We start from the raw sequence: 40794 nt of genomic DNA on the forward strand, positions 1-40794 counted from the left end.
GACCGGCTGGCTAGACTTCTACAACCACCGCCGAAACCACGCAGCCCTCGGAGGACGACCACCCATCAGCAGATGTAACCAACCTGCTGGCTGAGTACAACTAGCCCCCGCAACCGTGTTGCCGCCGAGCTGGGCAAGTCAGCCACGCACCCGCTCGCGACTATCATGGGGGAGTGAATCCTGCCGCAACCGACGTCGTAGTCATCGGTGCTGGCCAGGCGGGCCTCTCGGCGTCGTATCATCTGCAGCGCCGGGGCGTGGCGCACGTGGTGTTGGATGCGGAAGACGGTCCAGGTGGTGCGTGGCGGCATCGGTGGAAGAGCCTGCGCATGGCCACCGTCAATGGCATCAGCGACCTGCCTGGCATCGCGCAACCCGCCGTTGATCCCACGGAACCGAGCTCAGAGTTCCTGACCCGTTATTTTGGCGGCTACGAGGATGGGCTCAACCTCCCCATCCAGCGGCCGGTGAAGGTCGCATCGGTCAGCCGAATGGATACCAACCCCAATGGACGGCTGCTGGTTACCTCCGCCGCAGGGGAGTGGTCCGCCCACGCCGTCATCAACGCCACCGGCACGTGGACGCGGCCGTTCTGGCCCATCTACCCGGGGCAGACCAGCTTCCGCGGCCGACAGCTGCACGTTGCAGACTACGTCGCGGCCGAAGACTTCGCTGGCCACCGCGTGGCAGTGGTGGGCGGAGGGATTTCCGCCGTCGGCCTGCTCGCGGAGATTTCCGTGGTGGCTGAGACCAGTTGGTTTACCCGGCGCCCGCCCGTCTGGCGGGACACCCAGTTCGATTCCCAGGCCGGTCACGACGCCGTGGCTTTAGTCGAGGAACGCGTTCGGCAGGGCCTGGTCCCGCAAAGCGTGGTGTCAGTGACGGGCCTGCTCTGGACGCCAACGCTCCGGGCCGCCCAAGCTCGGGGTGCCATGGAGCGGCGTCCCATGTTTACATCGATAGAGCCCGACGGCGTCCGGCTCGCCACCGGGGAACTGTTGCCGGTGGATGACATCCTGTGGGCCACCGGGTTCCGGGCTGAACTTGAACATTTGGCACCACTGCACCTTCGGGCACCAGGTGGCGGCATTGCCATGGCCGGCACCCGCGTGGCCGCCGAACCGCGGGTCCACTTGGTGGGGTACGGGCCGTCCTCCTCCACCATCGGCGCTAACCGGGCCGGCCGGGCCGCCGTGGCTGAACTCCTGAAACTCCCGTCACTGTCCCCAGCGATTAAGGCACCATGAACCCGTCACTTCCGGCCACCCTCGACGACGTCCTCCGCAGCCTACGGCGTTGGCCCGATGTAGAGGCTGCCAACCTGCAGGCATGGGACGCCACCGACAGGCTCCTGCTCGAAACGGCCGCCGCAGACGCGAAGCCGGCGCAGAGCATCGTGGTCATCAATGATCGCTACGGTGCTCTGACCCTGGGCGCCCAGGCCGTCTTGGCACCGAAGGCACTTTCCGTTCACCAGGACCTCATCACCGGCGAACGCGCCCTGGCGAAGAACGCCGAACGCCTCGGCATGGCGGCGAGCAGCTTCCGCCACCTGCCCTTGGGACCGGAGCTCTTGGCAGGCGCCAGCACCATCCTGCTGCAATTGCCTAAGACGCTGGCCGAACTCGACGAGATCGCCGCTGCCGTGGCACACCACGCACCAGCCCACGCGGTGCTGCTGGCAGGCGGCCGGGTGAAGCACATGTCCCTGGGGATGAATAAGGTGCTGGAGCAGTATTTTGGGACGATCCAACCTCAGCTCGCGCGGCAGAAGTCTCGGGTCATTGTGGCTTCCGCGCCACGCCGGGACGCCGTTGGCACCAATTTCCCGGTACTGGAACACCTTGCCGAATTGGATCTGCAGGTGGCAGCCCACGGCGCGGTGTTTGCTGGCGCCACGCTGGATATCGGCACCCGTTTCCTGCTCGACTTCTTGCCCACCATGCGAGCTGGCCGTCACGCCGTGGACCTTGGTTGCGGCACGGGAATCCTGGCCGCCATGTACGCCAGACAGTTCCCAGGATCCGCCGTCACAGCCAGCGACCAATCAGCGGCAGCAGTAGCTTCAGCGCAGGCCACGGCCCGCGCCAATGGTTTGACCGACCAGATTACCGTGTTGCAGGACGATGCCCTCAGCACTTTCCCACCCAAGAGCGCCGACGTGGTGCTGCTCAACCCGCCCTTCCACGTGGGTGCAGGCGTCCATACCGGCGCTGGCCTCAAGCTCATCCGCGCTGCGGCCCGCATCCTGGAACCAGGAGGCGAGCTGTGGACCGTCTACAACAGGCACCTGCCCTATCTGCCCACCCTCGAACGCGAAGTCGGTGCCACCAGGAGCCACGGCCAGAACGCCAAGTTCACCGTGACCCGCAGCATCAGGCGGGCAGCCGCCACCGGCTGAGCCGCTCCGCCGCGCCGTCGTCCGGCTTTGCTGGCTGGCGGCGTCATTAACGTACGATTCAATGCATCGGCAACACACCGCAAAAACGTTTAGGGGAAGCCTTGACTGAGATCCGCCCACCCTCTCCGAGGCGCGGAACCAACTTACCCAAAATGGGGGACTTCAACCTGACGGTGATCCTCGATGCCATTCGAAGGTCACCCGGTGGCTTGAGTCGGGTGGAACTGGCCCAGATTGTTGGCCTCTCTCCGCAGACCATCTCCAACATTTCCCGCCGCCTGCTTGACCAGCACCTCATCGTTGAGGCTGGCAAGGAGGGCAGTGGACCCGGGAAACCGCGCACCATCCTGCGCCTGAACCCCAAGGGCATGTACGCGATCGGTGTGCACCTGGACCCGGCAGTCACCACCGTGGTCCTCTTGGACCTGGTGGGAACAGTGGTCCAGCATTCCCGCATCAGCACCCCTGGCGGCGACGATCCCGCAGCGGTCATCGCCACCATCGCCACCGAGGTCCTGCGCGTGGCCAAGGATTCCGGTGTTCACGGCGACCTGATTGCCGGCGTCGGCGTAGCGTCACCCGGGCCGATCGACCTGGACCACGGCACCGTGGTTGACCCGCCGCTCCTGCCTGGCTGGGATCGGGTGGAACTCCGGCAGGCACTCACCGACGCCACCGGGTTCTCCATCCTGGTGGACAAGGACGTGACCAGCGCCGCCGTCGCCGAAACCTGGGCAGGGGGTGCCAGCGGTTCCGGCAGCTTCCTCTTCATGTACATGGGCACGGGCATTGGCTGCGGCATTGTCTTGAACGACGAGGTGGTGCGGGGGACCTCCGGCAACGCCGGCGAAATTGGCCACATCATGGTCGATCCTGACGGCCCACCTTGCGACTGCGGCCAGCGCGGTTGCGTGAAGTCCTCCTGCATCCCGCAAGCGTTGGTGGCCGAGGCGCGGGCAGCGGGACTCCTTGATGGGCTCCCGGCCGGCACCAGCGGCCCGGAAATCCAGCGCTCGTTCGCCCGCCTTTGCGAGTTGGCTGACGACGGCGACTCCCGGGCAGTTGCCATCATCGATAAATCGGCGGTCCTGGTAGCCCGGGCCGTGTCCGTCATTACCAACACTTTGGACGTGGAACGGGTGGTCTTTGGCGGTCCGTTCTGGCAGGGCCAGTCCCAGCGCTACCTGGATCGCATTCCGGAGTTGCTGGCGGAAAGCAGTGCTGCCCGTCTCATCCACCCGATCGACGTGGTGGGGACAGGCGTGGGCGAAGACGTCGGAGCGATCGGCGCAGCGTGCTTGGTCCTTGAACACACGTTTGCGCCCCGTGCCCAACGTTTGTTGCTGGAAGTGTAGGCGGGTCAGTCGATGTCTTCGAGGATCACGCCAAAGGCCAACGTCTCATCCAGATGGGCCTGATGGCTGGTATCCCTGGCGTTATGGACCACGCGGACCCCAAACAGGCCGTCAGCCGCTGACTGCAGCAGCACCGGCCTGACGGTATTGACGAACCCTGCGCCCTTGCCGGCGAGGAACTCCTTGTAACTTTCTGGCAGCTCATTCATGGGCCCAATATAGACCTGCACGGCGCCGATGGGGAGGGGTCCCCATTGCAGCTTCGCGGCCATACCACTTGGATAGGATGGCGGCGGGGTGCAGTCATCCGCAGCCCAGCCACTCACACAGCACACCAAGGGGACCAGTAGTGCAGCAGACCAGTCCGGCCGTCAGGATCGAACCGGCGGAGCTGGCCCGGGCGCAACAGGTGGCAGTAAACATTTCCCGGAGCTTCGAAGCCAAGGTGGTGGGCCAGTCGAGGTTGCGTGAGTCGCTGCTCCTGGGCCTGCTCACCGGTGGCCATGTCCTTCTTGAGAGTGTGCCGGGCCTGGCCAAGACCACTGCGGCGCAAACCGTGGCTGAGGCAGTCAGTGGCGACTTCCGTCGGATCCAGTGCACGCCCGATCTCCTTCCCAGCGACATTGTGGGAACCCAGATTTACGACGCCGCGAAGGGCACGTTCGTCACCCAACTGGGTCCAGTGCACGCCAACATCGTGCTTCTTGACGAGATCAACCGGTCCAGCGCCAAGACCCAGAGCGCCATGCTTGAAGCCATGCAGGAGCGCCAAACTTCCATTGGCGGCCAGGATTACCGCTTGCCCGCTCCGTTCCTGGTGCTGGCCACCCAGAACCCGATCGAGCAGGAGGGAACCTACCTACTGCCCGAAGCGCAGATGGACAGGTTCATGCTCAAGGACGTGTTGGACTATCCCACGCCGGAGGAGGAAGCCGAGATCGTCCGCCGGATCGACGCCGGCGTCTACAGCCCCGAGCAGACACCGCCCGCTGCGGCCTCGTTGGATTCGGTCCTTGCCGTGCAGGGGACCGTCCGGCGGATCTACCTCGACCCGGCGATCCTCAATTACATTGTGGGCCTGGTCTTCGTGACCCGGAACGCCGCGCAGTACATTGACCCTCGGCTGGCCGGCTTCATCGAGTTCGGCGCCAGCCCACGGGCCAGCATTGCGTTCAGTCAGGCCGCGCGCGCCCGGGCCCTGCTGCTGGGCCGGGACCATGTCATCCCCGAGGACGTGAAGGCTCTGGCGCACCGGGTCTTGCGGCACCGCCTGATCCTGGGGTTCGACGCCGTTGCCGAGCAGGTGCCAGTGGAAACCGTGATCGACGCGGTGCTCGCAGCCGTCCAGACACCCTAGGGCTGCATGACCACCCTGCTGCAACGCGTGAAGTCAAAGATGTTCATCTTTGCGCACCGGAAAGCCCGCGGCCTCCTGGACGGGGAATACGGGTCCGTTTTCAAGGGCCGCAGCCTCGACTTCGACGACCTCCGCGCCTATGTACCGGGCGATGAGGTGCGCGACATTGACTGGAAGGCGTCCGCCCGGCACGGGTCGCCGCTGATCCGCCGCTACGTGGCCAGCCGGCAGCAAGACGTCCTCCTGGTGGTGGACACGGGCCGGAACATGGCGGCCGAAGCGCTGAGCGGTGAGGCAAAGAAGGACATCGCCGTCCTAGCCCTGGGAGTGCTGGGGTCCCTGGCCCTCAACCACGGCGACCCGGTGGGTCTGGTCGCCGGTAATTCTGGCGGCATCCGCTCGCTGCCAGCCAAGAGCGGTGAAGCGCACCTGGAGCGGTTGCTGCGGGTAGCGGACGACGTCGGCGTGGACACCGCGCCCAGCGCGCCCGATGCGTTGCTCGAGTACGTGGTGCGCACCTTCCGCCGCAGGATGCTGCTGTTCGTCGTGGCGGACGAAGGGACACTGGGCCCCTCGGCGGAACGGCTGCTCAAGCGATTGCGCGCCCAGCACGAGATCCTGTGGCTCACCATCCGCGACGCCGACCTGACCGCGCCTGCCACGTCGAAAGCCCCTGCCACGTCGGCAGGCCCCGAGACCCCGGCAGCCCAGGCCCCTGCGGGAGGATTCCTCCGCGACGTTGTCAGCCGTGCCGCCGTCGTACCCTCAGTGGCGCTCTCCGCAGACGTGGCCGCCGCGTACTACCGCGCCCAGGCTGAACGTGACGCCGCCAGGGCCGCGATCCTTCGCCGGGCTGGCGTGACTGAGGGTTCGGTGGGGGCCGGCACTGATGTGGTGCGCGCGCTGTTCGCCTTGCTTGAGAGGCACCGCCGTGGGGGCTGAACCGGAGTTCTACGGGCCGTTGGGCTACAACCCCTGGTGGCTGTGGTCTGGAATGGTCCTGATGGTGCTGTGCGTCGCCTGGGTGGTGGGAGTCCTGGTGCGGACCCGCCGTCGGCCGGTGCGCCCCGACACCATGCCACGACCAGCGCAAACGGCTGCGCTGGTACAGGACTACCTGGCGAGGATCCAGGCGGTGGAGTCCGCTGCTGGAGCTGGGACCATCAGCCAGCGCGCTGCCCACCAGGAGCTGAGCCTGCTGGTCCGCGGGTTTTTCCGGGATGCAACGGGACAGGACGCGACCCGGATGACACTGGCCGAGCTCGGCGCCCAGAACCTCCCCGCCGCAGCCCACGCCATTACGGCGTTGTATCCGGGCGAGTTCGGCCATGAACCGCTGCCCACCGTGACCGCCAGTGCCGCCGCAGCCCGGGCGGCGGTGCAGGCGTGGAATTGATCTATTGGTGGTTGATCCCGTTGGGCGTCCTCGCGATTGGCACCGCGCTATGGGCGCTCCGCAGGGGGAAGTCCAAGGTCCATGGGCGGGCCGTAGCGCACACCACCCGGCTGACGAATCTCCCCGAGTATCGGGCGGCCCTGCAACGGCACCGACGGCTGATGACCTGGTGTGTGGTCACGGCTGCCGTGCTGCTGCTGGCTGCCTTGGCTGCCGCTGCCCGGCCCGTCAGTACCGCCGTCATCACCCCGGAGCAGCACAGCCGCGACATCATGCTGTGCCTCGACACCTCGGCCTCGATGGCCAGCGCCGATGCCGCCATCACCGCCGTCTTCGAAGAATTGGTGGCAGGGTTCGACGGCGAACGGATCGGGCTGATGATGTTCGATTCCTCCGCCGCCCACGTCTTCCCTCTGACCGATGACTACGAGCTGGTGCAGGACCAGCTGGCCCGCGCCCGCCAGGCCTTCGACGGCAACCTCGACGATCCCAGCTTCTTCGCCGGTACCGGGGTGGGAGCCGGCTCGTCCCTGGTTGGTGACGGCTTGGCCGCATGCAGCCAAGGCTTTCCCGGGCCGGATGACGGTACGCGCTCGCGGTCGGTGGTGTTCGCTACTGACAACTTCGTGGCGGGGAGTCCCATCTTCACGCTGGCGCAGGCGGCACAACTCGCAGGGGAGAAGGGAGCGCGGGTTTATGCCTTGAATCCGGCGGACTTCGACTTTGGTGACACTGCCGGGCAACCTGGTGCTGAACTCCGGGGAGCAGCGGAGTCCACCGGGGGAGCCTACTATCCGCTCGATAGCGCAGGTACCGTGGCAGGGATTGTGGCCGCGGTGCAACAGACCGAAGCGGCCAAGATCCAGGGTGCACCCGTGCGGGTGGTCAGTGATGCTGCAGCCATTCCACTGGGGGTTGCCCTGGTGGCGGTTCTGGCACTGGTGCTGCTCCTGTGGCGGGTGGAGCGATGAGTATTCTTCCCATTCTGCCGTGGTGGCTCCTGCTACCCCTGCTACTGATCACCGTCGGGCTGATCGGGTGGCAGGTCGCCCGAGTGCGCACGGTCCCGGGGGTGCGGCGAACCTGGCTGCTCCGCGGCGTCATGGTCCTCCTGGTGTTTGCCGCGGCATTCCGGCCAGGCATCGGCGCCGGCGAGATGGCCGCCGCCCGCGCAGCCGACGTCGACGTCTTCCTGCTGGTGGACACCACCAGCAGTATCGCGGCCGAAGACTACGGTGCTGACCAGCCACGGCTGGCCGGTGTCCGGAAAGACCTCGCGGCGCTGGCTGCCGAACTCGCTGGCGCGCGGTTCTCGCTCATCGCCTTCGACGCCGATGCAACGGTCCGGCTGCCCCTCACGACCGATGCCGGTGCGCTGGCCACAGCGGCCGAGGTGCTCGTCCCGGAGGTCACCGACTATGCCCGAGGGAGCAGCATCACCGCCGCGGGCCCGGTGCTGACCGAACGGCTTCGCGTCGCCCATGACCGACACCCGGAACGGCTGCGGTATGTCTTCTACTTTGGCGATGGCGAGCAGACCAGCGCTACCCGGGCCGGGGCCCTTGGCGTTGACGCCGGCCTGGTGGACGGCGGCGCGGTGCTGGGCTACGGCACTTCCGACGGCGGCCGGATGCGTGAATACGCCGGCGGCAGTGCGGGGGAGACTGCCGGGTCCTACATCCAGGACCGCTCCGCTGGCAGCGAGGGGGACGCGATCTCCCGGCTCGATGAGTCAGCGCTGCGCACCATCGCGGCCGAACTCGGGGTGCCGTACGTGCACCGGTCCAGTGACGACCCGCCGGCACCGTTGTTGAGCGACGCCCAACCCGCGGCCATGACCGTTGAGTCCGTTACCGGTGCGGACCAACCCGTCCGGAGTGACCTGGCCTGGCTGCTGGCCTTGGCCGCCTTCGGACTGGGGCTCCGCGAACTTGTGGGTGTGACGCGACGGCTTCACGACACCAAAGGTGAGCCTGTGGAGGGACAGCCATGAGCGCCGGACATCCGGAGCGGGCGCGATGGTGGGGCGCTCGCGGATCCAGGCGTCGACTGCTCCTGGCCTCAGCGATCCCGGTCCTGCTGGCACTCCTGCTTGCCGTGAAACTGCTCAGCGTCGGCTTCCTGGCGGGTGCTGCGGGCACGGCGTTCGAGCGCGGCGACGCTGCAGGCGTCCGGCAGGCCGCGGACGGACTGCTCCTGGGCAACATCCTCGAACCGTTCAAAGCGGACTTTGCGGCCGGCGACGCCCTGGCCCTGGCCGGCGACTTTGCCGGGGCCAGGGAGCGCTTCCAACGGGCCCTGGACCAGAAGCCCGGGACTGATGAGTGCACGGTCCGGGTCAACCTGGTCCTGGCAACCGAGCGCCTGGCAGAGCAAACCTCAACCACGGCCGGAGGAGAGGAACGCGGCCGTGAGTTACGCGGCGAAGCGCTCGCCGTCGTCGAGCAGTCACCTGCTGCCTGTTTCCAGGACACCAGCTCCAACGACGCCGGCCAGGGCCAGCAGCTGAGCGCAGCCCGCGAGCGGCTCCAGGCAGCCGGCTCTGGCGACGCCGGGGGAAACACCAGCGAACCAACCCCACCGGACGAACCGAGCGAACCGGCACCGGCAGACGCTTCCCGGCTGAACGAGTTGGAACGCAAAGCCCAAGACGCCCTGCGGGAACGGCTGGAGTCCGAAGCCCGCAACGAATACCTCGACCGTTCCGATACGGGCCCGCGCGTCGAGAAGCCGTGGTGATGGCTAGGCTGGATGAATGGTCTCGCCAACTACTGCCCGTCTCCTGAGCCGCGGCCGGACTGTCCTGTGGCTGCCGTTCCTGGCAGCAATCCTGGTGCTGTCCGGTTACGCAGCCTATGGCGCAACCTTGTACGACGGGCTCCCTGCCGTCCTGCCCACGCACTGGGGCGCTGACGGGACACCGGACGCCTGGAGCGGGAAGTCGTTTGGCACGGTGTTCATGTTGCTGTTGACGGCCGCCGGAGTGACCGTTCTCATGGCGCTGATCGGCGCTCTCGTGACGAAGCTGAGCGTCGTGGCGGCCGGTGCCAGCGATTGGGAACGCTTCAGGCATGAGGGGACGATCCGCGGAACCCTTGCCGTGCTGGGCTTCTGCGCCCTGGTGTTCTCGATCATGTTCGGCCAGCTCAGCGTGGCCGGTTGGACGCAGCCGGAGCAGTTTTCCGGCTGGCCGGTGGTGGTTGGGATACTTGCCCTGCTCGCCGCCCTGGCTGGCGCCTTCGCGGTGGCCCAGCGCTGGTCGCGGGCAGCAGCCGGCCGGGCCGGCATCGCACCCACGTCGGCGGAGCGCGCCGAAGACGACAAATGGATCGCTGGGATCCTCTACAACGATCCTGCCGATCCGCATCTTTGGGTACCCAAGCGGGCGGGACCTGGGCTGGGGCTGACCATCAACGTGGGCCATCGGAAAGGCCGGGTTGCCGTCATTGTGTTCCTGGTCCTGGTCATCGTGCTGCCCTTTGTGCTGGTTTTGCTGTCATGACGGTCTCATAGCGAACATAATTTCGCCCGATAACTCCTTGTGGGGTAGAAAGTCGGCTTAATTCGGCGTTCCTCTTGATCAGGGGGCCGTTCGATCGTAGAGTCGGGATCAAGTTACCGCGGTAACGTGTCAGCGATCCTCCGCTCTGGAGGGTGTGGGTGCCCCCATGTGGGCCTGACATTTGCTCACGGAGAGCTTCGTTTCAGGAGTACCAGTCCCGGCTGCGTCCTGCGGAGTCTTAGTGTTCCCAACCCCACTTAATCGTCGCTGACAGCCCCCTTTTCGGGCTCAGCGGCGATGGCTAAGCCAAGGACGCAAATGTCACCATCAAGCCTGATAGAGGCACAGCCAAATCCCGCCGATGCTGCGCCTGTAGCGCTGTCCTATGAACTCTTCCCGCCCCGCTCAGCCGCTGCAGCGGATACGCTCTGGACCACCATCCGTGAGCTCGAGACAACCTCGCCGGACTACGTCTCGGTCACCTATGGTGCCAGCGGCACCAACCGGGACACCGCCGTGGAACTCATCAACCGGCTCCTGCTGGAAACCACGCTGCGGCCGTTGGCACACCTGACCTGCGTTGGCAACACACCGCAGGAGCTGGCTGTCATCATTGGCGAACTCTTGGACACCGGGGTGCGCGGCATCCTGGCACTCCGCGGGGACCTGCCCAAGGACGGAATAGGGGCGCCATCCGGCTCCCTGCGCTACGCCCAGGACCTGGTCGAACTCATCCGTAGGGTGGAACAGCGCCGGTCCGCGCTGCTCTGCGCCGGAAAAGTTGCCGTGGGCGTTGCCGCCTACCCCACCCTGCATCCCGAGTCGCCCACGGAAGCCCATGACGTGGAAGTCCTGCTGGCCAAGCAGCGCTCCGGCGCTGACTTCGCCATCACCCAGGTCTTCTTCCACACCGAGCAGTACGCGGACCTACTGACCCGGTCACGCCGCGCCGGAGTGACCATTCCGATCATTCCGGGTGTCATGCCGCTGATCAGCATCAAACGGCTGCGCCGACTCGCCGAACTCACCGGCGTGGAGCCCGACCCGCATCTGCTGTCCCGGCTGGGCGCTGCGGACACCGAGGGAGAACGCCGTCGCATTGGCGTCAACGCCACCGTGGACCTGGCCAATGCGGCCCTCGCCGCCGGCGCCCCTGGCATCCACCTCTACACCTTCAATGAACATCAGAACGCGCTGGAGGTGCTGGACAAACTGGCACTTCCACGGCACAACCGCGTCCCTGTCCGTCGCGGGCCCGCCGCCGCCCGCCAACTCGCCAGCTGAACCACCTCGCCCTTCACTCTGAGGAAACCATGACTGAACACTCCACCGCCTTCCCGTCCGCATCCCTCCTGGGCTACCCCCGCATCGGCCGCCGTCGCGAGCTCAAGAAAGCCGTCGAAGCCTATTGGGCCGGCACGATCGACGCTGCCGCCCTCGACGCCGCCGCCAAGGACATCCAACTGACCACCGCCCGGCGCCTCCAGGATCTCGGCCTCACCGAACCCGCCGCCGTCCCCGGGACGTTCTCCTTCTACGACCAGGTCCTGGATACCACCGCCGCCCTTGGCGCGGTACCCACACGATTCGGCTCACTCCTGAACGGACAGGGCCAGCTGGACATCGACGGCTACTTCACCCTGGCCCGCGGCACCAAAGAGCAGCAGCCGCTGGAAATGACCAAGTGGTTTGACACCAATTACCACTATCTGGTCCCCGAGATTGGTCCTGAAACGGTCTTCACGCTGGCCTCTACCGCCAAGGTGGACGAGTTCAGCTACGCGTTGGCCAACGGTGTTGAAACGCGTCCCTACATCGTGGGGCCGGTCACGTACCTGCTGCTCGCCAAGGCCGCCGACGACGCCCCGGCAGGATTCGCGCCACTGTCCCGGCTCGAGGACATCCTCCCCGTCTATGTCCAGCTGTTCGAGAAGCTAGCCGCTGCCGGTGCCAGCTGGGTCCAGCTGGACGAGCCCGCCCTGGTGGTGGACCAGGAGACGCCTGTCACCGAGATTGAAGCTGCCGTGGCCCGTGCCTACGAGGTCCTCACCGCCGCGCAGCATCGCCCGCAGATCCTGGTTTCCGCCCCGTACGGATCCCTGGACGCCCAGTTGGGCACCCTGGCAGCCACCAACATCGAAGCCCTGCACGTCGACGTCTTCAAGGGCGCCGTCCCTTCCGCAGCGGCACTTGCTGCGCTGGGCGACAAGACCCTGGTGGCTGGCGTCGTGGATGGCCACAACATCTGGCGGAACGACCTGGCCGCCTCCGTTGCGAAGCTGGATGAACTAAAGGCTGCCGTAGGCCGGATCGCCGTCTCCACCTCCACTTCCACCCAGCACGTCCCGCACGACGTCGCCGAAGAGGCCCAACTCTCCTCGCAGCTGCGCAGCTGGCTGGCGTTCTCCGACGAGAAGGCCGTTGAGGTCAAGACCCTGGCCACCTACCTGGCCGATCCTGCAGCAGCCCCGGCCGCGATCGAGGACGCCAGCACCATCATCGCCAGCCGCGCCTCAGCGACCGGTGTCCGCCGGGCCGAGGTCCGTGCCCGCACCGAGGCACTGACAGCAGCCGATTTCAGCCGCTCCGAGTACACGGTCCGCGAGGCGGCTCAGCAGGCTGCCCTGCAGCTGCCGCCGCTGCCCACCACCACGATCGGCTCCTTCCCGCAGACTTCGGAGATCCGGTCGGCCCGCGCCCGTAATAACAAGGGCGAGTTGACCAATGAGCAGTATGGCCAGCTCATGAAGGACGAGATCAAGCGCGTTGTCGAGCTGCAGGAAGAGTTGGGCTACGACGTGCTGGTGCACGGCGAGCCGGAGCGCAACGACATGGTGCAGTACTTCGCCGAGAACCTCGAAGGCTTCGACGTCACGGTCCACGGTTGGGTCCAGTCCTACGGCTCCCGCTGCACCCGCCCCTCCATCCTCTGGGGTGACGTCACCCGCAGCGCCCCCATCACCGTGGCCTGGGCCGAATACGCGCAGTCCCTGACCGCCAAGCCCATGAAGGGCATGCTCACCGGTCCGGTCACCATCTTGGCTTGGTCTTTTGTTCGCGATGACCAGCCGCTGGGCGAAACGGCCAACCAGGTGGGCTTGGCCCTCCGCGACGAGATCGCTGACCTGGAAGCTGCCGGCATCAAGGTCATCCAGGTGGACGAACCGGCGCTGCGCGAACTGCTGCCGTTGCGGAAGGCTGACCAGGCGGACTACCTGGCCTGGTCGGTGGACTCCTTCCGGCTGGCCACCGCAGGTGCTGCCGACGCCACCCAGATCCACACCCACCTCTGCTACTCGGAGTTCGGCGTGATCATTGACGCCATCGACGGCCTCGATGCCGACGTGACCTCCATCGAGGCTGCCCGCTCACGGATGGAGGTGGTGCACGACCTCGAGTCCCACGGCTTTGGCCGCGGCGTAGGCCCGGGCGTCTACGACATCCACTCACCGCGCGTGCCCGGGGAAGCTGAGGTCACCGAGCTCCTGGCCACCGCCGTACGGCACGTCCCCTCGCACCAGCTCTGGGTCAACCCGGACTGCGGCCTGAAAACCCGAGGCTACGCCGAGACCGAAGAGTCACTGCGCAACCTGGTCAAGGCCACCCAGACGGTCCGCGCCAGCCTCCTGGAACCGACCACGTAAGAACAGCAGAACGTACGACGGCGGCTGGTCACCTAGGGTGACCAGCCGCCGTCGCGGGTTAACGCCGAAGCCCTGGCAGGGTCAGGACTCCCAGACGATCTCGTCGTCGACCACGCCGTCTTCATCGGCTGAGGCCACCAGGACCTCATCCGTGAAGTGCTCGCCGAGTGTGAAGTCCAAGACGAAGTAGCGTTCCGGTTGGCCGGGGTAGATGGCCACCCGGCCCAGCTTGAGTGCCTTGAGGAAAACGTCGTTGGTCAGCTGGCTGCGGTCCTCGACACCGAAAATCTTGTGCAGGTGCTCGGCCTTCAGCGCGTTGCAGTGGAAGTGCAGGTACTCGCGGGGGCTGGTGCCTTCCTGCCCGAGTTCCTCGGAGATCATCTCCTTGACCTCATCCACCAGTTCGGGGAGGAACCGCAACCGGTAGTCCACCTTATGCAGGGCGGCCTCGTCGAAGTGGTCGTGGGCGGTGATGTTCAGGTCAAGTTTGAGGGGGTGGCCGCGCAGTTCGTGATCGGTGCCGAAGCTGTGATCACTGCCGTGGTTGACCTCGATTTCACCGAAATGTTGGCTGGCTACCCTGTTCATAGTCTCAACATAGACCTACACAGCGGCGCATTCCAGCATTGCCGCTAATTCACCGCCGTGCGCATCCCGGCAAGTGTTTCGGCCAGCAGGTCAACGAAAAGTTGCACCCGTGCCGTCTTACGGTCGTTGATCAGGAGGGCAAAGACGTTGCGGGCCAACCGGATTTCGGGCACGTCCAGCACCACCACGCCCGCCGGTTTGTTCCGCAACGCCAGCTCGGGAACCAGCGCGGCACCCAACCCGGCCGCTGCCATCTCCAGGCTCGCGTGGAAATCGTCGCTCCAGGCCACCACCCGGGGGTGCAGGTTGCAGCTGGCGAAGAGCCGCTCGATGACCATGGCGTCGCTGGTACCGGGGTGGTGCATGATCCAGGGCATCTGCGCCAAGTGGTCGGCGGTGACCTTTGCATCGGAGCCGAAGCCCCAACTGGCGGGCAGGACCACCCGGAAGTCGTCATCGCCCACCCATTGCCGATTGATGGTGTGCGGCCACGCCAGACCGGTCTGGCCCACTTGGAATACCAAGGCAACATCGAGCTCGCCGCCGGTGCGCAAGCCCTGGATGGTCTGCCCCGGCTCAGCCACCGACACCTTCAGCTCGATGCCCAGGTTCTTCCAGGCAGGGTTCTTCAGGATCCGCGGTAAGACGTAGGTGGCCAGGCTGGGGAATATTCCGAGCCGGAGCACCTCGGTGCTGGTGTCTTCGGTCTTTGCGGCAGCCAGGAGCGCCTCAATATCTGTCAGCACCTTGCCGGCGTGCCGGGTCATCACGACGGCGGCTTCCGTGGGAATCACGGCCCGCGCGGCGCGCTCGAAGAGGACCACGCCGGCGTCGCGTTCCAGCGCCGACATCTGCTGCGAAACGGCCGACGCCGTGTACCCCAGAGTGGCTGCCGCCGCGGCAAACGAACCGAGCCGGGTGACTTCAATGAGTGTCCTAAGATGAACCGGGTTGATCATCAGTATCCTTAGGTTTCGCAGGTTCTAGGGAGACGCCGCTGGGGGCAAAAAGTTGGCAGCCGCTGGGGCTGGAACGACAGTGGCGCTGAGGGGGCGTTGTCAAGGCAGGTACACCGTGCCCGGACTGGCTTCATTCTGGCATGCGCGGGGCGCTAGGGTTGGCGTCAACGGGGGCACGGAGGCTCGACGGCAACCCATCCAGTGGGTGCCCGGCTCCGAATGGCTGCTGATAGCAACGCAACACACAATGCCCTGAGCCACAGCTCACGGCCGATCTTCGGGAGACGTTTCGTGACAGACGCAGCAGGCCTGGCTGAGGGGCGGCGCATCGCCGTCATTGGCAGCGGAATTGCCGGCTTGATGGCAGCCCATGTCCTGAACCAGCGCGATCACGTGACCGTCTTTGAGGCCGATTCGCGACTTGGCGGGCACGCCCACACCCATGATGTCCCGCAGCAGGACGGCTCGGTGCTGGGCGTGGACACCGGCTTCATCGTTCACAACGAACGGACGTACCCCACCTTGCTGCGGCTCTTCGCCGAACTCGGGGTGCAGACGCAGGACTCTGAGATGAGCATGTCCATCAGGTGCGATGGCTGCGGACTCGAATACGCCGGCGCCCGCGATGGCGCCAAGGGCATCATCCCCACCCTGGGCACCCTGCGTCGCGGCCGGTACCTCCTGATGTTGCTGGAAGTGACCAAGTTTTACCGCCGGGCCCGGGCACTGGTGGCAGCCACGGACCGCGACACTGAATTAACCCTCGGTGAATTCCTGGCACGGGAAAAGTTCAGCGCCTACTTCATCTCCCACTTCATGACCCCCATTGTCAGCGCCGTCTGGTCCTGCGATCCCACCACAGCCCTGGCCTACCCGGCGCGCTACCTCTTCACGTTCCTGGGCCACCACGGCCTGCTCGGGGTCAAGGGTTCGCCGCAGTGGCGCACCGTGACGGGCGGCTCCCGCACCTACGTCGACAAGTTGGCAGCACAGCTGACGGACATCCGACTCAGCACGCCGGTGACCGCCCTGCGGCGCACGGCTGACGGTGTGGAAATCACCGCCGGCGGTGGCACCGAGCTGTTTGACGCCGTCGTGATTGCCACGCATCCCGGGCAGGCGCTGCGGTTCCTCACGGACGCGGACGACGCCGAACGGTCGGCTTTGACGGGCATGCCGTACTCGGTCAATCACACCGTTTTCCACCAAGACACCGCCGTCCTGCCCGCCGCGCAAAACGCCCGCGCGTCCTGGAACTACCGACTGCCCAGCTGCGATGCGAAACCCAACCGCGTCCTGGTCAGCTACGACATGACCCGGTTGCAGCGGCTCAGCCCGGCCGGGGGTGGCTCCTACGTGGTCAGCCTGGGCGAATCGGACCTGGTGGCGGAGTCGAGCATCCTCGATCGAATGGTCTACGAACACCCGCAGTACACCCCTGACTCGCTCAAGGCCCAGCAGCTCATTGCTGGCCTGGGGGACCAGCGCCTGGTGTTTGCCGGCGCCTACCTGGGGTGGGGCTTCCACGAGGACGGCGCACTGTCCGGGCTCAAGGCTGCCCAGCGGTTGGGCCGTGAGTGGGAAGCCAGCGCGGCGTTGCCCCAACACCAGCCAGCTGCGGAGGGCGCGTGAGTACTTCCGCAGCCATCTACCGGACCTCGATTGCGCACGTCCGGACCACGCCGCTGACCAACAAGTTCACCTACCGCAGCTACAGCTGGTTTGTGGATATTGACCATCTTCCGCAGCTGCCGCGCCTGCTGCGGCCGCTGGCGGTCTTCCGGCCGGCCGACCATCTCGGTGACCCCAATGGAACCCTCCGCGGCAACGTGGAAACGTTCCTGCGGGCCCAGGGAATCGACGTCGACGGCGGCCGCATCACCATGTTGACCAGCGCCCGCGTCCTGGGGCACGTCTTCAACCCGCTGACCCTGTTCTGGTGCCACGCGCCTAACGGGGAGCTGCGGTGCGTGATTGCGGAGGTCCACAACACCTACGGCGAACGCCACTGCTACGTCCTCGAGACGGACGAACAGGGCCGGGCCAGCGTACCGAAGGCCTTCTATGTTTCCCCGTTCAACGACGTCTCTGGCGACTATCGGATGAAGTTGCCCGAACCGTCGGACCGGCTGGCGGTGGCAATCGTCCTGGAGCGCCAAGACCAGCGGCCCTTCATCGCCACCATGGACGGCACCCGCAGCCCGGCCAGCACAGCAAACGTGCTGCGCGCCGCGGCCGCCGTTCCCTTGGCTCCCCTCCGGGTAGTCCTCCAAATCCACTGGCAAGGCATCAGGCTCTGGGCACGCAGGTTGCCCATCATCAAACGACCACACCACACCTCACAGGAGGCAGTTCAGTGACTATCACCGATGCAAACGGAACCGCAGCCGGCAGGCCCGGGGACAGGGGCGAGGTTCCCTACACCGTGCCGCAGCCGCCAGCCGTCATTGATGCAGGAATCTGGCCAGGCATCGCATCGGTGCCGTCAGGCTTCAAGGCCAGTGTGGCCGGCAAGGTTGCGGCCGGGATCTTCAAGGCAGCAGTCCGGCACCTGCCCTTGGAGGTCAGGTACCCGGACGGTGTGGTGCTTGGTTCCGCACCCGCTGGCAGCCAGCCGCCGGTCATGACCATCAACCGGCCCGACGACTTCGCGAACCGGATGGGCGACAGCGGCCTGATCGGTTTGGGCGAGTCCTACATGGCAGGGGACTGGGACGCGGACAACCTCACGGCAGTGCTCGAGGTCTTTGCCGCCCGCGCCGGGACGTTGATTCCCGAGCCGCTGCAAAAGCTCCGTGCCCTGGTCTTGCCGCGGCAGCCACGCCGGGAACGCAACACCGTGGAGAACACCCGGTCCAACATTTCCCGGCACTACGACCTCTCCAACGAACTCTTCGCTACGTTCTTGGACTCCACCATGTCCTACTCCAGCGCGTTGTTCCCCGCTTCCGGTGCGGCCGTGAAGAACATGCCGTGGGACGGCTTCGCTGCCGCGCAGCAGGCCAAGATCGACCGCCTCCTGGACAAGGCCGACGTCGGACCCGGCACCAGGGTGCTGGAAATCGGCACCGGCTGGGGTGAGTTGGCCCTGCGCGCCGCCGCCCGCGGCGCCACCGTCTACTCCGTCACGCTTTCCAGCGAGCAGCAGGAGCTGGCCCGCCAGCGGGTTGCTGCTGCCGGCTACGCGGACGCGGTGACCATCGAACTCAAGGACTACCGGGCCGTGGAGGGCGAGTACGACGCCGTCGTTTCGGTCGAGATGATCGAAGCTGTGGGGTACCAGTACTGGGCCACGTACTTCCAGACCATTGAACGGGTGCTGGCACCAGGCGGGAAGGTGGCCATCCAAGCCATTACCATTGCCCACGACCGCCTGCTCGCCACGCGTTCCGGCTACACCTGGGTGCACAAGTACATCTTCCCGGGCGGCGTGATCCCCTCCGTGCGTGCCATCGAGGAAGTCACGGAGAAGCAGACTGGGCTCCAGGTCCGCGAACGGCTGGCCATGGGCGAGCACTACGCCGAGACCCTCCGCCTCTGGGAAGAGCGCTTCATGGCGCGGCAGGATGAGGTCACAGACCTGGGATTCGACGCGATCTTCCAGCGCATGTGGCTGTTCTACCTCTGCTACTCCCGTGCTGGTTTCGCCACTGGCTACCTGAACGTCCAGCAGATTGTGTTGGACAGTCGGGTCTCAACCGTTTCCCGCACGCCTGGAATGGGCGCATGAGCGGGGCGCTGGCAGGAACCATCGCCGATGTCCTCCGGCCCGTGGTGGGTGGGGAGTTGCCCGTCCGTCTGAAGGTGTGGGACGGGTCAGAGGCTGGCCCTCTGGACGCGCCGGTGGTGCTGCTGCAGAGTCCCGATGCGATCCGTCGCCTGCTGTGGGCGCCGGGTGAGCTCGGTGCTGCGCAGGCCTACGTCACGGGGGAGCTGGAGATCGAGGGGGACCTCAACTCGGCCCTCCAACAACTCTGGGAAGTGGTCCGGCAGCGCAAGCTGTCCGGCATCCGCCCCACACGGGCCATCGTGGCCGGTATTGGGAAGATCGCCAGGGCCGCTGGCGCGTTGGGGGCGCCACCGGCTCCGCCTGTCACACAGGCCAAGGTCAAGGGACGGTTGCACAGCCTGCTCCGGGACCGGGCGGCCATCAGCCACCACTACGATCTCAGCAACGACTTCTACGAACTGATCCTCGACCCGCAGATGGCCTACTCCAGTGGCTATTGGAGGGAGGAGGCCTCAGCTTCCTACGGTGTGGAGGACGCCCAGCGCGACAAGCTCGACCTCGTCTGCCAGAAGATTGGCCTCAAGCCAGGCATGCGCATGCTGGACATCGGCTGCGGCTGGGGATCCTTGAGCTTGCACGCGGCCCGGCACTATGGGGCCACGGTGGTAGGGGTAACCCTGTCGGTAGAGCAGAAGGCCTTCATCGATGCCCGGATCAAGGAGTACGGCCTTGAAGGCCAGGTGGACATCCGCGTGCAGGATTACCGCGAAATTCCCGACGGCCCCTTCGACGCTGTTGCCTCCCTTGAGATGGGCGAGCACGTAGGCCAGAAGAACTACCCGGTCTATGCCAAGGCGTTGTTTGGCAATGTGGTCCCCGGTGGCAAAGTCCTGGTGCAGCAGATGTCCCGGCGCGGCAAACATCCTGGCGGTGGGCCGTTCATCGAGTCTTTCATTGCCCCAGACATGCATATGAGGCCCGTGGGGGAGACGTTGAGCTTCCTTGAGGGCGCTGGCCTGGAAATCGAAGGCGTGCAGGGGATGCGGCGGGACTACGTCCGCACCCTCGAAGCGTGGTACGCCACGTTCGAAGCCAATCAGGACAAAGCTGAGGCCATGATGGGCGCCGAGGTGGTCCGCGTCTGGCGGCTGTACCTGGTGGGTGCGCTCCGCAGTTTCGCGGAGGGCCGGATGGGTGTCGAGCAGATCCTGTGCAGCAGGCCTGAAGCCCTGTAGCTGGACTGTATTTCCCGCGGCCCCTGCCTGCTCTGGATCCTGTCCAGACCAGGCAGGGGCCGCTTTTGCGTGGGCACTACATGTGGTGTCCGGGACCTGGATCACACCCACGTCCGACACGCCGAAAATCACGACACGCGGAGTGTGGAAATGTGCGTAAGTCCATCCACAGGATGTGGACAGGGAGGGCTTAATCACCGGAAATCCGGCCATTTAAGCACCCTCATCCTGTGGATTAAAACTGCCTGGAATGACATACTTGTAATACATCATCTAGGGGTCGCTTCGGCCGGTCCCCACAAGATGTAGTATCGATCTACGGATTGAGCAGTACATCTAGAGACTTATTTAAGGGGATCGGCATCATGACCGTCACGGTTTACACGAAGCCAGCTTGCGTGCAGTGCAATGCAACCTACCGGGCACTGGACAAGAAGGGCATTGTCTACCAGAGCGTTGATATTTCCCAGGATGCGGAGGCGTTGGAGCGCCTCAAGAGCCTTGGCTACATGCAGGCTCCCGTCGTGGTCACGGACCAGGATCACTGGTCAGGATTCCGTCCGGACAAGATCGCTGAACTCGCCGAATCGGCCGTCTCTTCGGTCGCCTGATTTGCCCTTGCACCACCAGCACTGAACCGAGGTACCTTCCGTGGCAGCCCTAGCTGTAGACGCCACCGTTACTGACAGTGCACTCATCTGCTTTTCCTCCTCTTCGGAGAACACCTTGAGGTTTGTCCGGAAACTGGGCATGGATTTCGCCCGGCTTCCGTTGTACGCCAAGGAAGCACCACTGCTTGCCACTCAACCGTTCGTGCTGGTTCTGCCAACGTACGGCGGAACAGGTGGGGAGGGATCGGTGCCCAAGCAGGTCATCCGGTTCCTGAACGAACCCCGCAACAGGGAACTGTTGCGGGGAGTCATTGGGGCCGGCAACACGAATTTCGGGGACAACTACTGCCTGGCTGCTGACATTGTGGCCGCCAAGTGCAAAGTCCCGCATTTATACAATTTCGAACTCATGGGAACTCCAGAGGACATTTCCAGGGTCAGAACAGGATTGGAGACGTTTTGGACACGACTGTCGCAGACTCGGAGTTAGCAACGGGGGGAGTCGGCTCCCTGCCGGCGGCCGCCGTCGACAAGGCCGGAATGCCTGCCGCCTACAAGGGCTTGGGGTATCACGAGCTTAACGCGATGCTGAATCTGTACGGTCCCAACGGCGAGATCCAGTTCGAAGCCGACCGCGAGGCGGCGCACCAGTACTTCCTGCAGCACGTGAACAACAACACCGTGTTCTTCCATGACCTGGAAGAGAAGCTCGAATACCTGGTGAAGAACGAGTACTACGAGCGCGAAACGCTGGATCAGTACACGATGAACTTCATTCGCGAGCTCTACAACCGCGCGTACAAGAAGAAGTTCCGCTTCGAGACCTTCTTGGGCGCGTTCAAGTTCTACACCTCGTACACGCTGAAGACTTTTGATGGCAAGCGCTTCCTGGAGCGTTACGAGGATCGCGTGTGCATGGCTGCCTTGCACCTGGCCCGTGGCGACGAGGAACTTGCCATGCAGATGATGGACGAGATCATCGAAGGCCGCTTCCAGCCGGCTACCCCCACCTTCCTGAACGCTGGCAAGAAGCAGCGCGGCGAGTTGGTTTCGTGCTTCCTGCTCCGCATTGAAGACAACATGGAGTCGATTGGCCGGTCCATCAACTCGGCACTGCAGCTGTCCAAGCGCGGCGGCGGCGTGGCGTTTGCGCTGACCAACATCCGCGAGGTGGGCGCACCCATCAAGCAGATCGAGAACCAGTCTTCGGGCGTCATCCCCGTGATGAAGCTTCTCGAGGACAGCTTCTCCTACGCCAACCAGCTCGGTGCCCGCCAAGGTGCCGGCGCAGTGTACCTGCACGCGCACCACCCGGATATCTACCGTTTCCTTGATACCAAGCGGGAGAACGCGGATGAGAAGATCCGGATCAAGACCCTTTCGCTCGGCGTCGTGATCCCGGACATCACGTTTGAGCTGGCCAAGAAGGACGAGGACATGTACCTGTTCTCGCCGTACGACGTTGAGCGCGTCTACGGGATGCCGTTCTCTGACGTCTCGGTCACCGAGAAGTACTACGAGATGGTGGACGATTCCCGGATCAAGAAGACCAAGATCAAGGCCCGCGAGTTCTTCCAGACCCTCGCCGAGATCCAGTTCGAGTCCGGTTACCCGTACATCATGTTCGAGGACACGGTGAACCGGGAGAACCCGATCGAGGGCAAGATCATCATGTCCAACCTGTGCTCTGAGATCCTCCAGGTCTCGCAGCCCACCACGTACAACGATGACCTGTCCTACGAGCAGACCGGCAAGGACATTTCCTGCAACCTGGGTTCGCTGAACATTGCCAAGACCATGGACAGCCCGGACTTCGGCCTGACCATTGAGACGGCTATTCGGTCCCTTTCTGCGGTGTCGGACATGTCCAACATCACCTCGGTGCCTTCTATCGCCAAGGGCAACGATCAGAGCCACGCCATCGGCCTGGGCCAGATGAACCTGCACGGCTACCTGGCCCGCGAGCGGGTTCACTACGGTTCGGAAGAGGGGTTGGACTTCACCAACATCTACTTCTACTCCGTGGTTTACCACGCGGTGCGCGCTTCCAACCAGCTGTCCATCAAGACCGGGCAGACCTTCGGTGGCTTCGAGAACTCCAAGTATGCCTCCGGTGAGTTTTTCGACAAGTACACGGACCGGGAATGGCTGCCGCAGACGGAGAAGGTGGCGGAGCTCTTCAAGGGCATCCACATTCCCACGCAGGAGGACTGGCGTGCGCTGAAGGCGTCCGTCATGGAGCACGGTATCTACAACCAGAACCTGCAGGCTGTCCCGCCCACGGGTTCGATCTCCTACATCAACAACTCCACCTCCTCGATCCACCCGGTGGCGTCCAAGATCGAGATCCGCAAGGAAGGCAAGCTGGGCCGCGTCTATTACCCGGCGCCGTACCTGACCAACGACAACCTGGAGTACTACCAGGACGCGTACGAGATCGGCTACGAGAAGGTCATCGACACCTACGCTGCCGCCACCCAGCACGTGGACCAAGGCCTCTCGCTGACGCTGTTCTTCAAGGACACCGCCACCACCCGCGACATCAACAAGGCCCAGATCTACGCGTGGAAGAAGGGCATCAAGACCATCTACTACATCCGTCTGCGCCAGCTCGCGCTGGAAGGCACGGAAGTGGACGGCTGCGTCAGCTGCATGCTGTAATCAACCAATATAGGTTGATTATTAACTAACGAATTCTTTCAGGCTTTGCAAATTTTAAAAGCTTGAGGGGTCGTGCACTAACACGACCCCTCAAGAAAGTCCCGGAAACGAGACAGTTCCAAGTTATTGCCTGGACTGTTGAGTTTACAGGAGTTGTCGGCCTTCTGTCGAAGGCCCTCCTCCCGGGCATAGCTCCGGGAAGGAGTTGATAGTCATGGCCACTGTACGTCGTACGATTCGCCGCACTATCCGCATCACGATCCGCCCCGTTTAGGGCGAGTATGCATCCGTACAACTCAACAGGAAGGAGAAAATATCATGGCAAAGGGTTCTTACCGAAGCGCCAAGACCGGTCGTTACGTGACGCCAAAGTACGGCAAGTCGCATCCGTCGACCACCGTCAAGGAATCGAAGTGACATCGTCGCTTTGAGGCCACGCGGGTCCACGAAAGTGGGCCCGCTTGTGGTGCTTAAGCTTGTGAAGCCGACAAATCTTGACGCCTTGTTATGAAGGTTACATGGCACCAGATGCAGACCGTTGGGGGCCTTAAAGACGCTACGATTGGTATTCAACCGCTGGATAAATCTGGCGTGGAATGCCAACAGGCGGAGGAAATCATATGACCGAGAAGGTCAAGCTGCTTAACCGCGTCGAAGCGATCAACTGGAACCGCATCCAGGACGACAAGGATGTGGATGTCTGGAACCGCCTGGTCAACAACTTCTGGCTGCCCGAGAAGATCCCGCTGTCCAATGACGTGCAGTCGTGGAACACCCTCACGCCGGCCGAGCAGCAGCTAACCATGCGCGTCTTTACGGGGCTGACCCTGCTGGACACGATCCAGGGCACCGTGGGCGCCGTGTCGCTGATCCCGGATGCGATCACCCCGCACGAAGAGGCCGTGTACACGAACATCGCGTTCATGGAGTCGGTGCACGCCAAGAGCTACTCCTCGATATTCTCCACACTGGCTTCCACCAAGGAGATTGACGAGGCTTTCCGTTGGTCCACGGAGAACCAGAACCTTCAGAAGAAGGCTCAGATCGTCATGGATTACTACCAGGGCGACGATCCGCTGAAGCGCAAGGTGGCTTCCACCTTGCTGGAGAGCTTCCTGTTCTACTCGGGCTTCTACCTGCCCATGTACTGGTCCTCGCGCGCCAAGCTGACGAACACGGCTGACCTGATCCGCCTGATCATCCGCGACGAGGCCGTGCACGGCTACTACATCGGCTACAAGTTCCAGAAGGGCCTGGAAGGTCTTTCCGAGGAGCGCAAGCAGGAGATCAAGGACTACACCTTCGAGCTGCTCTTCGAGCTGTACGAGAACGAAATCCAGTACACGCACGACCTCTACGACGGCGTTGGCCTGGCCGAAGACGTCAAGAAGTTCCTGCACTACAACGCCAACAAAGCCTTGATGAACCTGGGCTACGAGGCCATGTTCCCGGCGTCCGTCACAGACGTGAATCCGGCCATCCTTTCGGCCCTGTCACCGAACGCTGACGAGAACCACGACTTCTTCTCCGGGTCGGGTTCTTCCTACGTCATTGGCAAGGCTGTCAATACTGAGGATGACGACTGGGACTTCTAGTCCTTCGCCGCCAGTCAGGTTGAGATCTGCTTAAAGAGGCAAGTGGGCCCTGCACCTTCAAAGGTGCAGGGCCCACTAGCTTGTCCAGGAGCTACCAATCCCTGCTGACGCGTTCACGAAGCTCTTCAGTCTGTTTCAACACTTTCGCTGCGGCGGGGGAGACTGTGACGGTTTTTCCGCCCCGCGATTTCAACACCACGGTTACATACTGTCCACTCGCAGCATCTCGGGAAGCCGCAGTTGCAGGGCTCCTGATGGCTGGCTTGGACGTGGTGAAGGACTTCTTGGCCCTACCTGGGATCACTGACACGTGGCCTCCTCAAGATGTTTCTTCTACGTCCAGTCTGAGACTCTTCCAGCGCGCTGTCTATGACCAAGTCTTGCACGGCGCCGCCGACTTCATAGAGGAATTCCTCCTCTCCCCTCGCCAACAACTTGCTCTCCCCGAGTTTTGTGAGTGCTTGAATACCGACAGATTTTGCAGGCAGGTCGCCTTTTATGGCTAGGTCCATGGCCCACTGAGCCCGCTTCCACCACTGGTCTCGCTTGTCGGCACGATGCCGCTGAACCAGCGCGGCCACAGCGATGCCGCCTGCCACCACGGCAGCGAACAACGTTGCCAAGGGGGCAGCGGCGCTGACAATCTGCAGCCACTCAGGAACCGGTGATGCTGCAGGCGATGGGATTTGCACCTATGCGACCGTACTTCGCTGTCGCTTTTCTCGTTCGACGCCTCGGATGATGAGTTCGCCGGCTACCCCCAAACCAAGAAGGGTCAGCAGGTTGCCATTCCGCATGGAACTTCCGGCGATGTAGCTGTTCTGGGCCGCCTGTACCACTGCTACGTCGTTCAAGTACCATCCGTTGACTACGCTTTGCTGCGCTGCCCCCTTGGTTTCGCCCGCGTTGAGTTCATTCGTGACGGCGGCCTCGGCGAGGTCCGCTTTCCAATCCGATGGATCGCTGCCGCTGTGAATTGCAGGGTTGTTGGCAATCCAGGTGATGATCATCAACACTCCCAATATGGAGCCCAAAATTATCCTGGCTCCGTTGGTCGAACGGAGTTTCAACAACTTCAACCGCTTGGCCTTGAGCTGCGGGGCATGGTCAGGTGTCGGCGGTAATTCCGGCACGACATTAGAAGATTCGTATGTAGTCATGTCCCCATTTTCTCGGTGCTTCTATACCCGCCTGCTGGCGGAACTCTTGTGGCCTACGCCCGGGCGTCGGCGAACCGCGGGGCCATGGACTCCATCTGTTCCATGACGAGCTTGATGGCTTCGGGCTGCTTGTCCGGTGGATAGCCAAATCGGACCAGGAGCCGCTTGATCGAGGAACGAAGCTTCGCGCGGACGTCGTCGCGTACGGTCCAGTCCGTTCGCACGTCGCGCCGCAACACGGACACCAACTCGCGGGCGATGTCGGCCAGGACGCCTTCGCCTTGGACCTCCACCGCTGATTCGTTCGAAGCCACAGCGTCGTAGAAGGCCAGTTCGTCAGAGTTCAACGGGGGAGTGAAGTGCGCACCGCGCTTGCCCTCGGCAGCAACTTCGCGCGCCAGTTCCACCAGTTCCGCGATCACCTCAGCTGAGGTGAGCTGCTGATTCGTGTACTTCTTCATCAGCTCGGTGATCCGCTCGGAGAACGCCCGCTGCCGGATGACGTTGTTCCGCGTCGTGGCAGCCGATTCATCGGCAATCAGCTTCCGCAACGCCTCGATGGCCAGCTGCGGGTTCCGCGCCTTCTGCGTCGAGGCCATGAATTCCGGTGTCAGGTCATCCAGGGACGGCTTCGGCATGCCGGCAGCGTCGTAGATGTCCAGCACATCACCCGACGACGTGGCGTTGGCGATCAGCTGCCCGAGTAGCCGCTGGATTTCCTCGGGAACCGGTTCGCCGCTGGCCTGCCGGTCGGCGGCATCGTACTTTGCCATCCAGACACGGATCTCCTCGTACACCTGGATCTCCGGCCGCAGTTCAGCCAGCGTCTCCGAGCCGGAGCACAGCGCCCACGCACGGGAAAGCTGGCTGGAGAATTTGCGGTACTTGGAAGCAACCGATTCGTCGCCGTCCGTGGGCTGATTACCGGGCGTGCCAGGACTGCGCAAGTAACTGACGGCGCCCGTGACGGCGTTCAGAAACGACTTTGGACCGCCTTTCATGAGCACGGCCTTCCAATCATGGCCGGCCAGCAGGGAACGGAGAGACTCCACCAAAGAAACCGTCAGGCCAACAGCTTCGTCGATATTCTTGCCCACCGGCTTGTTCGCACGGTCAGACTGCGTGTACTCGCCCAGCGCCTTCGCCAAGTTTTCGGCCAGAGGCGCGTATGCGACCAGCAACCCGTCTTTTTTGCCGCGGAAGGTGCGGTTCACGCGTGCCAACGTCTGCATCAGCAATGCGCCCTTGAGCGGACGGTCCAGATACAGGGTGTGCAGAGGCGGGGAATCGTAGCCGGTGAGCATCATGTCTTTGACGATCACCAACTCCAGTTCGTCGTCCACGTTTTTGAGCCGCTCTTTCACCCGGGCATTCAAAGAGTCGCGGCGCACATGGTCGGACACCGGCGGCACATCGGTTGCGTCGCCTGAGTACACCACCTTGATCTTGCCTTTGGAGAGATCGTCTGAATGCCAGTCGGGCCGCAGCTCCACAATCGCGGAATACAGTTTCGCGCAGATCTCCCGCGTCCCGCCGACGATCATTGCCTTGCCTGGCGCCTCGATGAACTTTCCCATCCGCTCGCGCCGGTTTTCCCAGTGCGCCACCAAGTCCTCGGCCAGCGCGGCGATCCGCTGTGGCGCACCGTAGACAGCGTTGACGACGGCGACACTCGCCTCGAGGCGCGTCCGCTCGGTATCGTCCAGGCCCAGTGTCGCTTCGTCGGCAGCCTGGTCCAGGATCTCCTCCGTGACGTCCGAAGCCAGGCCGACCTTCATCAGACGCGGCTCGAAGTAGACCGGCACCGTGGCACCATCCTGCACAGCGCGGGACAGGTCATAGATGTCGATGTAGTCGCCAAAGACGTCCTGGGTGTTGCGGTCGTCAAACGAGATGGGCGTGCCGGTGAACGCGATCAGCGTTGCGTTCGGAAGCGCGTCGCGGAGGTGGCGGGCGTAACCATCCAGGTCGTCGTAGTGCGACCGGTGTGCTTCATCCACCATCACAATGATGTTCCGTCGGTCGGACAGCAGCGGGTGGTCTGCGCCGGCGTCCTTCTCCGACTGGCTGCGGCCGAACTTCTGCAGCGTGGTGAAGTAGATACCGCCGGTGGTCCTGTTGCTCAGTTCCTCCCGCAGCTCGGACCGCTTCTTGACCTGCTTTGGCGACTCCGCCAGGAGGAGGCTGCGATCAAAGCCTTCGAACAGTTGCCCGTCCAGTTCATTCCGGTCGGTGATCACTACCACCGTGGGATTTCTCAGCTTGGGCTGCCGGGCCACCATGTTGGCGTACAGTTCCATTTCCATGGACTTGCCTGAGCCCTGGGTGTGCCAGACGACGCCAGCCTTGCCGTTGCTTTCCACCGCCTGGATGGTACTGGCTACGGCTTTAGTGACCGCGTAGTACTGGTGCGGCTTGGCGATCCGCTTGGCCAGACCGCCGGAGCCTTGGTCGAAGGCGGTAAAGTTCCGCGTCAGTTGCAGGAAGCGTTCCTGGTTGTAGAGCCCGTCCAAGGCCGTGTCCAACGCGGTGACGGCGTCGCCGTCGAGCAAGTAGCCCTGGGGAACCGGCACGCCGTCGTCGTCCACATTCCACGGTGAGAAGTGATTGAACGGGGTGAACGGCGTTCCGTATTTGGCCTGGATCCCGTCGCTGGCGAGCGTGAAGACGCAGAAGCGGAAGGCCATGGGGAATTCGCGGAGATAGGTCTGCAACTGCGCGTGCGCGCCTGGGAGGTCGGCGTGGGCATTGCCGGCCTTCTTGAGTTCGATGATGCTGACGGGCATGCCGTTGCAGTACAGGACAAGGTCGAAGCGGCGTTTGTAGTCGCCCTCCACGAGGGTGACCTGGCTGACGGCGAGCCAGTCGTTCTGGTCCGGCGCCGGGCTGAGCAGCCGGATGGTGGGGTTGGCTTCGTTGCCGTCGGAGTCGATGTAGGTCAGCCGGTAACCGTCCACCAGGCAGGTGTGGATCCGGTGGTTCTCGGCCATCGGATCATTTGACTTTGGTGCTGCGATCTCCGCGAGTGCCTGCTGGAGGTACTGCGCCGGCACTGTCGGGTTGAGCCGACGCAGGGCTTCGAGCAGCCGCGGCCGGATGAGCAGCTCAGCCCACGATTCGCGTTCCCCGGTTCCTGGCGCAATTGCCTGCCCGTCGAGCGGCATCCAATCCAACTCGCCGAGCCGCTCCTTCGCGGCGCCTTCCCAGTCTGCTTCGGAAAAGGCTAGTGCTGGTGCTGTCACGGTGATTCCCCCTGGTTGACCGGATCTTCTGATGATATGTCCTGTGAAAGTTCGGCTTCGAGTTCGCTGATACTTGGAAGCGTGGAGATGAACTCCTCCGGCATGGACTTCACGATCTCCGACTCCCACTCGGCTATGCCGATGGGTTCGCGCTCATTCCGTTTACCGGTCATGGACACGAAGTCAAAGAAATAGGGGTCCTTGAAGGACTGCCGTGCAAGGTCCGAGCCCGACGGCGGCAGGGTCGCCTTGAAGTTGTTGATCACCTTGCCGGAGCTTTCACGCAAACGTCTCAATCTGGTGCCCCCGGACGCTGTGGGACCAGCCTTCGGCGCTGGCGCAAGCCATGTACCAGAGCCGGTCCTCGGGCTCGGCAAGCTTCTCCAGCAGCAACACATGGTGGCTCCACGGCAATGCTGCAGACGCTGTCTGCAACATTGCGAAGTCGGGCCACGCGGCAGCGAAAGACTTCATATACCGCAGATTCCGTGGCGAGAAACCACGGGCCTCGGGAAAACGATCCCGAAGATCGGCAGATAATCGGGTCACCACCTTGGATCCCCAGCCCTCTTGGGACTCGCGTTCCAGGAGTTCGCACCCAATGGACCAATACGCGCGCACGAGTTCCTCATTGGCTGCCGAGACCGCCTTGGACCGACCTGTGTCGATCTGATGTGCCACGGACGCCAGCAACTCCGGGTACCAATCCGGCATGCCTGACTTCGCTGGCGTTGATTCAAACGATGCTGGTGTGGACACGTGGATCGGTTCCTTTCCGGGCGGTCATTTCACCTTGAACGTATCCGCCCGCCCTGACATTCTTGGCAGACATCACACTGCGGCAGCGACCAGCGCTTCCGCGTCCTTGACCCTCAGCTTGCCGGACATGAGTTGGGGGAGGAGAGCATCGCGGGTGGCGGCCAAGCAGATGCTCTCACGACTGACAGTCTGGAGCAGACTCAGCAAATATCCGTATTGAAGTGCAAATTCCGCTGCCGATTGGGCATTCGGAACGCTGACTACCTTTTTCATCAAAAGTTGCCAATGGCGTTTGTACTCTTCATGTCTTTGTAGACCGCTCAACGCGCAGTAGAGGGTTAGCGACGGGATGCCAGACCCCTTGAAAGGTACTGTATTAGGGCCGACGGTAAATTTTTGGGCCGCGATACCTAACCTGCAGGTGTGGTCTCCAAAGTAAAGAATTGGGTGCTCCGCGCTGGCCTCCAAGAACCCGTCGCCGTTTAGGTAGCCAAGGAGTCCTGCTTCGCTTTGATCGAACACTGGAAAGTCGCCTTTGGCAAGCAGTTCGTCTTTCGCGATTTTCCGGTTTGGTGTGATGCGGTGAACCAGACTTTCGACCGCGACTTGGTGCGAAGGATTTGCGGCAATAAGACCAAGATATGAGGCATGCAAAATATCCTCAACAGTCCGAGCAAGTTTGGTGTTGGCGGCGATCTTGTCGTCGAGGGCGCCCAGCACCTCGGCAATTGCTCGTTGTTCCGAGACCTCGGGTAGGGACAACTTCAGCGACCGAATATCGGCAAGGTTGATGTATGCAGCCATGTCTGTGTTGTTCATCCGGTCGGCGGCTTGATTCCAGAACTCCTGGCTACTGAACCAGTAGCGTAGGAAGCGAGGTGTTATTACATCGGAATCCAGAACCCGGAAATAGCAGAGCTGCGGGCTGTAGACGACCTGCTCATCTGTTTCGGGTAGAACGGCCACTCGGCCAACAGTGCCCTTAGTGGTCAGAAGGATGTCACCGGGATGTCCCAATTTCGTACCGATGGCCCTGACGTAGTCAGCCGAAACGAAGTCCGGTCCTTCGAAGCTGACAGCATCGTCCATCACGTCGGCAACACGAATGATCCGGTAACCCGGCTGGCCGTGCTCGCTTCGTTTGGTTCTGTAACCGTCACCGAACTGGAGGGCACCGAGAGCTGCTATTTCGCCGATTGAGGTAGTCCTAGACATCCAAGCGCCTCAACTGCTCGCGCACAACAGCGGCCAGCCGCTCGGACTCGTCGAACTGCTCCAGCAGCTCCTTCGACAACCTCGCGACCTTCTCCTCGATCGGTTCGCCGTCGTCCTCAACGTCGGCGGCTCCAACGTACCGGCCCGGCGTCAGCGCGTAGTCGGCAGCCTTGACCTCCGCGAGGCTGGCCGAATAGCAAAAGCCTGCTTCGTCGTCGTACGTCAGCCCGGTCTCAACGGCCGAAGCAGTGCCTCGCCACGCATGGTAGGTGTTGGCGATCTTGGCGATGTCCTCGTCGGAGAGAGCACGTTCGGCGCGGTCCACCATGGAGCCCAGGTTCCGGGCATCGATGAAGAGTACCTGCCCTGTCCGGTCCACCGAGCCGCGCGGGCCAGCGGTCTTGTCCTTGGCGAAGAACCAGGTGCACACCGGGATGCCGGTGCTGCGGAACAGCTGCGTGGGGAGGGCCACCATGCAGGAAACGAGGTCTGCCTCCACCAGCTGGGCACGGATCTCACCCTCGCCGCCGGAGTTGGAGGACATGGAGCCGTTGGCCATGACCACTCCCGCGCTGCCGCCGGGCGCCAGCTTGGAGATGATGTGCTGGATCCACGCATAGTTGGCGTTGCCGGCCGGCGGGACGCCGTACTTCCAGCGCGGATCGGACTCGGAACGGGCCCAGTCCTTAATGTTGAAGGGCGGGTTGGCAAGGATGAAGTCCGCTCCGTTGTTGCCGATCAGCTCCGGATGCTGGTCACGGGCGAAGGTGTCGCCCCAGCGGGAGGCGAGGTTGGCATTCAGGCCGTGGATCGCCAGGTTCATCTTGGCCATCCGCCAGGTACGCTCGTTCAGCTCCTGGCCGTAGACCGAAATATCCGAGCCCTCCATGTTGTGCGCGGCCAAGAACTTCTCGGCCTGGACGAACATGCCGCCGGAGCCACAGCAGGGGTCGTAGACACGGCCGCGGTGCGGTTCCAGCACCTCCACCAAGACGCGGACCACACCGGCGGGGGTGTAGAACTCGCCACCGCGCTTACCCTCGGCCTTGGCGAACTTCTCCAGGAAGTACTCGTACACCTCACCGAGCAGGTCGCGGGCCTTGCTGGCGCCCTGGCCGGTGAATCGGGCCGAGTTAAACAAGTCCAGCAGTTCACCAAGGCGGCGCTGGTCCACATTATCCCGGTTGTAGATCCGTGGCAGCGTGGCGGCCAAGGACTTGTTGTCCGCCATGATGAGTTCCATCGCCTCATCGATCAGCAGCCCGACGGACTTCGGGGCCGCGCCGTCCAACGAATCGACGCCCTTGGCGTTCTCCGCCAGGTAGGTCCAGCGCGCCCGCGGCGATACCCAGAACACGCCGCGGCCGGTGTACTCGTCCACGTCATCAATCAGTTGGGCGATTTGCTCCTCGTTGAGCCCATCGGCTTCCAACTCTGCCTGGATCTGTTCGCGCCGTTCATCGAAGGCGTCCGACACATATTTCAGGAACACCAGCCCAAGAATCACGTCCTTGTACTGCGAAGAATCCATCGAGCCGCGGAGCTTGTCCGCCGCCTTCCAGAGCGTGTCCTTGAGTTCCTTCATGGTGGACGGGGCGAGGTCCACTTTCACTTTCGGGGGCATGATGCGATTCCTTCTTCTGGCACGGCGTGGGTAAGGGGGTCTGTCAGGGTGAGGCTTCCGCCCGCAACGCCGTCCGTCATCAGGGTAGCGAGTTCTTCGAGCCGCTTGAGACGTTCGCGGGTTTCGGACTGCTCGCGGTGGAGGTTTTGCAGGGCGCTGGCCAGCGGCAGCCGCTGGGCTTCGGGTGTCCGGCGTAGCCGCCAATTTCGCCAGGTCTTGTCCGCGGGATTGAGCCGGTTGATGTCACGGACGACGACGGCAGGCAGCAGGCCGCCCGGGTCGCCCTGGTCAATCCTCACGATCCGGGCGGGAAAGACGACGACGGCGCCGCCCTCCGCGTCGAGCATGGCGGCCGGCCGCGGGCTGGTACAGAAAACCACGTCGCCAGGCTCGGTAAGCCTGCCGGCCGGATATTTGGCGGCAAAGTCGAGGAGGGTGATGAACCGCGGCTGGGCGTTGTTTGGATTCATCAGTTCGTCGCGTCCTAGGACCCGGCTGCCGCCTCTGCTGTTCATGTCCTCCGCACGGAGCCTGATGCCTTGGAGGTACTTGATGTGTCCGGCGGTGAGCATTTCCTGAACTGTCGCGGGTGGTTTCCCTGCTTCGAGTGCCGCCAGCTGGGCACGCGGAAGTGCCGGGCGGGACGATTCGGTGGCCAAGGCTCGGGTGAGTTCCTCGATCCGCAGCGCTGCTTCGGCGCCGCGTACCGACGTCGTACTTCTTTTGACGGAAGCGTCAACTAGGGCACCCCGGCCAGCCAGGAGCACCCGGGTCTGCACCAGGCGGGCAAACCGAAAGGCGTGCGCGCGGAGGGTGGCCCGATCGCCCATGGAGGCAGCAACGTCGCTGATCAGGTCCTGGGTCACGTCGAGGGTGAGCGGGATTGTCGCCAAGTCGGCCACCATGGTCCAGCGTTCCGCGATGGGGACATTGGCAAATGCTGGGCCGAGGATCCACAGGGCCTGCTGTTCCCGCGGCTTGGCACGAAGGAGGCCCGCCGGAAGCTGGACGATGGCGCGGACACGACCGGAACGCAACAGGTCCGATCGAAGGTTGCTGGCTTCTCCGGACAGTGCATCGCACAGAACCCGGGCAGGGGCGATGACCACGCCACGCTGCGAGTCGTCCATCTGGAGCACGATGTTTTCGATTCCGGACAAAATTCCTGTGCTGCCCGGCTCCAGATTGCCCGGGGAGGGAAACTGCGCCACGTGGACGGCCGGTCCGTTCACGGCGAAAGCCCCGTTGGCATCGATTTTCACCGGCCCGTTATCCGTACCGTGGACGGCTAGCCGGCGCCTCGCCAGCCGTGATGCGCTCCCGTGGTGGTCGGCTGCCAAGAAAGTGAGTGAATGGGACTCGCCAAATTGCTGCACGATGCTGAGCATGACGTCGCTCCCGCCCGGCGTCGAGTCGACGAAAAGGAGCCTGCCCTCCAGTGTGGTTGCAAGCTCCATGGCGGCTGCAGCGGTCAGCGCCAGCGCCGGCTCGGCAAGGGCCGTGTCTGATTGCTCGCGCAGGCCTTCCTTGAACCGATGGGCAAGCAGCTTCTCGAAAGCCGCCGATGCGCTGAAGGCGCTGTCCGCCAGCCTGTCGGCGAAGCTCGCGAGTCCAGCCAGTGCCGAGCCGAGTGCTGCGAGTTCGCTGTAGAGGAATGCATCATCCGGGTCGGCTTCATCCGCGGCATCAAGGAGTTCGGCGGCAGTCGATTGTGCCAAGGCCTGTCCTGTCAACACTTTCAGGGCAAGCAGCGCAGTCAGGCCGTCAAACGTCAGGCGGCTATCCCTAGGAGATTCGCTTGACGTCACCGCGAGTCTGGCGAAAATCGCGACGTCGTTGCCCGCCTCTTGGTTGTTGCCCCGGCCTGTGGCCTGAAGCCATGCGGTGACGCGGCCGGCGTCGAACATCTCGATGCCGTTGACTCGTTCTGCGGCCGGCGGGAATGGAAGCGGACCGCCGCTGCTGCGCTTGCGCCACATGGATACTACGGGCCGCTGAACCTGCGCCAGCAACGCCACGTCAGAGAGGGTCATGCGCAACGTTTCCGTGGTTTCCACAGCTGCCCCCTTCTTTTCGTCGTGATGGTATCAACAGCCTATTCGAATCGGGAAACATCAAGACATGTTGTTTGATAACCCGGGTTATCAGTGATTCAAGAGTTCTTGTGAGCCTGGAACCGTAAGTTCATTTCTGCAGCCACGAAGTCATCTTCCGAGGCTGCTGCGGCGGCGGGGAACCGTGCATTGGGGGATCGGTATCCCGCCGCCGTCTAGGGATCGTCCACGAACAGAGGAAGTGAACATGTTGACTACAGACGACGCCGGCGCCCTATTGCCGGATCCGGCGGAATCCTCGGAACTGCAGACCTTGCCGGATGCGGCTGCGCCGAAACGCAGCCGGAAGAAGCGCGTCCTTGTGGCGACGGCCGGCGTCGTACTCCTGGGCGCCGGAATTGCCTTTGGAACTGTGCTGCCGGACCCCAAGACGAGTGACGCCTATAAGTCCTTAGCGGACGAGAAATCCACGGTGGAGACGGAGCGGGACGCGGCTTTGAGTAGTTATGCCTCCGTGAAGGGTAAATACGACACCCTGCAAAGCGGCATCGCCACCCGCGAAGCCAAGGTTGCCACCAAGGAGACCGAAGTTGGCAAGGCAGACGCTGCGGTCAAAACCGCTGAGGCCGCTGTCAAAGCCCGCGAAGAGGCCGTAACTGGTGCGGAGAAGGCGAAGGCTGCCAACACGGTCAGCGACGGGACCTGGACTGTGGGGTCCGACATCGAACCCGGGACGTACCGTGCTGCTGCAGCCGTGGGGTCCACCTGTTACTGGGGGATTTACCGCAGCGGGAGCAACGGCGGCGACATCATCGAAAACGACATCCCCGGCGGTGGCCGGCCCGTAATCACCCTCAGTCAAGGCCAGGACTTCAATTCAACCCGCTGCGGCAAATGGGAAAAGCAATAGCCCTGACTCCTTCCGCAGCATCATCCATTCGCATTACCTGAAAGGCATCACCATGATCAACCAGAACTTCACCTCCGTCCCTACCCCTGCAGGCCGTCCCTTCTACAAGAAGAAGCGTTATGTTGTCCCCGCCGGCGTCCTGCTGGCGGGCATTCTCATGGGCTCCTGCTCCGGAGCAGGCAACCAGGCTGCGGACTCCGGTCCCGTCGCCTCCACCACCGCGTCTTCTGACACCGCGTCTGCTGAGGCCGCGGCGCCAGTTGCCGCCTCGGCGGCGGCAGCATCGCCGTCGACCGCGCCCGTATCTACGAAGCCTGCCGTGGGCGTTCCGTTCGCCGTGAAGATGCTCAACGGAGATGTCGCCCGGATTACCGTCGTGTCCGCGGTCCGCGCCGACACTGTCACGTCCGGCGCCTTCGCCACGCCGCCCAAGAACGGCACGTACCTGCTCATGGACGTGCTGTGGGAAACGGAGTCCGGCACGACGAACTCCAACCCGCTCTACTTCTCGGCGAAGGACGCCAACGGGCGTAAGGCAGACATGAGCTTGTTCGCCGACAACCAGCTGGGCCCAGGCGAGGTGCTTCCCGGGGACAAGTCTCGGGGCAACGTCGCCTTCGATATCGCCCCAGGGACCGCCACTGTCATGATTTCCGATCCACTCCTGCAAGAAGCGGCGCGCATTCAGATTCCCGAGTAATCGAGGCACGCAGAACGGGTCTTCGGCTGCCTCAGACCTCGGGGAGCGTGCAAACGTGTCCGTCGGCGTCCATGGGGTAGCCGCACAGCGAGCAGATGGGGCGGCCTGCCCCCACCACCTCATGGGTGCGCTTGGTAAAGGCGCGGGCGGATCCCACGGGCATCCGCACCACCAACATCTCTGGTACTTCGATGCCGTCCTGGTCCAGCGGTTCGTTGTCCTCGTCGACCTCGACCTCGGTGATGGGGAAGGCCTCAATGACCACCTGGGCAGTGGTTGGGTCCCAGCCCAGGCTCATGGCGCCGGCTCGGAACTGCTCCTGAACGGGCTCAAGCTGATCGTTGTCGACCAACTCAATGGGAGTGCTGGTGGGAACGCTGAACGGATTTCCGTCGATAGTGACGAGCTGATCCAAAATCTCATCGATCTTCTCGGCTAGCAGTGCGGACTGTTGTTTTTCCAGCGCGATACTCACGATTTCGGCTCCGGCGCGCACCTGTAGATAGAACGTCCTCGCACCCGGAATGCCGATGGTGCCGACAACAACCCGATCGGGCCAGGAAAACTCATGAACACGTGTAGGCATGCCAATATCTTAGGCGACCCGGGATCAGCATCCACTCCCGTGCCAGCTAGTCGGTTTCCCTCCTTGCTACTGCCACGTAGGCTGGCCAGGACATCAATCACCGAATAAGGGGAAACAGTGATTATTGGGGGAACCATATTTATTCTGCTGGTCGCAGGGGGAGCTGTTCTGCTCCTGCTGATTGCGGGATTCATTTTCTACACCAAGAGCATCAGGTTCGCCAAGCCCAACGAGGCAATGCTGATCACCGGCAAAAGCGATCCCAACACCACCAACGAAACCTCGGACGATCAATCCCGGGTCATCATCAACAACCGCGCCTTCGTCAATCCGATCACCGAACGCGTCAGCCATATCTCGCTGTCATCGCGTCAGGTTGAGGTCACCATAGAAGCGATCTCCAACAACGGCATCCAGCTCAAACTGACGGGTGTTGCGCAGGTCAAGGTAGGCGGCGATAAGATTTCCGTCCGCAAGGCGGCCCAGCGCTTCCTCGATCAGCAGGACGCCATTGACCACTACACGCAGGAAACCCTTTCTGGCTCACTGCGCTCGATTGTGGGTACCTTGAGCGTCGACGCGATCATCAAGGACCGCGCACAGTTTGCTGCTTCCGTAAAGGAAGAAGCCGAGCATTCCATGACCAATCAGGGCTTGGTCATCGACACGTTCCAGATCAAGTCAGTGGACGATACCGGCGGCTACCTGAAGAACCTGGGCCGCCCGGAAGCTGCCCTGGTAGCGCGGAATGCCAGCATTGCCGAGGCCAACTCACAGCGTGAGGCCGCCGAAGCTAAGGCTCTGGCTGACCAGAAGACCGCCGAGGCCGAGCAGAAACTGGCGCTCCGTCGCGCCGAACTGAAGCAGGAAACCGACGCGCGGCAGGCTGAGGCCGATGCCGCCGGCCCGCTGGCCCAGGCGGATCAGCAGGAAGCCATCATCCTCAAGAACCAGCAGGTGGTGGCGCGCCAGGCTGAGCTTCGCGAGAAGGAACTCGACATCGAGGTCCGCAAGCCTGCTGACGCAGCCAAGTACAAGGTCGAAACGGAAGCTGCCGCTGATCTCGAGCGCCGTACCCGCATCTCTGAAGCCACCAAGGTTGAAGCTGCGGCCGAGCTCGAAACCCGTAAGCTGCGGGCCACCGGTAACGAGGTCGAAGCAAAGGCCCTGGCCGCCGCCAACACCGCCAAGGGAAACGCAGAGACCGAGATCAACAAGATCCGCGGCCTGGCCGAGGCCGAGGTGACCAAGACCAAGGGCATCGCCGACGCCGACGTGATTGGCCTGCGCGGTAAGGCCGAAGCCGAAGCTATCGAGGCGCAGGCCAAGGCCTACAGCGAGTTCAACGAGGCGGCTATCCTCAACAAGCTGCTTGAGGTACTGCCCTCCATCGCCAAGGAAATCGCCGCTCCGATGAGCGCCATCAGCAACATGACGGTCATTTCGAACGACGGCGCCGGGCAGGTCAGCAAAAACGTCGCCTCGGGCGTCCACGAGACAGCCCAACTCCTCAAGGACACCACGGGTTTCGACATCATCGGCATGATGAAGAACTTCGGCCAGACAACCGAGGCCCCAGCTGACGCTCCGGCGAATCGCCCGACGTTCGATGGTGGCGCCACCAACGGCCTCACGCGATCCCAATCCGCAACAGAGGGCACGGACTCTGAATAGCTCTTAAGGGCCCCAGTCAAGAACAGCAAGCCGCAGCCCCTGTCGGGGGACTGCGGCTTTGCTGTCTTTAGCTACCCTTGGCATCTACTGAGGACCAGCCGCTGATGTGAAGCCGTTCAAAGCCGTCAAGCATCACGTTCAGCGCGAACTCGAACTCAAACTGATCATCGCAACCCTGTCCAATCACGGACTCATCGTCATGGCTCGCGGCCGTGGCCACCCGCAAAATATTGGGATATGTAGCGGCCATCTGCTGGAACATGGCTGCCTGTGCCTCGGAGGATAGCGACGCCGCCGGTTGCGGTGACTGTTTAGCCGACGCATCGAAAAGTTCTTGGCTGAACCCCCAGATTCGACTGCCCATGGCATGCATGACGTGGTGGGTGAGGTCGGCGGACATCCCGCCCGCCAGGAACATGCCAATGAACGACTCGGTATAGTCCAGCACGGCAGGCGTCTGGTTAGTTCGGGTCTCGAGAACTTGCCGTGCCCACTGATGCCGCAAGAGGACTGACCTGGCCGAAAGCACTCTGAGCCGGACCACGTTCTTCCAGTCGGCGTCGTTGGCTGGCGGGTCGATCTCGGAAACGATCAGCCCCACCATGCCATCCAGCAAATCCTCTTTATGGGCAACGTGTTTGTATAACGCCATGGGCACCACGCCCAGTGACTGGCTCAGCCGCCGCATGCTGAGTTCCGCGAGACCTACGTCATCGGCTAGGTTTACGGCTGCTGCGAGCACGCGCGCCTTGTTCAGGCGCAGGCGGGCGCTGGCGTCGTTTGTCTGGGTCACGGACCACTTCCTCTCCCTGCAGCCAATCTAAACCATTGACAGGTGTATGCCGTACACCTAGTCTCAAGACACGATGTATACGCTGTACACCTCAGAGTCGAGGAGTAGGCAGTGAACGGTACCGGTAGTGCGAAAACCCGAAGCCAGCGGCCGCCAATCATGAGTGCCCCCGTCCGCAGGTCAGCATGGGTGGTGCCCACGGGGCTCGTTCTGCTCTCGCTGATTCCTATCCTGGCCGGAGCACTGAGGCTGACCGAGCTTTCCAGCGGGGCGGCTGTGACTGCGGACAATGAACGGTTTTTCGGCTCGCCCATTCCTGTGGTGATCCATATCGTCAGCGCCACCGTCTTTGCGATGCTGGGTGCGTTCCAATTTGTTTCGGCTCCTTCGGGAACCAGAATTCGCTGGCACAGGACAACCGGTAGAGTCGTCGTTCCTGCGGGGCTCTTCGCTGGCCTGTCTGGCCTTTGGATGACCGTGTTCTATTCACTCCCACCCAACGACGGGCCACTGCTGCTCTGGTTCCGGCTCGTTTTCGGCGTGGCCATGGTGGTGAGTATTGCGCTGGGAACCCGGGCCATCGTGCAGCGTCAGTTCGCCCGTCATGGCGCTTGGATGACCCGTGCCTACGCCGTCGGAGTGGCGGCTGGGACGCAGGCCATAGTCCTGACGGCAGCCGAACTCATCGCTGGGCCACCGGACTTGACGTCGAGGGCACTGCTGATGGGAGCTTCGTGGCTGCTCAACCTAGCCATCGCCGAGTACATCATCCAGCGCCGTGCTTTCGTGGGCAGGCGTCACGCTCTTACTTAGGCGGGTTCAGCCGGGTGGTCGGCCGGCTGGCTGTGGTGGTGTTCCTGGGGGTGGGGGTGCTGTGGAGGTGTAGGTGTGTCCGGTGGGTGTGGTGATGTGGAGTTGGTGCCTGCCGGGCTCGTTGGTGCCGGTGGTGCCGGGGTTGGTGGTGGTTTTCCAGCCGGGTTGTTCTTTGGTGTAGTTGCAGGCTTCGCAGAGTCCTGCGGTGTTGGTGGCGGTGGTGGTCCCGC

37 protein-coding genes and 1 pseudogene are annotated in these 40794 nt (G+C 63.3%); 24 read left to right on the forward strand and 14 right to left on the reverse strand.

What is annotated here, in order from left to right; all coding sequences use genetic code 11:
- The first annotated feature begins 173 nt into the window (after nucleotides 1-173).
- From PSET11_RS15805 to PSET11_RS15815, 3 genes are all read left to right on the forward strand, one after another.
- Entirely contained in the window at nucleotides 174-1247 is a 1074-nt protein-coding gene (locus tag PSET11_RS15805; protein WP_124093292.1) for an FAD-dependent oxidoreductase, read from the forward strand.
- The gene (locus PSET11_RS15810) at nucleotides 1244-2401 is read left to right on the forward strand and encodes a class I SAM-dependent methyltransferase (protein ID WP_124093293.1); all 1158 of its coding nucleotides are present in this window, start codon (nucleotides 1244-1246) and stop codon (nucleotides 2399-2401) included. Before PSET11_RS15805 ends, PSET11_RS15810 begins: the two co-directional genes overlap by 4 nt.
- Before the next feature lie 152 nt (nucleotides 2402-2553).
- Nucleotides 2554-3756 (forward strand): ROK family transcriptional regulator, encoded by a 1203-nt coding sequence (locus tag PSET11_RS15815; RefSeq protein ID WP_124093294.1) that lies wholly within the window; start codon nucleotides 2554-2556, stop codon nucleotides 3754-3756.
- A gap of 5 nt (nucleotides 3757-3761) precedes the next feature.
- On the opposite strand, the gene PSET11_RS15820 is transcribed toward PSET11_RS15815, so the two are convergent.
- A complete protein-coding gene (locus tag PSET11_RS15820) occupies nucleotides 3762-3965 on the reverse strand; it encodes a hypothetical protein (RefSeq protein ID WP_203416000.1) in 204 nt (67 codons plus the stop codon).
- 140 nt (nucleotides 3966-4105) lie between these two features.
- Between PSET11_RS15820 and PSET11_RS15825 the strand changes: the two genes are divergently transcribed.
- From PSET11_RS15825 to metE, 9 genes are all read left to right on the forward strand, one after another.
- The gene (locus tag PSET11_RS15825; RefSeq protein ID WP_124093295.1) at nucleotides 4106-5113 is read left to right on the forward strand and encodes an AAA family ATPase; all 1008 of its coding nucleotides are present in this window, start codon (nucleotides 4106-4108) and stop codon (nucleotides 5111-5113) included.
- A 6-nt stretch (nucleotides 5114-5119) separates the two neighbouring features.
- On the forward strand, nucleotides 5120-6055 hold the full coding sequence (locus PSET11_RS15830; protein WP_124093296.1) for a DUF58 domain-containing protein: 936 nt from the start codon (nucleotides 5120-5122) through the stop codon (nucleotides 6053-6055).
- Nucleotides 6045-6509 (forward strand): hypothetical protein, encoded by a 465-nt coding sequence (locus PSET11_RS15835; protein ID WP_124093297.1) that lies wholly within the window; start codon nucleotides 6045-6047, stop codon nucleotides 6507-6509. Before PSET11_RS15830 ends, PSET11_RS15835 begins: the two co-directional genes overlap by 11 nt.
- Nucleotides 6500-7480, forward strand: a complete 981-nt coding sequence (locus PSET11_RS15840) for a vWA domain-containing protein (RefSeq protein WP_124093298.1) — start codon at nucleotides 6500-6502, stop codon at nucleotides 7478-7480. Before PSET11_RS15835 ends, PSET11_RS15840 begins: the two co-directional genes overlap by 10 nt.
- On the forward strand, nucleotides 7477-8502 hold the full coding sequence (locus PSET11_RS15845; RefSeq protein ID WP_124093299.1) for a VWA domain-containing protein: 1026 nt from the start codon (nucleotides 7477-7479) through the stop codon (nucleotides 8500-8502). Before PSET11_RS15840 ends, PSET11_RS15845 begins: the two co-directional genes overlap by 4 nt.
- The gene (locus PSET11_RS15850) at nucleotides 8499-9248 is read left to right on the forward strand and encodes a hypothetical protein (protein ID WP_124093300.1); all 750 of its coding nucleotides are present in this window, start codon (nucleotides 8499-8501) and stop codon (nucleotides 9246-9248) included. Before PSET11_RS15845 ends, PSET11_RS15850 begins: the two co-directional genes overlap by 4 nt.
- A gap of 16 nt (nucleotides 9249-9264) precedes the next feature.
- A complete protein-coding gene (locus PSET11_RS15855) occupies nucleotides 9265-10011 on the forward strand; it encodes a DUF1648 domain-containing protein (RefSeq protein ID WP_124093301.1) in 747 nt (248 codons plus the stop codon).
- 318 nt (nucleotides 10012-10329) lie between these two features.
- Nucleotides 10330-11295 carry a methylenetetrahydrofolate reductase gene (locus PSET11_RS15860; RefSeq protein WP_124093302.1) on the forward strand — a complete coding sequence of 322 codons (966 nt, stop codon included), beginning with the start codon at nucleotides 10330-10332 and terminating at the stop codon, nucleotides 11293-11295.
- Nucleotides 11296-11324: 29 nt separating this feature from the next.
- Complete coding sequence (gene metE / locus PSET11_RS15865) at nucleotides 11325-13655, forward strand: 5-methyltetrahydropteroyltriglutamate--homocysteine S-methyltransferase (protein ID WP_124093303.1); 2331 nt, start codon at nucleotides 11325-11327, stop codon at nucleotides 13653-13655.
- 81 nt (nucleotides 13656-13736) lie between these two features.
- Here metE and PSET11_RS15870 read toward each other — a convergent pair whose 3' ends face one another.
- Nucleotides 13737-14243: a DUF2004 domain-containing protein gene (locus PSET11_RS15870; RefSeq protein WP_124093304.1), complete on the reverse strand. Its 507-nt coding sequence runs from the start codon at nucleotides 14241-14243 to the stop codon at nucleotides 13737-13739.
- A 44-nt stretch (nucleotides 14244-14287) separates the two neighbouring features.
- Nucleotides 14288-15202 carry a LysR family transcriptional regulator gene (locus PSET11_RS15875; protein WP_124093305.1) on the reverse strand — a complete coding sequence of 305 codons (915 nt, stop codon included), beginning with the start codon at nucleotides 15200-15202 and terminating at the stop codon, nucleotides 14288-14290.
- 291 nt (nucleotides 15203-15493) lie between these two features.
- On the opposite strand from PSET11_RS15875, the gene PSET11_RS15880 reads away from it, so the two are divergent.
- From PSET11_RS15880 to nrdF, 8 genes are all read left to right on the forward strand, one after another.
- Nucleotides 15494-16834: an NAD(P)/FAD-dependent oxidoreductase gene (locus PSET11_RS15880; RefSeq protein WP_238989194.1), complete on the forward strand. Its 1341-nt coding sequence runs from the start codon at nucleotides 15494-15496 to the stop codon at nucleotides 16832-16834.
- Complete coding sequence (locus PSET11_RS15885) at nucleotides 16831-17562, forward strand: DUF1365 domain-containing protein (protein ID WP_124093306.1); 732 nt, start codon at nucleotides 16831-16833, stop codon at nucleotides 17560-17562. Before PSET11_RS15880 ends, PSET11_RS15885 begins: the two co-directional genes overlap by 4 nt.
- Complete coding sequence (locus PSET11_RS15890) at nucleotides 17559-18932, forward strand: class I SAM-dependent methyltransferase (RefSeq protein WP_124093307.1); 1374 nt, start codon at nucleotides 17559-17561, stop codon at nucleotides 18930-18932. Before PSET11_RS15885 ends, PSET11_RS15890 begins: the two co-directional genes overlap by 4 nt.
- Complete coding sequence (locus tag PSET11_RS15895; RefSeq protein WP_124093308.1) at nucleotides 18929-20167, forward strand: SAM-dependent methyltransferase; 1239 nt, start codon at nucleotides 18929-18931, stop codon at nucleotides 20165-20167. Before PSET11_RS15890 ends, PSET11_RS15895 begins: the two co-directional genes overlap by 4 nt.
- A 365-nt stretch (nucleotides 20168-20532) precedes the next feature.
- Nucleotides 20533-20778 (forward strand): glutaredoxin-like protein NrdH, encoded by a 246-nt coding sequence (gene nrdH, locus PSET11_RS15900; RefSeq protein ID WP_124093309.1) that lies wholly within the window; start codon nucleotides 20533-20535, stop codon nucleotides 20776-20778.
- Nucleotides 20779-20818: 40 nt separating this feature from the next.
- Nucleotides 20819-21268: a class Ib ribonucleoside-diphosphate reductase assembly flavoprotein NrdI gene (nrdI, locus tag PSET11_RS15905; RefSeq protein WP_124093310.1), complete on the forward strand. Its 450-nt coding sequence runs from the start codon at nucleotides 20819-20821 to the stop codon at nucleotides 21266-21268.
- A gap of 50 nt (nucleotides 21269-21318) precedes the next feature.
- Nucleotides 21319-23439: a class 1b ribonucleoside-diphosphate reductase subunit alpha gene (nrdE, locus tag PSET11_RS15910; protein WP_124093323.1), complete on the forward strand. Its 2121-nt coding sequence runs from the start codon at nucleotides 21319-21321 to the stop codon at nucleotides 23437-23439.
- 620 nt (nucleotides 23440-24059) lie between these two features.
- Nucleotides 24060-25034, forward strand: coding sequence for a class 1b ribonucleoside-diphosphate reductase subunit beta (nrdF, locus tag PSET11_RS15915; protein WP_124093311.1), 975 nt, complete (start codon nucleotides 24060-24062; stop codon nucleotides 25032-25034).
- A 290-nt stretch (nucleotides 25035-25324) separates the two neighbouring features.
- Here nrdF and PSET11_RS15920 read toward each other — a convergent pair whose 3' ends face one another.
- The 8 genes from PSET11_RS15920 to PSET11_RS15950 all read right to left on the reverse strand — a co-directional run bounded on the left by PSET11_RS15920 (nucleotide 25325) and on the right by PSET11_RS15950 (nucleotide 35091).
- The gene (locus tag PSET11_RS15920; RefSeq protein WP_124093312.1) at nucleotides 25325-25726 is read right to left on the reverse strand and encodes a hypothetical protein; all 402 of its coding nucleotides are present in this window, start codon (nucleotides 25724-25726) and stop codon (nucleotides 25325-25327) included.
- Entirely contained in the window at nucleotides 25727-26194 is a 468-nt protein-coding gene (locus PSET11_RS15925; protein WP_124093313.1) for a hypothetical protein, read from the reverse strand.
- A 53-nt stretch (nucleotides 26195-26247) separates the two neighbouring features.
- Nucleotides 26248-29436, reverse strand: a complete 3189-nt coding sequence (locus PSET11_RS15930) for a type I restriction endonuclease subunit R (protein WP_203416003.1) — start codon at nucleotides 29434-29436, stop codon at nucleotides 26248-26250.
- Nucleotides 29433-29723 carry a hypothetical protein gene (locus tag PSET11_RS16955; RefSeq protein ID WP_238989195.1) on the reverse strand — a complete coding sequence of 97 codons (291 nt, stop codon included), beginning with the start codon at nucleotides 29721-29723 and terminating at the stop codon, nucleotides 29433-29435. Before PSET11_RS16955 ends, PSET11_RS15930 begins: the two co-directional genes overlap by 4 nt.
- Nucleotides 29716-30195 carry a DUF1016 N-terminal domain-containing protein gene (locus PSET11_RS16960; protein ID WP_238989196.1) on the reverse strand — a complete coding sequence of 160 codons (480 nt, stop codon included), beginning with the start codon at nucleotides 30193-30195 and terminating at the stop codon, nucleotides 29716-29718. The genes PSET11_RS16955 and PSET11_RS16960 overlap by 8 nt, the downstream gene beginning before the upstream one ends.
- A 72-nt stretch (nucleotides 30196-30267) precedes the next feature.
- Nucleotides 30268-31410 carry a restriction endonuclease subunit S gene (locus tag PSET11_RS15940; protein ID WP_124093314.1) on the reverse strand — a complete coding sequence of 381 codons (1143 nt, stop codon included), beginning with the start codon at nucleotides 31408-31410 and terminating at the stop codon, nucleotides 30268-30270.
- On the reverse strand, nucleotides 31403-33034 hold the full coding sequence (locus tag PSET11_RS15945; protein ID WP_124093315.1) for a class I SAM-dependent DNA methyltransferase: 1632 nt from the start codon (nucleotides 33032-33034) through the stop codon (nucleotides 31403-31405). The genes PSET11_RS15940 and PSET11_RS15945 overlap by 8 nt, the downstream gene beginning before the upstream one ends.
- Nucleotides 33019-35091 carry a hypothetical protein gene (locus tag PSET11_RS15950; protein ID WP_238989197.1) on the reverse strand — a complete coding sequence of 691 codons (2073 nt, stop codon included), beginning with the start codon at nucleotides 35089-35091 and terminating at the stop codon, nucleotides 33019-33021. The genes PSET11_RS15945 and PSET11_RS15950 overlap by 16 nt, the downstream gene beginning before the upstream one ends.
- Nucleotides 35092-35335: 244 nt before the next feature.
- Between PSET11_RS15950 and PSET11_RS15955 the strand changes: the two genes are divergently transcribed.
- Nucleotides 35336-35998, forward strand: a complete 663-nt coding sequence (locus PSET11_RS15955; RefSeq protein WP_238989198.1) for an Rv1352/Rv1906c domain-containing protein — start codon at nucleotides 35336-35338, stop codon at nucleotides 35996-35998.
- 52 nt (nucleotides 35999-36050) lie between these two features.
- Nucleotides 36051-36698, forward strand: a complete 648-nt coding sequence (locus PSET11_RS15960) for a DUF4352 domain-containing protein (RefSeq protein ID WP_124093316.1) — start codon at nucleotides 36051-36053, stop codon at nucleotides 36696-36698.
- 31 nt (nucleotides 36699-36729) lie between these two features.
- On the opposite strand, the gene PSET11_RS15965 is transcribed toward PSET11_RS15960, so the two are convergent.
- Nucleotides 36730-37284 carry a DUF3090 domain-containing protein gene (locus PSET11_RS15965; RefSeq protein WP_124093317.1) on the reverse strand — a complete coding sequence of 185 codons (555 nt, stop codon included), beginning with the start codon at nucleotides 37282-37284 and terminating at the stop codon, nucleotides 36730-36732.
- Nucleotides 37285-37401: 117 nt separating this feature from the next.
- On the opposite strand from PSET11_RS15965, the gene PSET11_RS15970 reads away from it, so the two are divergent.
- Nucleotides 37402-38958 carry a flotillin family protein gene (locus PSET11_RS15970; protein WP_124093318.1) on the forward strand — a complete coding sequence of 519 codons (1557 nt, stop codon included), beginning with the start codon at nucleotides 37402-37404 and terminating at the stop codon, nucleotides 38956-38958.
- 67 nt (nucleotides 38959-39025) lie between these two features.
- Here PSET11_RS15970 and PSET11_RS15975 read toward each other — a convergent pair whose 3' ends face one another.
- Nucleotides 39026-39751 (reverse strand): TetR/AcrR family transcriptional regulator C-terminal domain-containing protein, encoded by a 726-nt coding sequence (locus PSET11_RS15975; RefSeq protein ID WP_124093319.1) that lies wholly within the window; start codon nucleotides 39749-39751, stop codon nucleotides 39026-39028.
- Between the two features lie 159 nt (nucleotides 39752-39910).
- Here PSET11_RS15975 and PSET11_RS15980 point away from each other — a divergent pair, with 159 nt between their 5' ends.
- Nucleotides 39911-40564: a DUF2306 domain-containing protein gene (locus PSET11_RS15980; RefSeq protein ID WP_124093320.1), complete on the forward strand. Its 654-nt coding sequence runs from the start codon at nucleotides 39911-39913 to the stop codon at nucleotides 40562-40564.
- Between the two features lie 6 nt (nucleotides 40565-40570).
- Here PSET11_RS15980 and PSET11_RS15985 read toward each other — a convergent pair.
- A pseudogene (locus PSET11_RS15985) lies at nucleotides 40571-40794 on the reverse strand (HNH endonuclease); the annotation flags it as partial.

The sequence above is a fragment of the Arthrobacter ulcerisalmonis genome (assembly GCF_900609065.1).
Taxonomy (GTDB): domain Bacteria; phylum Actinomycetota; class Actinomycetes; order Actinomycetales; family Micrococcaceae; genus Arthrobacter; species Arthrobacter ulcerisalmonis.

Coding starts and splice junctions, on each gene's coding strand:
- PSET11_RS15960 (WP_124093316.1), top strand. CDS start 36,051: ATGATCAACCAGAACTTCACCTCCGTCCCTACCCCTGCAGGCCGTCCC.
- metE (WP_124093303.1), top strand. CDS start 11,325: ATGACTGAACACTCCACCGCCTTCCCGTCCGCATCCCTCCTGGGCTAC.
- PSET11_RS15845 (WP_124093299.1), top strand. CDS start 7,477: ATGAGTATTCTTCCCATTCTGCCGTGGTGGCTCCTGCTACCCCTGCTA.
- PSET11_RS15830 (WP_124093296.1), top strand. CDS start 5,120: ATGACCACCCTGCTGCAACGCGTGAAGTCAAAGATGTTCATCTTTGCG.
- PSET11_RS15955 (WP_238989198.1), top strand. CDS start 35,336: ATGTTGACTACAGACGACGCCGGCGCCCTATTGCCGGATCCGGCGGAA.
- PSET11_RS15820 (WP_203416000.1), bottom strand. CDS start 3,965: ATGAATGAGCTGCCAGAAAGTTACAAGGAGTTCCTCGCCGGCAAGGGC.
- PSET11_RS15965 (WP_124093317.1), bottom strand. CDS start 37,284: ATGCCTACACGTGTTCATGAGTTTTCCTGGCCCGATCGGGTTGTTGTC.
- PSET11_RS15855 (WP_124093301.1), top strand. CDS start 9,265: ATGGTCTCGCCAACTACTGCCCGTCTCCTGAGCCGCGGCCGGACTGTC.
- nrdE (WP_124093323.1), top strand. CDS start 21,319: ATGCCTGCCGCCTACAAGGGCTTGGGGTATCACGAGCTTAACGCGATG.
- PSET11_RS15940 (WP_124093314.1), bottom strand. CDS start 31,410: ATGTCTAGGACTACCTCAATCGGCGAAATAGCAGCTCTCGGTGCCCTC.
- nrdF (WP_124093311.1), top strand. CDS start 24,060: ATGACCGAGAAGGTCAAGCTGCTTAACCGCGTCGAAGCGATCAACTGG.
- PSET11_RS15945 (WP_124093315.1), bottom strand. CDS start 33,034: ATGCCCCCGAAAGTGAAAGTGGACCTCGCCCCGTCCACCATGAAGGAA.
- PSET11_RS15980 (WP_124093320.1), top strand. CDS start 39,911: ATGAGTGCCCCCGTCCGCAGGTCAGCATGGGTGGTGCCCACGGGGCTC.
- PSET11_RS15850 (WP_124093300.1), top strand. CDS start 8,499: ATGAGCGCCGGACATCCGGAGCGGGCGCGATGGTGGGGCGCTCGCGGA.
- PSET11_RS15810 (WP_124093293.1), top strand. CDS start 1,244: ATGAACCCGTCACTTCCGGCCACCCTCGACGACGTCCTCCGCAGCCTA.
- PSET11_RS15875 (WP_124093305.1), bottom strand. CDS start 15,202: ATGATCAACCCGGTTCATCTTAGGACACTCATTGAAGTCACCCGGCTC.
- PSET11_RS15895 (WP_124093308.1), top strand. CDS start 18,929: ATGAGCGGGGCGCTGGCAGGAACCATCGCCGATGTCCTCCGGCCCGTG.
- PSET11_RS15860 (WP_124093302.1), top strand. CDS start 10,330: ATGTCACCATCAAGCCTGATAGAGGCACAGCCAAATCCCGCCGATGCT.
- PSET11_RS15925 (WP_124093313.1), bottom strand. CDS start 26,194: ATGACTACATACGAATCTTCTAATGTCGTGCCGGAATTACCGCCGACA.
- PSET11_RS15870 (WP_124093304.1), bottom strand. CDS start 14,243: ATGAACAGGGTAGCCAGCCAACATTTCGGTGAAATCGAGGTCAACCAC.
- nrdH (WP_124093309.1), top strand. CDS start 20,533: ATGACCGTCACGGTTTACACGAAGCCAGCTTGCGTGCAGTGCAATGCA.
- PSET11_RS15815 (WP_124093294.1), top strand. CDS start 2,554: ATGGGGGACTTCAACCTGACGGTGATCCTCGATGCCATTCGAAGGTCA.